The organism is Paraconexibacter sp., assembly GCF_059438195.1.
In genome coordinates this window covers 112,302-153,161 of sequence record NZ_JBLKKY010000002.1, presented here as the reverse complement: position 1 = coordinate 153,161, position 40,860 = coordinate 112,302, and the positions used below count along the sequence as shown (strand labels likewise).

Sequence of the window (40,860 nt, the reverse complement as noted above, 5' to 3'; positions counted from 1 at the left end):
GTCCTCCTCGCGCTCGCCGCGGCCGCATGGCTGCGGCCCCGTGCGCCGGAGAGCGCGCTCGAGGTCGCCGCGGAGGGCCCGGCGCTCGGGGCGGAGTCGGCGCTCGCCGACTGGCTGCCGGCGCCCGTCGGCGACGAGCTGCGGCTCGCGGTCTTCACGTCCGCGACCTGCCGCATCTGCCGTGAGCTCGCCCCGGCGCTCGGCGCCATCGTCGAGGAGGGCGACGTCGTCCTGCGCACCTACGAAGAGGAGCGCGACCGCGAGGTGTGGGCGGCCGCGGAGGTTCCCGGCGCGCCGTTCGCCGTCGTCGTCGACCCCGAGGGTCGCGTCGTCGCGAAGGGCACCGTGAACACCGCGCGCCAGCTCTCGTCGGTCGTCGAGGTCGCGCGGGAGCGGTACGCGACGCTCGGCGAGATGACCTCGCGCCGCACGGTCCTCGCACGGGCGGCGACCGTCGCCGGCTCGGCGGCCGTCGCCTCGTCGGTCGGCTCGCTCGTCGCACCCGGCGAGGCCGACGCCTACCACTTCTGCGGCCACATCTACACGACCGACGGCTGCCCGCACCCCACGGGGCTGCCGCGGATCGACGCGAAGGGCCGCCCGCTGCGCGCCGGCGACGGCGCGAAGGTCGACGATCTCGGGCGCCCGATCGACGACGACGGCTTCCCTCTCTCCGACGACGGCGAGCGCCTCACCGACACCGACGGGCGCCCGCTGCCGCCCGCCACCCGCAGCCGGGTCTGCGACGAGGTCGCCCGGCGCTTCCGCCTCAAGACGCGGATCGACGGCTCGTGGCACCGCTGCTGCGACGGCCGCGTCCGCAAGCTCGTCGACTGCTGCACGGCGACGGGGACCCGCCGCATCAACGGCGACCGGGCGCTCGAGGGCTACTGCTACGAGGGCCGCCGGGTCTTCTGCGTCCTGTACTACGACACGAAGGTGCCATGCTGACCGCGCTCGCCATCGCCGCGGCCGTCGCGGGAGCCGTCGGCTCCTGGTCGCCCTGCGGCCTCTCGATGATCGCGACCCTCGGCCCGTCCGGTCACGCGGGCGGCGTGCGGCGGACGGTCGGCGCCCTCGTCGCGTTCGTCCCCGGCGCGCTCGCCGGCGGAGTGCTCACGTTCGGCACCCTCGCGCTCGCCGGGTCGCTCCTCGGCGGCGAGGGCACCGCAGCGGCGGCGGTCGCCGCCGCCGTCACGCTCGCGGCGGCCGCGGTCCTCGAGGTGCGCGGGACGGCGATCGTCCCGCAGGTGCGCCGGCAGGTTCCCGAGCACTGGCGGCGGGCGCTGCCCCTGCCCGTCGCCGCCGGCGGCTACGGCGTGCTCCTCGGGCTCGGCTTCACGACCTACGTCCTGACCTTCGCCCTGCCCGCGCTCGCCGCGACGTGCGTCGCGCTCGGCGACCCCGTCGCCGGGCTCGTCGTCGGCCTGGCGTTCGGGCTCGGTCGGGCGCTGCCCGTGGTCGTCCTCGCGCCGCTCGCCCACCGCGACGTCGGCGAGTCCGCGCTCGTGCTCATGTCCGAGCGCCCCGCGGCGCTGCGGGCTCTGCGCACCGCCGCCGGCGTGACGCTCGCCGCCGGCGCCGTCGTCCTCGCCGCAGGGGCGGCCTGAGCCATGGCCGAGCTCGTCGCGAGGAGCGGGACCGACCCGAGCGCGTCCGCGTCGGACATCGCGTGGCAGACCCCCGACTCGACGGGCGTCTTCTCGCGCGACGGCGAGCTCACGCGGCTCACCGGGACGCACCCGGCGCTCGGCGGCGGGCTCGTCGCGGAGCGCCGCGACGGGGCGATCCACGTCACGAGCCTCGACACCGGCGTCGAGCTCAACGCGTTCCCCGAGGCGGGCGCCGGCCCGTTCGCGATCTCGTCGTCGTGGCTCGTCGTGCGCGTCGGTGACGACCGCGAGGACCGGCTCGTCGCGATCTCGCTCGCTGACGGCTCGCGACGGGACGTCGCGACGGTCCGCCTCCCCGGGCAGCTCGGCCGGCCCGCGCTCGACGGCGACACGCTCGTCTTCCACGAGGCGACGTCGAAGGGGACGGTCCTCCGCGAGGTCCACCTGCCCAGCGGCCGGGACCGCCTCCTGCGCCGGCGCCGGGGAGCCGTCCTCCTCAACCCCTCGATCCGCGACGGCCGGCTCGTCTACGTCCACGCGACGTTCGAGCGCCAGCGGCTCCGCCTCGGCGAGACGAGGGGCGATCGCGACGGTTCCGACGACCGGACGATCTACGACATCGCCCCGACCGTCCGCCGCGATGCCGGGCACGAGCCCGGCCGCCACCTCCACGGCGCCGGCTATCCCGGTGGCCGCGCGCCGCGCCGGCCGGCCCGGCCGCGAGGCGGCGTGACGCGCACGCTCTGGACGACGGCGCTCGAGGAGCGCGACGTGCTCGTCGCCCGGCTCCGTCACAAGGACGACGGGGTCACCGAATCGGTGCTCCTCCGCGTCGAGATCGACTGAGGCCGAGACCGGACCGGCCGCGGCGCCGACGCCGGCGTCGCGGGATGACCGCGGCGATCCGGGGGAAGCCCCGGATGGCGGCGCCGGCCACGACCGCGATCATCGCGGCATGCGTCCCCCTGGCCCATCGCTGCGGCCCCTCGTCGAGGCGGCCGTCCTCGCGCCGTCCTCCCACAACACGCAGCCGTGGCTCTTCCGCCTCGGCGACGACCGCGTCGAGCTGCACGCCGACCGCACGCGCGCGCTGCCCGTCAACGACCCGCACGACCGCGAGCTCACGGTGAGCTGCGGGGCGGCGTGGCTCAACGCGCGCGTCGCCGCCGCCCACGAGGGGCTCGGCCTCGTGACGACGCTGCTTCCCGACGGGCCGGACGGCGACCGCCTCGCCGTCGCGCGGCTCGGCGACGGGGAGCCGGAGCAGGGGCTCCCGGCGGCCGCGTCACTCGCCGGGCGGCGAACGGTGCGACGGCCGTTCCGGGACCGGCCGGTCGCTGCGGCGCTCGTCGAGATGCTCGCCGAGGCGGCGGCCGCCGAGGGCGCGCGCCTCGTCCCGCTCGACGACGATGCGCGACCGACCGTCACCGAGCTCGTCGAGGAGGGGGATCGCCGGCAGTTCGACGACCCCCGCTGGCGCCGCGAGCTCGCCGCGTGGATGCATCCGCGCCGCGTCGGCGACGGGCTCCCGGTGCCGGGCCTCGTCGCCCCCATCACGCGTCTCGTCGTCACGCACGTCGACGTCGGCCGGGGGACGGCCCACCGCGACGCCGAGCTCGTCGAGCACACGCCGCTCCTCGCGGTCGTCGCGACCGAGCGGGACGACCCCGCGGCGTGGATCACCGCGGGCCAGGCTCTGGAGCGCCTCCTCCTCGTCGCCTGCGCCCACGACGTCCAGGCGTCGTACCTCAACCAGCCGATCCAGCTGGAGGACCTCCGCCCGCGCCTCGCCGCGCTCCTCCCCGACGGGCTCGTCCCGCAGCTCCTCCTCCGCCTCGGTCATCCCGAGGGGACACCGGACCCCGCGCCGCGCCGGCCGGTGGACGACGTCGTCGAGGCGGCGTGATCTCAGGGCCAGGTGCCGGTGAAGAAGAGCACGAGCCGGATCACGAAGATCGAGGTGCCGAGCCCGATGAGCGCGAGATGTCCCCCGCCGTCCTCGGTGCGGAGACGCAGGCCGATCGCCGCGCCCCACGCGGCGAGGAACGGGACGAGGAGCCCGATCGCGATGAGAAGCCACGCGTTGCGGAGGTCGCGCCTGCGCACGAGCTCGACGCGGGGTCGCAGGGCGGCGGTGGAGTCGTTCGTCTCGAGTCTCAAGGGAGGTCCTCTCTCAGGTGGCGGGGGTGTCGGGGGTCACCGAGGTCGTCGTCCGGGCGAGAGCCTCCGCGAGACGCACGGCGTCGTCCTGGCGTCCCAGACGGGTGAGGCCCCACGGCGAGAAGGCGGCGCGGGCGGCGTCGGCGTCCTCGACGGCGAAGGCGAGCCCGGCGAGCGCCTCCCCGCGCAGCGGTCCGGACGACGTCCTGCGGCGGACGCGCGGCTCGAGCGTGGGGTCGTCGAGGAGCAGCGCGACGTTCGGCGTCTCGGTGCCGTCTCCGAGGAGCGGGAGGGCGCAGCCCTCGCCCGCCGTCCACAGCCAGCTGATCTCCGGCGAGCGCTCGAAGCCGACGGCGACGGCGTTCTCGACGTCGCCGAACGGGAAGCGGCACCAGCTCGACCAGTCGCCGTCGTCGACGTGCACGCTGCGCACCGACGCCCGCGGGACGACGAGCGGAGCCTTGAGGACCGCCGGATGGTCGACGCGGACCGCGTCGGCGCTCACGGTGAGCGTGCCTCGCTGCAGGAGGACGCGCAGCCGGGCCTGGCCGACGACGACGAGGGCGCCGAGCATGAAGAGGCCGAAGGCGACCATGAAGACGCGGCCGCCCGCGGTGAGCCCGTCCGGCGGGGACATGAGCCCACCCGCGAGCGCGAGCGCTCCGACCGGCGCGGCGAGGGCAGCGAGCAGCGCGAGCGCCGCGAAGGAGACGGCCCGGCGGGGTGGCAGCGTGAGGCGGAGGACGAAGGACGGGCCTGGCGGCACGGCGACGGGCACCTCGTCCATCGTCTCCGCGGACGCCGCCGCGGGCGGAGCGACGAGGACGTCGCCGATCCCCGCGTCGTCGACGAAGCGGCGCCAATCCTCGGCGTCGAGCCGGCCCTCGGCGAGCGCGTCGATGAGCGCGAACGGCGCGAGACCCTCGTCGTCGTGATGGAGGAGGAGCGAGCCGTCGGGGGCGGCCTCGGCGTCCCAGCCCTCCGTGTCGACGAGCGCGAGGGTCGCCGCGGCGACGAGCATGTCGGCCCACTGCTCGGCGACCGCGCGGTCGGGAGGTGCGGCGGCGACCTCGGGGAGCTCGGCGAGCCGGAGGTCGGGGAGCGGCATCTCGGTCGCTGCGCGGGCGAGCGCAGCCCGGGCCCGCGGGAGGATGACCGCGCGGGCGATCTCCTCGCTCGGCAGCTCGACGAGGTCGGCGGCATCGTCGGGGAGCACCGCGGCGAGCACCGCGCGCTCGAGGCCGTCCGCGATCACGATCGCGTCGCCCGGATCGGCGTCGGTCGTGATGTCGTCGGCCGAGAAGCTCCGCCAGCGCGCGACGATGGGCGGGGCGAAGCCGTCGGCGAGACAGGGAGCGACGGCGCGGGTCCACCACTGAGGGAACAGGTCGGCGCGCGCTGCGGCCTGACGGCAGGCGGCGAGCGCGTCGGCTCCGAGCGCGCGGGACGTCGCGCGGTCGGCGAGCATCGCCTGGCGTCGAGTGATCATGTCGTGCAAGCGGACCGCGCCGCGCGCATGGGGCCGCCACGGGACTCCGAAGACGCCGAGCGCGTCGACCTGCGCGGTCGCGAGCACGAGCCGGTCGGCGATGCGGCGCCAGGCCGGGGACGTCGCGCCGGCGTGGTCCTCGGCGAGCACGCGGGCGACGGCGGCCGACACCGCCTGCTCGCTCTCGGCGAGCCACGGGAGTCCGATCGTCACGGTGAGCGCCCGGTGTCGGCGATCGGCCGCGACCTGGGGGCCCGCGGTGATCCGGAGCGTGTCGCAGGGTGCGGCGCCCACGGCCGTCGCCGCGCGATCGACTAGGGCCCAGAGCGCGGGCTGCTCGGCCGGGGAGACGTCGTGCCCGGGTTCGACCGCCGGGGAGGGCCGGCGTCCGAGGAGGACGACCGGACCCGCCCCGACCGTGGCGAAGAGGACGAGCGCGACTGCGGGCTCGCCGAGGGCGACGGCGACCGCGGCGAGACCGGCGAGCGCGAGGAGCGGCACGCCCCAGACGTAGAGCGCGGCACCCCATCGCATGGGCCTGGCGACGCGCTGCGCAACTGCGACACGGTGCGGAGACGAGTGCACTCCGCCCGTGATCGGCAGCTCGGCGCTCGTCCTGAGTGTGGCCCGCCCGCCTCGACGCGGAGACGAGCCGGCTTTCGCGTCGCGGGTGATGCGCGTGTCACCCGCCCAGGATCTCCCCTCGACGGCGAGTCGCTTGCGCAGGCGCGGCGTGGAGGAAGAAGATCACGCGGATGAGCCGCGTGTATCCGGGTAGACCACGCGCGCCGGCCTCGCGGAGGCACCGCGGCCGCGCGCCACGGAACACGATGTCGACGGACCCGACAGAGCACCCGACAGTCCGCCCGGACGGGAGCGGCTGAGGGTCGCCATGCCGCCCGCCTCCCGCATCCTCGACCGCTTTCGGCGGCTCCTCGCGCCACCGGGGCGGCCGGCCGAAGGACTCGGGGTCCCCGCCGAGGGCGAGGATCTCGAGGCCGAGCTGCGTCCGCTGCTCGAGCAGCTCGACGCGATCGGGGCGGAGGCCGCGCGCATCGAGGCGGAGGCCGAGACGGAGGCGGCGCGCCGGCGCGAGCGTGCCGTGCACGAGGCGGCCGCGGTCCTCGAGGAGGCACGTGGCCGGGCCGACGCCGCACGCGCCGAGGCCGCCGCGGCGCGCCGCGACGCGGTCCGCGGAGAGCTCGACGACGCGCGCGCGGAGGCGGCCGCGGAGGTCGCGCGGATCCGCGGAGGCCTCGAGTCGCGCATCGCCCCGCTCCTCGAGGAGGTGGTGGCGTGCGTGCGGTCGGCCGGCCGCTGACGCCCGGATGGGTGGCGGGGAGCGTCCGCGCCCGTCAGCTCCTGCAGCGCCGCGTCGGCTCGGCCGGCGCGCGCCGGCTCGCGGGCGCCCCGACGCTCGCCGCGGCGCTCGAGGAGCTGTCCGGCACCGCCTACGGCCGTCGGACGCGCCCCGGGCTCGACCTCGCCGGTGCGCAGCGCGCGATCGCCGAGACGCTCCTGTGGCACCTCAGGGTCCTCGCCGGGTGGGTCCCGCCGCAGGGCCTCGAGCCGCTGCGCGCCCTCGCCGGGTGGTTCGAGGTCGCGAACGTCGACGACCGTCTCGAGAGTCTGGCCACAGGGGCTGTGCCCCCGCCGCCGTTCGCCCTCGGCGGCCTGTCGACGGCGTGGTCGCGCTGCGAGGCCGCGCAGAGCGCGGCGGAGATCCGCGCGGGCCTCACCGGGAGCGCGTGGGGGGACCCGGGCACGTCGTCGCCCGAGGAGATCGGCATCGCCCTGCGGCTCGCATGGGCCCGGCGCCTGCTCGGGGCCGTCGAGGAGGCCGACGCGTGGGTGACCGGGGCCGTCGCGCTCGTCCTCGCGCGCGAGAGGTTCCTCGCGGGTCGGCCCGCCGACGTGCTCGTCGCGCACCGGCCGCCGGGCGTCGGCGTCGCGTGGGCGCCGGCCGAGAGCCTCGACGCGTTCCGCGACGCTCTCCCTGCCGCCGCCGCGTGGGCCCTCGACGAGGTCGGAGAGCCCGCCGACCTCTGGCGCGGCGAGGCCGCGTGGTGGCGTCGCGTCGAGGACGACGCCACGCGCCTCGCACACGACGTCCACATGGGACGGCGCACGGTGATCGGCTGCGTCGCGCTCGTCGCGCGCGACGCGGCGCGGGTGGCCGGCGCCCTCGAGGTGGCGGCCCGCGGAGGCGGACGCGACGCGATGGAGGCCTACGATGCCGCGCTCTGAGGGCGGGGCACCCGCGCCGATGACGCGGGTCGCGCTCGTCGCCCCGGAGTCGCGGGTGCGCGCGATGCTCGTCGAGCTCGCCGATCTCGGCGTCGTCCAGCTCGTCGGGCCGCTCCCGGGGCCGCAGGGCGATGCGGTCGAGGCGCTGCGGCGGCTCGAGCGCCGCGCCGGAGACCTCGGCCCCGCGACCGACGGCGCCGCGATCACCGCGCGTCCACGTCCCGTCGACGAGCTCGAGGCGCAGGGCCGGGTGGATCTCCTCGCCGGGGAGGTCGAGCTCGCGCGCCGGGCCGCGGCCACGGTCCGGCGGTCGGGTTTCGCCGCGTTCGTCGGCTGGGTGCCGACCGAGGAGCTGCCACGGCTCTCCGAGCGACTCGCCGCGGAGGGCGCTGCCGCGGTCGCGCTGCCACGGCCGCGGTTCGTCGAGCCGCCGACGCTCCTGCGCACGCGGAGGGCGGCCGCGCCGTTCAGCCCGCTCGTCGCGACCTACGGAGCGACGCGGTACGGCGACATCGACCCGACGCCGTTCGCCGCCGCCTCGTTCGTCGTGATGTTCGGGATGATGTTCGGCGACGTCGGCCACGGCCTCCTCCTCGCCGGTCTCGGTCTCCTCCTGCGTCGCACGCGGCGACCGCGCCTCGCGCCGCTGCGGCCCCTCGCGCCCTTCGCGATCGCCGGCGGCCTCGCCGCGGCCGTCTTCGGGGCTCTCTACGGCGAGGTCTTCGGCCCGACCGGCATCATCGACGCGCTCTGGATCGAGCCGCTCGAGGAGCCCATCGAGCTTCTCGCCGGGGGCGTCGCGGCCGGCGCGATCCTCCTCGCGGCCAGCTACGGCATCGGCGTCGCGAACCGGCTGCGAGAGGCCGGGTGGCGAGGAGCGCTGCTCGCCCCGTCGGGCGTCGCCGGCCTCGCCGTCTTCCTCGGCCTGTCGCTCGCCGGACTCGGCGTCCTCGCCGACGCGGGTGGGCTCGTCGCCGCCGGTGCCGCGACGGCGGTCGCGGGAGCTCTCCTCCTCCTCGTCGGCTTCCTCGCCGAGGCCGGGTTCTCCGGTGCCGCTGTCGCCGAGTCCGTCGTCGAGGTGCTCGACGCCGTCCTCCGCGTCGGGTCGAACCTCATCTCGTTCATCCGTCTCGCCGCGTTCGGCCTCATGCACGCGGCGCTCTCCGCCGTCGTCCTCGACGGCGCGACCTCGCTGTGGGAGGGCGGCGTCGTCGCCGTGCTCGCCGGGGTCGCCCTCTTCGCGGTCGGCAACGCCGCCGCGTTCGCGCTCGAGGCCCTCGTCGCCGGGGTCCAGGCGATGCGCCTCGAGTACTACGAGCTCTTCAGCCGGGTCTACGCGGGGCAGGGCGAGGCCTTCGCCCCGTGGAAGATCGACGTCGTCGACCGTCAGGAGACCGCATGACCCCCGTCCTGCTCGCCGCACCCCTCTCGCTCGCCGTGGGGCTCGCCGTCGCGGCCTGGGCCCGCCGCGCCCCACGGCGCGCGCTGCGCCGCGTCGTCATCGCGAATCTCCTCGCGGCCGGCGCCGGTCTCCTCGTCGTCGTCGCTGTCGCGCTCGGGCTCGCCGGACCGGCGGAGGCGGCCGACGCGGCCGAGGCCGCCAACCCCGACGCGGGCTCGGCGTACATCGGCGCCGGGGTGGCGATCGCCGGCTCGGCGATCGGCTCGGCGATCGCCGTCGCCTACACCGGGGCCGCCGCCCTCGCGACGATCAGCGAGAAGCCCGAGCTCTTCGGGCGCGCGATGGTCGTCGTCGGGCTCGCGGAGGGGATCGCGATCTACGGCCTCGTCATCGCGGTCGTCCTCATCGGCGAGGCATGAGCCGCGTCGCGGCGATCGGCGAGGAGACGCGCGTCGTCGGCTACGCGGCGGCCGGCGTGCTCACGTTCGCGGCGGCGGCGCCGGACGAGCTGCACCGCGCCTGGCACGACCTGCCCGGCGACGTCGCCTGCGTCCTTCTCACCCCCGCCGCGCACGCTGCGCTCGAGCAGCGCCTCGGCGAGCGTCCCGACCTTCTCTGGACGGTTCTGCCCGCATGACCGTCGACCCCGCCCGCGACGCGCTTCTCGCCGAGGCCCATGAGCGAGCCGCGGCCCTCGTCGCCGATGCCGAGCGGGAGGCCGCCGGCCGGCTCGCCGAGGCGCGGCGCGAGGCGGACGAGGTCGTCGCCGCCGCCCGCGCCCGCGGACAGGCCGAGGGCCGCACCCAGGCCGCGCGCGAGGCGGCGGTGGAGCACGCGCAGATCCGCGCCGAGGTGCTCGCGGCGCGGCGCGAGGCCTACGACGCGCTGCGGGCCCGCGCGCGGGAGGCGGTGATGTCGCTCCGCGAGGACCCCGACTACCCGGCCCTCCTCGACCGCCTCTCGGCGGCCGCGCACCGCGACCTCGGCGAGGACGCCGCGGTCGAGCTCGATCCCCCGGACGTCGGCGGCGTCCGCGCACATCGCGGCACGTGCTCGGTCGACAGCACGCTCCCCGTGCTCGCCGATCGCTGCGTGGACGCCCTCGGCGAGCGGTTGCGGAGCCTGTGGACGTGAGCGGGCCCGTCGTCACCAAGGTGAGCGGGCCGCTCCTCGAGATCCGCGGGATGGGCGACGCGCGCCTCCTCGACCTCGTCGAGGTCGGTCCGCGCCGGCTCACGGGCGAGGTCATCTCGCTCGAGGGAGACGTCGCCGTCGTCCAGGCGCACGAGGACACCAGCGGGCTCGCGACCGGCGCGCCCGCCTCGCTGGGCGACGGGCCGCTCACCGCCGATCTCGGTCCCGGGCTCCTCGGCGGCGTGTTCGACGGGATGCTCCGCCGGCTCGGCGATCTCGACGCGCGGCTCGTCCCGGGCGCCCGCGCGCCGACGCTGCCGCCCGACCGCCGGTGGGCGTTCACCCCGTCGGTGCGAGCGGGCGCGACGGCGGGGCGGGGAAGCGTCCTCGGGACCGTTCCCGAGTCGCCCGCGGTGACGGCCCGGGTGCTCGTGCCGCCGGGAGCCGAGGGCGTCGTCGAGTGGATCGCCGACGAGGGCGAGTACACCGTCACCGAGCCCGTCGCGCTCGTCGGCGGCCAGGAGGTGCGGCTCGCCCAGCGCTGGCCCCTGCGGCGGCCGCGACCGAGCCGCTGGAGGCTCCCCGGGTCGGTGCCGGTCTCCACCGGCCAGCGCGTCCTCGACCTCATGTTCCCCGTCGCTCGGGGGTCGACCGCGGCGGTCCCCGGTGGATTCGGCACCGGGAAGACGCTGCTCCTCCAGCAGGTCGCGAAGTGGTCGGACGCCGACGTCGTCGTCTACGTGAGCTGCGGCGAGCGCGGCAACGAGCTCGCCGACGTCCTCGAGGAGATGTCGACGCTCGAGGATCCCCGGACCGGCCGGTCGCTCCTCGACCGCACCGTGCTCGTCGCGAACACGTCGAACATGCCGCTCATGGCGCGTGAGGCGAGCGTCTACGCCGGGGTGACGGTCGCCGAGCTCTACCGCGACATGGGTCTCGACGCGCTCGTCATCGCCGACTCGACGTCGCGCTGGGCCGAGGCCCTGCGCGAGATCGCCTCCCGCGCCGGCGACCTCCCCGCCGAGGAGGGCTATCCGGCGTCGCTGGCTCCGACGCTCGCCTCGTTCTACGAGCGCGCGGCGCGCGTGCAGACCCTCGGCGGGGACGTCGGGTCGGTGACGATCCTCGGCGCGGTCTCGCCGCCCGGCGGCGACATGGCCGAGCCCGTCACCTCGCACACGGGGCGCTTCGTCCGCGCGGTGTGGTCGCTCGACCGCGACCTCGCCTACGCGCGCCACTATCCGGCGGTCGGCTGGACGGCGTCCTCCTCGCGCGACGCTCCGCTCGTCGCTCGCTGGCACGGAGAAGAGGGCGATCCCGACTGGGGTCGGCGTCGCGCCCGCGCGGTGCGCCTCCTCGCCGAGGCGGACCGCGTGCAGGGCGTCGCCGACCTCGTCGGGGTCGCCTCCCTGCCCGATCCGGAGCGCGTCATCCTCCTCACCGGTCGTCTGCTGCGCGAGGCGGTGCTGCAGCAGAGCGCCCTCAGCCCGAACGACGCGTGGAGCTCGCGGGAGAAGCAGGCGGCGCTCCTCGAGATGGTGCTCGCGCTGCACGACCGGGCGGTCGACCTCGTCCGCCGCGGCGTCGCCGGGGCCGAGATCGAGGCGCTCGACCTCGCGGCCGCCGTGCGCGCGCGTGATCGCGTGGGGCCGTCGGACGCCGACGGCGTGCGCGCGGTCCGCGACGAGCTCCTCGCTCGCATGGAGGAGCTCGCATGAGGGTCCCGGTCGAGCACTCGCGGATCGACTCCGTGCGAGGTCCGCTCATCGTCGTGGGCGACGTCGCCGGCGTCGGCTGGAACGAGACGGCGGAGATCCGGCTCGCCTCCGGCGAGCGCCGTCACGGCGTCGTCCTCGAGGTCGCCGACGACCTCGCCGTCGTCGAGGTGCTCGAGGGCACCGAGGGCATCGGGACCGCGGGGGCCCGCGTCGCGTTCTCGGGCGCGCCGCTGAGGATCCCGGTCGGGGAGGGGTGGCTCGGTCGCGTCTGCAACGGCCGGGGCGAGCCGATGGACGGAGGACCGCCGATCCTCGGGTCCGAGGAGCGCGAGGTCGCCGGCGCGCCGATCAACCCGGCACGCCGCGCGACGCCGCGCGACCCGGTGCTCACGGGTGTCTCGGCGATCGACGGCCTCGCGACGCTCGTCCGCGGCCAGAAGCTCCCGATCTTCTCGGTCGGCGGCCTCCCGCACCTCGAGCTCGCCGCCCAAGTGGCCGCGCAGGCGCAGGCCGGCGGCGAGCCCTTCGCCGTCGTCTTCGCCGCGATCGGCATGACGCACGCCGACGCGGCGGACGTCGGCGCGACGCTCGCGAGCCGCTCGGCGGAAGGCGACCTCGCCGTCCTCCTCAACACCGCCGACGACCCGCTCGTCGAGCGCATCATCGTGCCGCAGGTCGCGCTCACGATCGCCGAGCACCTCGCGTTCGAGGGGGACAGGCACGTCCTCGTCGTCATGGCCGACCTCACGAGCTACTGCGAGGCGCTGCGCGAGGTCTCCTCGGCCCGCGGCGAGGTCCCGTCGCGCCGCGGCTACCCCGGCCACCTCTACAGCGACCTCGCGGGGCTCCTCGAGCGGGCCGGACGCATCGAGGGCAGGCGCGGCTCCGTCACGCAGCTCCCCGTCCTCACGATGCCCGCCGGCGACATGAGCCATCCCGTCCCCGACACGGTCGGCTACATCACCGAGGGGCAGCTCGTCCTCTCGCCCGAGCGCCACGCGGAGGGGCTCTACCCGCCGTTCGACGCGCTCTCGTCGCTCTCGCGCCTCATGCGGCGAGGCGCGGGCCCCGGCCGGACGCGCGAGGACCACCTCGAGCTCTCCGCGCAGCTCTACGCGCTCGCGGCCGAGGCGCGGCGCGCCCGCGAGCTCGCAGAGGTGCTCGGCGCCGACGCCCTCTCACCCTCCGAGCGGCGCCGGCTCGACTTCGCCGCAGCGATGCAGTCCGAGCTCATCGCGCAGGACACCGACGAGGCGCGGTCCCTCGACGAGACGCTCGACCGGGGCTGGCGCGTCGTCTCGCGGCTCCCGCGCGCGGAGCTCACGATGCTCTCCGAGGAGGCGCTCGACGCCCGCTACGTGGAGGCCGGCGGATGAACGTCCGGCATCCACCCGGCCGTGCGGGCCGGCCGTGGCTCGCCCACCGCCTCGCCGTCGCGCGGCGCGGCGCCGAGCTCCTGGACTCCAAGCAGCGCGCGCTCGAGGACGAGCGGCGCCGGCTCGCGCCGCTCGTCGCCGCCGCCCGCGAGGAGTGGGAGCGGGCGGCGCGCGACGCGGAAGGCGCCCTGACACGGGCCGCGGTCATGGGCGGCGAGAGGCAGGTCGACATCGCGCGCGCCACGGGCGGGCGCGAGGCCGAGGTCGACGTGCGGTGGCAGACGGTGCTCGGCGTCACCTGCCCGGCCGACGCGGACGTGCATCCGTCCGACGCGCCGCTGCCCGTCGGCGCGAGCGCCGCCCTGCACGTCGCCGCCGACGCCCATCGGCACGCGCTGGCGGCCGGCGTGCGCCACGCCGTGCTCGCCGGGGCCCTCGCGCGCGTCGAGAGCGACCTGCGCGCGACGGCGCTCCGCCGCAACGCGATCGAGCGGCGGTGGATCCCCGCCCACGAGGACGCGCTCACCGCGCTCGAGATCGCGCTCGAGGAGCTCGAGCGCGAGGACGGCGTGCGCGTGCGATGGGTGGCGGGGCGATGAGCGGCGCGGGAGCCGCGGCATCGGCGGCCGTCGTCGTCGGCGACCTGGTCGTGCGCCGGGGTGGTCGCGACGTCCTCCCCGGCGTCTCGGTGCGCGTCCCCGCCGGCCGCGTGACGGGGCTCGTCGGCCCCAGCGGATCGGGCAAGACGACGCTCCTGCGCGCGATCGTCGGCGTCCAGGTCGTCGCCGGCGGCGAGGTGACGGTCCTCGGCGAGCCGGCCGGCACGCCGGGCCTGCGCCGCCGCGTCGGCTACGTCACGCAGGCGCCGTCGGTCTACGCCGATCTCACCGTGCGCGAGAACCTCGCGTACTTCGCGCGGGTGCTCGGCGCGCCGCGGAGCCGGATCGACGAGGTCGTCGAGACGACGGGCCTCGGCCCCCGATCGGAGCAGGTCGTCGGCACGCTCTCCGGCGGCGAGCGGTCGCGCTGCTCGCTCGCCGTCGCGCTCCTCGGCGAGCCGGAGCTCCTCGTGCTCGACGAGCCGACCGTCGGCCTCGACCCCGTCCTCCGCGCGCAGCTGTGGGACGCCTTCCACGCCGAGGCGCACCGCGGCCGGACGCTGCTCGTCTCGACGCACGTCATGGACGAAGCCGACCGCTGCGACCACCTCCTCCTCATGCGCGAGGGGCGCATCGTCGCCGACGAGCCGCCGCGCGACCTCCTCGAGCGCACGGGCGCCCGCACGCTCGAGGACGCGTTCCTGCGGATCGCGAGGGCGGAGGGGTGAGCCTCGCCGTCACGCTCGCGACGGCCCGCCGCGTCGCCGCCCAGCTGCGCCGCGACCGCCGGACGGTCGCGATGGTCTTCGTCATCCCGCCCGCGCTCCTCGCGCTCCTCAGCTGGGCCTTCGACGAGCGACCCGGCGCCTTCGAGCGGGTCGGCGCGCCGCTCGTCGGCCTCTTCCCGCTCATCATGATGTTCCTCATCACGTCGATCGCGATGCTCCGCGAGCGCACGAGCGGCACGCTCGAGCGCCTCATGTCGATGCCGCTCGCGAAGCTCGACCTGCTCGTCGGCTACGGGCTCGCGTTCGCCGCGCTCGCCGCCGCCCAGGCGACCGTCACGGCCGTCGTCGCGTTCGGCCTCCTCGGCGTCGACACGGCGGGACCGGTGTGGGCGGTCGTCCTCCTCGCCGTCGGGAACGCGGTCCTCGGCATGGCGCTCGGGCTCCTCCTCAGCGCCTTCGCCCGCACGGAGTTCCAGGCCGTGCAGTTCATGCCCGCGTTCATCATGCCCCAGCTGCTCGTCGCCGGGCTCTTCGTCCCGCGCGAGCAGATGCCGCAGACCCTCGAGACGATCGCCTCCGCACTGCCGTTCACCTACGCCTACGACGCGCTCGCGAAGGCGGCGGCCGACGACTTCGACGGCCGGCTGTGGCTCGACGTCGGCGTCGTGACGGGATGCATCGTCCTCGCGCTCGTCCTCGGCGCGGCGACGCTCCGGCGCCGGACGCCGTGAGGTCTCAGCCCTTCACGACGCCGAGCGGCACGAGACGGGCGACGCGCGCGGCGAGTCCCGCGCGCTCGACGACGCCGACGACCCGGTCGACGTCCTTGTAGGCGAACGGCGCCTCCTCCGCGAGCCCGCGCTGCGACGCGCCGCGCACGACGATGCCGCGCGCCTCGAGCTCCCGCTTCACCTCGGCGCCGGACACCTGACGCCGGGCGCCCGTGCGGCTCATGCGACGCCCGGCGCCGTGGCAGGTCGTCCCGAACGAGCGCTCCATCGCGCCCGGCCGGCCGGCGAGCACGGCGCTGCTCGTCCCCATGCTCCCCGGGATGAAGACGGGCTGGCCGGCCTCGCGGAAGACCTCGGGGATCTCGTCGGAGCCGGGCGGGAACGCACGGGTCGCGCCCTTGCGGTGCACGCAGAGCGTGCGGCCGCCGTGCCGCTCGAGCTTCGCGACGTTGTGCGCGACGTCGTAGACCTGGTGTGTCGCATCGGCGGCCGCCGGGCCGAGCGTGACGGCGACCGCCTCGCGCACGCGGTGGGCGAGCGCCGCGCGGTTGGCGAAGGCGAAGTTCGCGGCCGCGGCCATGGCCGCGAGGTACTCGCAGCCCTCGGGCGAGGAGATCGGCGCGCAGGCGAGCTGGCGGTCGGGGAGCGTGATGCCGAACCGCTTCTGCGCGGCGTCCATGCGGCGGACGTGGTCGGTGCACACCTGGTGACCGAGGCCGCGGGAGCCCGAGTGGATGAGGACGGTCACCTGGTCGCGCCGCAGCCCGTAGGCCGCGGCGGCGTCCGTCTCGAAGATCTCGGAGACCCGCTGCACCTCGAGGAAGTGGTTGCCGGAGCCGAGCGTCCCGAGCTGGTCGGCGCCGCGCAGCCGCGCCCGCTCGGAGACCGCGCGCGGATCGGCGCCGTCGAGCCGGCCCTCCGACTCGGTGTGGACGATGTCCTCGGCGGTCCCGATGCCGTGCCCGTGGAGGAGGGCCCGCGGGCCCTCGCGCAGCACCTGGTCGAGCTGCGCGTCGTCGAGCGCGAGCGACCCCTCGCGGCCCGCCCCTGCGGGGACCCGGCGTGAGAGCTCGTGGACGAGCTTCTCCGTGCGCGCGCCGAGCTCGCTCGCGGTGATCGGCAGGGCGAGGAGGCGGACGCCGCAGTTGATGTCGTAGCCGACGCCGCCGGGCGAGACGACCCCGTCGGGCGGCTCGGTCGCGGCGACCCCGCCGACCGGGAACCCGTAGCCCTGGTGGACGTCCGGCATCGCGAGCGCGGCGTCGCGGATGCCGGGGAGCGTCGCGACGTTCGCGATCTGCTCGAGCGAGCGGTCCTCGGCGATCTCGTCGAGGATCGTGGCGTCGGCGAAGACGCGGGCGGGGACGCGCATGTCGGCGCGCGCGTCGGCGGGGATCTCCCACGTGACGTCGTCGACGCGGCGCGGTCGCAGCGGGGGCCGGTCAGACATCGAGGACCACCGTCGCCCGGTACCCGTCATCGGTGCGCGCGAAGCCGAGCCGGTGATACGTGACGGCCTTCACGAGGTGGCGCGGGCGCGCCGGTCGCATCCGGACCCGCGCGCGCACCGCGTCGGGCCCGACGTCGAGCTCCTCCACGGTCTCGGGGACGACGCGCTCGGTCTCCGCGCGGAACACGAGCTCCTCGAGCCACGCCGCGAGCAGCGCTCCGCGGTCCGGGCCGGTCACCTCGATCGCGACGACCTCGCCCGCGCCGTCGCCGTCGGGATCGCCGAGCAGCTCCGTGAGCGCGCACATCGCCTCGACGAAGACGTCGCCCTCCGTCGGGGCCTCGACCTGCATCTCGAGCTCGGCGGTGTGGTCGATCCAGCGGGTGGTCACGAGCCCGGACCGCCGCCGAGGCCGAGGAGCGCCGGCACGTCGGCCATCGAGTCGACGACGGCGGTCGGCGTGATGCCCGAGGCCGCGACGACCTCCGGGCGGTACTTGCCGGTCCGCACGAGCACGGCGCGCACGTCCGCCGCGAGCGCCCCGCCGATGTCGCTCTCGACGTCGTCCCCGATCATCACCGCCTCGGCGGGTTCGACGCCCATCTCCTCGAGCGGGATCCGGAAGAACGCGGGGGACGGCTTGCCGACGACCGTCGCTTCGATGCCGCTCGCGTACTCGAGGGCCGCGACGAACGCGCCGACGTCGAGCGCGAGGCCGTCGGCGGTCTGCCAGAAGCGGTTCTTCTGGAGGGCGAGGAGCTCGGCGCCGGCCATGAGGCGGCGGAACGCGGCGTTGAGGACGTCGTAGGTGAAGCCCTCGCCGAGATCGCCGAGGACGACGACGTCGGCTTCCCCCGCCCCGTCGGCCGGGACCGCCTCGAGGCCGCCCTCGAGGTCGGGGCGCAGGTCGTCGCTCACGAGGAGCGCGGCGCGGCGATGCCCGCGCTCCCGGCAGTGCGCGAGCGCGAGCGACGCGGGGGTGAGGAGCTCCTCTTCGCCGGCGTCGACGCCGGCGCGCCGCAGGCCGTCGAGCACGCCCGCCCGTGACCGCGACGTCGTGTTCGTGAGGAAGCGGAGCGCGATCCCCGCGGAGCGCAGCCGGTCGACCGCGTCCGCGGCCCCCGGGACCGGCGTCCCCGCGACGTGGACGACGCCGTCGATGTCGACGAGCGCCGCGCGGGCGCATGCGAGGGCCGCCTCGACGTCGTGCCCGACGGTCGAGACGGGGTCCTCGCCCATGACGGCGTGGTCAGCCCGCGGCGGACTCGTGCTCGATGAGCCCGTAGTGGCCGTCGTAGCGTCGGTAGAGGACGCTGCCGCGCCCCGAGTCGGCGTCGACGAAGAAGAGGAAGCGGTGCTCGACGGCGTCCATCTCGTCGAGCGCCGTCCGCAGCGGCACGGGCTCGGAGAAGCGGTTCGCCTCGATCACGAGCCAGCGGTCGTCGACGTCCGGGCTCGCGCCCGACGGCTCGATGAGCCCGATCTTCTCGTCGTCGCGCAGGCGGTGCACGACCGCGTCGGCGCCCGTGTCCGCATCGCGGAAGAGGAAGAAGTCGTGGTCGAGGTCGAGCATGTCGGCCGTCGCCTCGAGCGGCCTCATCGGCTCGGCCGCGAACGTCTTGCGCCGGATGACCTCCCGTTCGCCGGCGGCGCGTGGGAAGTACGGCAGGCGCTTCGTCGGCAGCTGGCCGTGGCGCCACGCGCCGTCCTCGGCCTCGCCGTCGCGACGGCGCCGCGTGAGGCGCTCCTCGGCGATCCGCCGGAGCTGGCGCTCGAGGCGGTCGGCGAGGTCGTCGATCGCCAGCTCGGGCGTCGCGCTGGAGACGTGCGCGCGCACGACCCGTCCGTTGAGATCGATCTCGGCCTCGGCGCGTACGGGGTTCTCGACGCTCGGGTTCTCCGTGTGCGACACGCGCATCCGCGCGTCGATGACGGGTCCCTGGGCGATCTCCTCGAGCTTCGCGAGGCGCTGCTCGGCACGGGTGCGCTGCTCGTCGGAGAGCGTCCCCGGCCCGGTGATGGTCGTCTGCATCGTCGCTCCTTCGCGCGGTCGCGGTCAGCCCTCGAAGAGGGGCCGGAGGTCGGACGGCAGGACGGCGAGGACGTCGCGCATCTCGCCCTCGGAGACGTGGCGGCGCAGGACGCGGGCGACGGAGGCGACGGCGTGCGAGGCCTCGGTCTCTCCGGCCATCCCGCCGATGTCGCGCACGTGCCTGAGGAAGCTGTCGACGTCGTGCTCCAGCTTGCGCGGCGCGCCGGGCCGCCACTCCTCGAAGTAGATGCCGCGGATGAGGGTCGGCAGCTGCGAGGAGAGCTGGGCGGCCTCCTCGACGGTGAGCCGGTCGCGAAGGCAGTGGAGGACGGCGCGCAGAGCGCGGATCGCGGCCCGCTCGTCCTCGGTGCCGAGCTCCGCGCCGACCTCGCGGAACCAGCGGTGCGCGGTCTCCGCGCTGCGCTCGACCATGGTGGAAAGGCCTGTGCTCGTCATGCCTGCCACGTTCCCGTGGACGCGGTGCCGCTCACATCCGTGCGTGGACGCAGGGGCGCTGCGGCCTATTGCGGATCAGCCAGGCGCAGCGGCGCCGGCGTCGCGGGCGGCGAGCTGCTCGAGCTCGGCGACGGCGCGGCGGAGATCCTCGACGAGCGGACCGGGGCGGCGGTCGGCGAAGGCGTCGAGGAGCGCGTGGTAGTACCAGAGCTGGTCGTCGAGGGTGCGGCTCGGGAAGCGCTCCCAGAAGGCGGGGCCTTCGTGGCGATGGCCGCGGACGATCGAGCGGGCGTTGTGGACCTTGTCGGCGAGGATGACGCGGAGGGCCGCGTCGTCGCTCACGGCGGGGAGGTGGTCGAGGTAGGCGGCCTTGCGCTCGCGCCAGGAGCGGGTGTCATCGGGGTCGAGCGAGTCCGAGCACGCCTCGACGATGGCGGCGACGTCCTCGCCGATCTCGGTGCGGATCCGCTCGAGCACCGGCCGGCCGCCGCCGTCCTCCACCGCGTCGTGCAGGAGGGCGGCGATCGCCTGGGTCTCGTCCCCGCCATCCTCGAGGACGAGGCCCGCGACGACGAGGAGGTGCGCGGCGTACGGGACGCCCGTGCCGAGGCGGCGCTGGCCGCCGTGCACCTCGTTGGCGAGCGCCCCCGCCGCGAAGAAGCGGTCGGTCAGCGCCGGAGACGGAGGGGGACTCGCCGGATCCGTGGCCGCGTCGCTCATGCGGAGGCGGATGGTAGGGCAGGCCTGGCTTGCGTCCGGCGGCGCCGTCCCGCAAAGTGGGCGTCATGTCGCCCCGACACGACGAGGTCCCGGGGCCGCCGGCCCCCGATCCCGCGCCGCCGATGCCCGACCCGGAGGGTCCTCCGGGCCCCGACCCGGCGCCGCTCCCCGAGCCCGGCGCGGGCTGACGGCCGGCGCTCAGGCCCGACCGTTCCGCCGCCGGATCCGCTTCTCGGTCTCGATCACCGCCCACGCGACGAGCGCGAACGCCCACACCCGCGCCCACGTCGCGAGGTCGAGCGGGGCGCTGCCGAAGAGGTCGTTCATCGGGGCGGCATAGGTGAACGCGAGCTGGAGGACGACCATCGTCGCGACCCCGCCGAGCAGCCACCGGTTCGAGAGCAGCCCGAGGTCGCGTGCGCGGCCGGTGAGGGAGCGGCAGCTGAAGAGGTAGAGGATCTCGACGGCGACGAAGAGGCTCACCGCGACGGTCCTGGCCTCGTCGATCGGCGCTCCGTCGTTCCGCTCGAGCTCGAAGAGGCCGAAGGACCCGACGAGGAGGAGGACGGCGACGAGGACCGTCCGCTGGATGACGTCGGCGGTGAGGAGCGGCTCGGAGGGCAGCCGCGGCGGGCGTCGCATGAGGCCCGGCTCCGGCCGCTCGAACGCGAGGGTGAGCCCGAGGAGCACCGCGGTCGTCATGTTGATCCAGAGGATCTGCACCGGCAGGATCGGCAGCGTGGCCCCGGCGAGCACCGCGGTGAGGATGAGCAGGCCCTCCCCGCCGTTCGTCGGCAGCGTCCAGACGATGAACTTCTTGAGGTTGTCGAAGGTGTGACGGCCCTCCTCGACGGCGGCCTCGATCGAGGCGAAGTCGTCGTCGGCGAGGACGATGTCCGCCGACTCGCGGGCGACCTCCGTGCCGCTGCGGCCCATCGCGACGCCGATGTTCGCCTGGCTGAGGGCGGGCGCGTCGTTGACGCCGTCGCCGGTCATCGCGACGACCTCGCCCTCCGCCTGCAGCGCCTCCACGAGCCGCAGCTTCTGCTCCGCCGAGACGCGGGCGAACACGTGCGTCGAGGCGGCGAGCTGCCCGAGGTCTCGCGCGTCGCACGCCGCGAGCTCGCTCCCGCTCACGACGCGAGGGACGGCGTCGCCGGCGAGCCCGACGCGGCGGGCGATCGCACCCGCCGTCGCCGCGTGGTCACCGGTGATCATCTTCACCGCGACGCCCGCCTCGAGGCAGGCCGCGACGGCGGCGATCGCCTCGGGCCGCGGGGGGTCGGCGATCGCCTGCAGGCCGGCGAAGCGCAGGCCGTCGAGGTGCTCGAGGTCGCGATCGCCGCCGACGGCGCTCGTGTCGCCGACGGCGAAGGCGAGGACGCGTCGGCCTTCGTCCGCGAGCACGGCGGCGGCGTCGAGGATCGCGGCGCTCGGGAGCGCGCTCGCCGTGCCGTCGTCGCCGATCGCCTCGGCGCACATCGCGAGGACGCTCTCGACGGCGCCCTTCACGAAGACCTCCTCGCCGCCGTCCGGGCGGCGGTGGACGGTCGCCATGAACCGGCGCTCCGAGTCGAACGGCAGCTCCGCGAGGCGCGGGCGATCCGCGAGCTCGCCGGCGCGATGCAGCCCCGCCTTCGCCCCGGCGACGACGAGGCACGCCTCGGTGGGGTCCCCGACCGCCGTCCAGCGGCCGCCCCGCTCGACGACGTCGGCGTCTCCGCAGAGGACGCCGGCCCGCAGGCACGCCTCGAGCGCCGGATGGTCGCCGGGCGCGATGGGACGCCCGTCGAGCGTGATCGCCCCCTCCGGCGCGTAGCCGGTGCCCTCGACCTCGAACGCGACGCCGCCGGCGAGGATCGCCTGCACGGTCATCTCGTTGCGCGTGAGCGTCCCGGTCTTGTCGGTGCAGATGACCGTCGTCGACCCGAGCGTCTCGACCGCCGGCAGCCGGCGCACGATCGCGTGGCGGTGCGCCATCCGGCCGACGCCGAGCGCGAGGGCGATCGTCACCGCGGCAGGGAGGCCTTCCGGGATCGCGCCGACGGCGAGGGCGACCGCCGCGAGCAGCATGTCCGAGGCCGACTCGCCGCGGGCGAGGCCGACGCCGAACGTCGCGGCGGCGAGGGCGAGGATGACGACGGTGAGGGTCTTGCTGAAGGCCGCGAGTCGCCGGGTGAGGGGCGTCTCGAGCTCGGCGGTCTCGCCGAGGAGCCGGTGGATGCGTCCGAGCTCCGTGTCGCCGGCCGTCTCGACGACGACCGCTCGGCCGCGTCCCGAGGTGACGAGCGTGCCGGAGAACGTCATGTTCGCCCGGTCGGCGAGGACCGTCTCCGGCGGGAGGACGTCCTCGTCCTTGCGCACCGGCACCGACTCGCCGGTGAGCGCCGACTCGTCGATCTGCAGGCCGTCCACGGCGACGAGCCGCATGTCGGCCCCGACCTTGTCGCCCGCGGAGAGCAGCACGATGTCCCCCGGCACGAGCTCCCGAGCGGGGATCCGGCGGGTCTCGCCGTCGCGCACGACGCTCGTCTCGACCGTGACGAGCGCGGTGAGGGCGTCGAGGGCCCGCTCCGCCCGCGCCTCCTGGAGGAACCCGATCGCCGCGTTCGCGAGCACGACGCCGAGGACCACCGAGCCGTCGACCGGCTCGCCGATCGCGAACGTCGCCGCGGCCGCCGCGAGGAGGACGTAGATGAGCGGATGGTGGAACTGCAGCGCGAGGCGCCGCAGCGCGCCACGTCGCTCGACGCGGGGAAGGACGTTCGGGCCGTGCCGCTCGAGCCGGACGGCCGCCTCCTTCCGGGTGAGGCCCCGGTCGGGGTGCGCCTCGAGCACGAGCAGGGCCTCGTGGGCGGGGAGGTGGTGCATCGCGTCGGGTGTCCCCGCAGCTTCCGTCCTCCACGTCCGTGCGACATCCGGGACAGCCCGCAGGCTCCTGCGGCGAGGCGTAGTCGTCACTGAGCCGGGGGCGGTAGTCGCAGCGGATGGCGGACCCGTGGCCGGTCCCCGAGCATCGCGTGCACGAATCCGAACGGGAGAGGCAGAGAGACGATGAGCCGAGATCCACGCCCCGAACCGGTCGACGAGTCGACGTGGGATGCCGAGTGGGCGCTGCGGGTCACCGGTGCCGGACCGGCCTCGACGGCCCGCTGGGACGGCGACGCCGGCAGCGGACAGCGGCCCCGGCGCCCCCAGCGCCGCGGGCGCCTACGCGACGTCCTCGCGGCCGCCGCGTTGCTCGGCGCCCTCGTGACCGGCGTGTCGTTCGCCGACCGCGGCGATCCGCTGCGCGAGGCGGTCCGCAACGGCACGACGCAGGGCGAGACGGAGATCATCGGCGACATCGACCGCAGCACGGGCAGCAAGGGCGGATACGTGACGCGCCAGTCGAACGTCGCCGAGGGGGCCGATGCAGGAGGCGCGGCGATCTACGGGTGCCGCTCGCCGAAGGGCGGACGTTCGACCTGCCTCCGGGGCTCGAACCTCGCCGACGGCCACGCCTTCCAGTTCGCGACCGACGGAGCAGAGGTCGGGCGGATCACGGTCGGCGACCCGGACGTGGTGAACCCCTCGGCGCGACCTTTCTCGACAAACGCCACGGGCATCGCGACGGGCCTCAACGCCGATCGTCTCGACGGGCTCGACGCCGCCCAGATCCTCGCCGCGGTGACCGCCGGCCCCGCCGGCCCCGCCGGTCCACCCGGTGCGAAGGGCGACACCGGCGCCTCAGCGTGGTCCGCCGACTGCAACGAGGGGCTCGCGACCGGCGACGTCATGGTCCGCGTCGGCGCTGTCTGCATCGACCGCTACGAGGCCTCGATCTGGGACGCGCCGGTCGGCGGCAGCCAGATCACCGGGACGCTCCCGTGCGCCGCCGACGGTCAGGACTGCAAGGGCAAGATCTTCGCGCGGTCCGTCGCCGGCGTCGCGCCGGCCCGCAACGTCACCTGGTTCCAGGCCCAGCAGGCGCTGGCCAACTCCGGCAAGCGCCTGCCCTCGAACGCCGAGTGGCAGATGGCGGCGGCGGGCACTCCCGACACGGGGACGTGCAACACGGCGAGCATGAGCGGACCGGGAGCGACCGGCGCGATCGCCGCCTGCGCCTCGGCGTGGGACACCTACGACATGGTCGGGAACGTCTGGGAGTGGACGGGCGACTGGAACGACCACGCCGACGGCTGCGGAACGTGGGGCGGCGGCGGCACCGGCGTCACCGACGACCAGACGTGCTTCAGCTTCGCCACCCCGTTCCGCTATCCCGCGGCGCTCATCCGCGGCGGCGGCTACAACAGCGGCCCGTCGGCGGGGCCGTTCGCGGTGCAGTCGAGCCTCGACCCGTTCTTCACGACGCCGGGTCTCGGCTTCCGCGGGGCCCGGTAGCGTCGACGCCCGGAGGCGCGAGGTGCCGCGTGAACCAGTCGATGGCGAGCTTCTGGGCGGCCTCGAGCGTGCCGGGCTCCTCGAAGAGGTGGGTCGCCCCCGGCACGATCTGCAGCTCGGCCTCGCAGCGCAGAAGGGCGAGCGCGCGGCGGTTGAGCTCGATGACGATGTCGTCGTACCCGCCGACGATGAGGAGCGTCGGCGCGCGCACCTCGGCGAGGCGCGGCCCGGCGAGGTCGGGACGACCGCCGCGCGAGACGACCGCCTGCACCTCGTCGCCCTGGCCGGCGGCGGCCCACAGCGCGGCCCCGGCGCCGGTGCTCGCGCCGAAGTAGCCGACGCCCAGGTCTCGGAGGTCGGGCTGCCCGCGCACCCACCGGGTCGCGGAGGCGAGTCGTCCGGCGAGGAGCTCGATGTCGAAGACGTTCGCCCGGTGACGCTCCTCCGCGACCGTGAGGAGGTCCATGAGCAGCGTCGCGTGGCCGGCCTCGTTCAGCGCGGCCGCGACCTGGCGGTTGCGGGGGCTGTGCCGACTCGAGCCGCTGCCGTGCGCGAACACCACGACGCCGAGGGGGTCCGCGGGGACGTTGAGGTCGCCGACGACGTGGTCGCCGCCCGCGACGGGGATCCGCGCCTCCTCGTGGCGCGGCGGGTCGCCGCCGGCGGTGGCCGGGTCGCCTCCGGCGGCCTCCGGCGCGGCGCGTGTGGCGCCGGCGCGGGCGAGGAGGGCGACGACCTCCTCGTCCGGAGTCTGGCCGAACTCGTCGTACCAGTACCCGATCGCCCACATCCGCTCCGGCCGCAGCGGGCACACGATCCCGTCGAACTCCGGCTCGAGCTCGGCGATCGACTCGGGCGCGCCGACCGGGACGGCGAGGATGATCCGCTTCGGGTCGCGCTCGCGCAGGCAGCGGGCCGCCGCGTGGGCGGTCCCGCCGGTCGCGAGGCCGTCGTCGACGAGGAGCACCGTGCGGCCGGCGACGTCCACCGGCGGCCGGTCCGCGCGGTAGCGGCGCACGCGCTCCCGCAGCTCGTGCTCGGCGCGGGCGACGGAGTGCCCGAGCTCCTCCGGGCTCACCTGGAGGAGCCGCAGGGACTCCTCGTTGAGGAAGCGCACCCCGCCCTCGGCGACCGCGCCGATCCCGAGCTCCGGGTTGCCGGGAGCCCCGATCTTGCGGACGACGAGGACGTCGAGCGGCGCGTCGAGGGCTCGGGCGACCTCGTAGGCGACGGGCACCCCGCCGCGTGGGAGCCCGATGACGACGGGATGCTCGTCGGCCAGCGACCCGAGCCTCTCGGCGAGCCGGCGGCCTGCGTCGCGGCGGTCCTCGAACGTCCGGCGCACGCGTCCGATGCTAGGTCCGCTCCGCGGCGCGGTCATGAGTAGGAAACCCCGATTCCGTGGCGGGCCGGCGGTGCGCGTACTTGTCCTCACCACGACATCCGTGGAAGCCGCCGATGTCAGGGCCCACCAGCGGTGCGAGCCTCGAGGCGTGACCCTCGCGCTCGCGGTGATGGCCGCATGACGCAGCACCCCGAGCAGCCGCTGCTGGTCCTGACCCTGTTCGTCGCGGACTCGACGCCTGCCTCTGTCCGCGCGCGCCGGCAGCTCGACGTCTGGCTGGCCGGCCTCGGTGGGTCCCGCGTGCGGCTCGAGGTCGTCGACGTCCTCGACCGTCCCGAGGCGGCGGAGGAGGAGCGCATCATCGCGACGCCGACGCTCGTGCGTCATCACCCGCCCCCGCGGCGCAAGATCGTCGGCGACCTCAGCGACTGGGACCGGGTCGCGTCGCAACTCGACATGGAGGACGGTGCCCCATGAGCACGTGGCACGGCGGTCGAGCGGCGCCGGGACGGGCGGCCTGCGGCATCCGAGGCTTCGACGTCGTCTCCGGAGGTGGCCTGCCGGCCGGGCGCGCGACCCTGCTGACCGGGACCGCCGGCAGCGGCAAGACGGTGTTCGCGATGCACTTCCTCGCCGCGGGCGCCGCCGCGGAAGAGCCGGGCGTGCTCGTCACGTTCGAGGAGCGGCCCGAGGACATGCTCGCCAACGTCCGGTCGTTCGGCTGGGGATTCGACGAGCTCGTCGAGCGCGGGCGCATCGCGGTGCTCGACGCGTCGCCGGAGGACGACGTGGTCGAAGCGGGGAGCTTCGATCTCGCCGCCCTGCTCGCGCGCATCGAGCACGCGGTGGAGCGCATCGGCGCGCGGCGCGTCGTCATCGACGCGATCGACTCGGTGTTCGGCCGGTTCGCCGATCCCGACATCGTCCGCCGCGAGCTCGGGCGCATCGTCCGCCGGATGCGCGACCTGGAGGTCACCACGCTCGTCACCGCCGAGCGCCCCTCCGAGGACGACGACGTCATCGCGCGCCACGGCGTCGAGGAGTTCGTCCTCGACGCCGTGGTGCTCCTCCGCAACGCCGCCGTGGGCGCGCAGCGGCGACGGTCGATCGAGGTGCTGAAGCTGCGTGGCCACGCCCACAACAAGGGCGCCTATCCGTTCGTCATCGACCCCGACCACGGCATGGAGGTCGTGCCCGTGTCCGAGGTCGAGGCCGTCCGGCCGGTCACCTCCGAGCGGCTCTCCCTCGGCGACGCCGACCTCGATGCGATGTGCGAGGGCGGGCTGTACCGGGACTCGCTCATCCTCGTGGCCGGCGCGACGGGCACCGGCAAGTCGCTCATGGGCATCCAGTTCCTCGTCGCGGGCCTCGCCGCAGGCGAGACGGTCATCCTCTTCTCCTTCGAGGAGCGCCCGGACCAGGTGGTGCGCAACGCAGCGTCGTGGGGCTTCGATCTCGAGACGCCGTTGCGGGATGGCCGCCTGCGCCTCAGCTCGAGGTTCGCAGGGCGCACCGGGTTCGAGGACCTGCTCGTCGAGCTCAAGGGCGAGATCACCGAGCACGGCGCCCAGCGGGTCGTGCTCGACAGCGTGACGGCGCTCGAACGCGCAGGGGACCCCCAGGCGCTGCGCGACCTGCTCATCGGCCTCTCCGCGTTCACCAAGGCGCAAGCCGTGTCGCTGATGATGCTCACCGCGCCGCGTGAGCTGATGGGAGGCCTCGCCGCCTCCGGGGCGGAGCTGTCGACGTTCACCGACGCGATCATCCTCCTGCGCTACGTCGAGCTCGGCGGCGACCTGCGCCGCGCCGTGATGATCCTGAAGGCTCGCGGAACGGCGCACGATCGGGCGCTGCACGAGTTCACGATGGACTCCGAGGGCATGCACCTCCTCGGTCCCCTCCGGGGCGTGTCCTCCATCCTGGGCGGCGCAGCGCGCCTCGCGCCGAGCGAAGACCGCGACGCAGGGTCATGACCGCGCCGGACTCGCCGCCCTTCGGCACGTGGCCCGTCGGCGAGGAGGGGCTCGCACGGCTCGTCGCGGACATCGCCGACGGGATCGTCGTCGTCGATGACGACGGGCGCGTCCTCTTCGCCAATCGGTCGGCCGAGCGCATGCTCGACCCGCACGGGGCGCCGCTCGTCGGTCGCGAGCTCGGCATCCCGTCCCCTGCCGACGCGACGGCGGAGATCGACGTCCCCTCGACGGGCCGCGTCGTCGAGCTGCGGGCCTCCGCGATCGACTGGGCCGGGAGGTCCGCTTGGCTCGCCTCGCTGCGCGACATCACCGAGCGGCGTCGCGACGAGCGTGCCCGCGCCCGGCTGGCGGCGCTCGTCGAGGCGACCGACGACGCGGTGGTCGGCCTCGACGTCGAGGGCCGGGTCGAGACGTGGAACGCCGGTGCGACTGCGCTCTACGGGCACGGCGCGGGCGACGTGGTCGGTCGCCGGTTCGACGAGCTGGTGCCTCCGGACGACCCGCGCGGGCGCGCGGACGAGCTCGCCGCGGTGCTGCAGGGCGAGACCCGGCGGTTCGAGACGGTCGAGCGCCGCCGCGACGGCACGACCGTGGACGTGGCGATCACCGACTCGCCGATCCGCGGTCCCGGCGGTGAGGTCGTCGGGGTCGCCCGCATCGCCCGCGACATCGGCGACCAGCGGCGCCTGGAGCGCGAGCTGCGGTTCTTCGCCGACCACGACGTCCTCACCGGGTTGTTCAACCGGCGGCGGCTCGCCGACGAGCTCGTCCGCGCGGGCGCGGAGGCGGGGCGCCACGACGAGCCCGCCGCGCTGCTCGTCGCCGACATCGACAACTTCAAGCTCGTCAACGACGCGCTCGGCCACCGCGGCGGCGACGAGCTCATCGCGCGGGTCGCCCACGCGCTCCGTCATCGCCTGCGCGAGACGGACGTCATCGCGAGGCTCGGCGGCGACGAGTTCGCGATCATCCTGCCCCGTACGACGCTGGAGGGGGCGCGCCTCGTCGCCGACGCGTTGCGGGCGGCGGTGCACGCCCTCGAGGTCGTCGTGGACGCCCGTCCGATCCGCGTCACCCTCAGCGTCGGCATCGCGGTCATCGAGGGCCGTGAGCTGTCCCCCGACGACGCGCTCGCGATGGCCGATCTCGCGATGTACGAGGCGAAGCACCGCGGGCGCGACGTCATCGTCGTCGCGCGGCCCGGTGACGAGGGTCGACACGCCAGGCAGATGCTCACCTGGTCCGCGCGGCTGCGAGCAGCGCTCGACGAGCACCGGTTCGAGCTCTTCGCGCAGCCGATCGTCGACGTCGCCACCCGCAGATCCGATCACGCCGAGCTGCTGCTGCGCATGCGCGACGTCGACGGGGAGATCGTCTCCCCCGGGGCGTTCATCAACACGGCCGAGCGCTACGGCCTCATCGGCGAGATCGACCGCTGGGTCATCGCTCGCGCCCTCGAGCTGCTCGCCGGCGACCCCCGCGGCTCCATGACGTATGCGGTCAACGTGTCGGGCGCCACGATCGGGGACCCCTCGCTGCTCGCGTTCGTCGAGCAGGCCATCGCGAGGACGGGCGCCGACCCGTCGCGGCTCATCTTCGAGCTCACCGAGACCGCCGCCGTCGGCGACCTCGACGCGGCCCGGCGCTTCGCCGAGGGCGTCCGCGGGGTCGGCTGCGCGTCCGCGCTCGACGACTTCGGCTCGGGCTTCGGGTCGTTCTCGTATCTGCGCTACCTGCCGATCGACTTCGTGAAGATCGACGGGGAGTTCGTGCGCGGCCTCCCCGGGAGCCGCAGCGACCGGCTGCTCGTCAAGGCGATCGCCGACGTCGCACGAGGCCTCGGGAAGCGGACGGTCGCCGAGCAGGTCCAGTCCGACGCGGCGCTCGAGATGCTGCGCGAGTGCGGCGTCGACCTCGCCCAGGGCTTCCACCTCGGCGTGCCCGGCCCGATCGATGACGCGGGCTGAGCTCACGCTCGCGCTCGCCGGGGACACGATGCTCGGCCGCGGCGTGGCGCGACGTCTGGACGACGACCCGCGCACGCCGCTCCTGCACCCCGCGCTCGTCGAGATGGCGGGGGCGGCCGACGCCTTCGTGCTCAACCTCGAGTGCTGCATCTCTGCACGCGGGGAGCGGATCGGGGCGCGTGGCAAGCCGTTCTTCTTCCGCGCCCCGCCGCTCGCCGCGCAGCGTCTCGCCGACATGGGCGTCACGGCCGTCACCCTCGCGAACAACCACGTCCTCGACTACGGGCCCGACGCGCTCGCCGACACGCTGGAGCATCTCGACGCCGCGGCGATCCCGCACGCGGGCGCCGGTCTCGATGATCGCTCCGCGCGTGCGGCCGCCGAGCTCGTGGTGAAGGGGCGTCGTCTGCGCGTCGTCGCTGCCTCCGACCACCCCCGCTCCTACGCGGCCGGGCCGACGTCGTCCGGAATCGCCTTCACGGACCTCCAGGGAGAGGGCGTGCCCGCGTGGCTGCGCGATGCCGTCCGCCCGCACGACGACGAGCTCGTGATCATGAGCATCCACTGGGGTCCGAACATGGCGCCGTCGCCCGTGCCGCACGTGCGGCGCGCGGCCGGGCTCCTGGAGGAGGCGGGCGCGACCCTCGTCGCCGGCCACTCCGCTCACGTCCCACAGGGGGTGCGCGGCCGGGTCCTCTTCGACCTCGGGGACTTCATCGACGACTACGCCGTCGATCCGTACCTGCGCAACGACCTCTCGATGCTCTGGCTCGTCACCCTCGACGACGACGGCCCACGCCGCGTCGAGGGAGTCCCCGTCCGGCTCGAGTACGCCTTCACGCGGCCCGCCGACGCCGACGAGGCGCAGCCCCTGCTCCAGATCATGCGCGATCGCTGCGAGGCCCTGGACACGCGCGTCGCGCTCGTCGACGGACGGCTCGTGTTCGTGACGTGAGCCGCGGGCGACGCCGGGACGAGGAGATGGCGCTCCTCCCGCCGAGCGGCGGGTCCTCCGACGACCCGCGACACGAAGAAGCCCCGCCGGTCGACGGGGCTCTCGGGCCGATGGCGAGACCCGGACTCGAACCGGGGACACCACGATTTTCAGTCGTGTGCTCTACCAACTGAGCTATCTCGCCGCGGCTCGAGAGGGTACCGCGTCGAGGCGGACGTGCGTCGAGCCGACGCGCAGCGGGACGGTGCCAGGGTAGGCTCGTCTCGTCGTGACCCCGCGCCAGGTCGTCCCCGCGCTGCTCGTCGCCTTCGCGACGGCCTTCCTCGTCATCCTGCTCGGGAGCGGCGGCGAGAGCGAGGAGCCCGTGCGCGACGTCGCCGAGGAGGTCCGCGTCGGGGACCCGCTCGCCGAGGCGCTCCTCTACCTGCCGGCCGACCCGGAGGGCGTCATGACGGTCCAGACGGACCCGGGCTCGGGGCCCCTCGCGGCCGGCGCGGAGCTCGTCGACGAGCTCCCGATCGGCGACGAGCTCGACGGTCTCCTGCGCGACGTCCTCGGGCTCGCGAGCACGACGCCCGCGGCGCTCGCCCCGCTGCTCGGCAACCCCGTCGTCGGCGCGATCCCGGCGACGGTCGACCTGCCGGCCATCGTCGACGAGAGCGAGGAGGAGGCGGGCGCGACCGACGAAGCCGCCCGCCGCGACGACGGGGCCGTGCGGACCGTGTTCGCCTCGCACGAGGGGAGCGGCGGCATCGAGAGCGACCCGGGGCTCGCCCCGCTGCCCGAGCCGGAGCCGCCCCCGCTCGACGACCCCGACGACCTCGAGCCGCTCCCGCCTCTCGACCCGCCGGAGGACCTGCCGCCGCTCGACTCCGACGAGCTCGACGACCTCGAGGGGCTCGACGAGGACCGCGACGCCGACGACCTCGACCCGCTCGACGACCTCGACCGCCGAGAGAGCGACAGCGACGACTTCGACGACCTCGAGCCGTCCATCGGCCTCGACGCTCTCGGCCTCCCCGAGATCGAGGGCGACGTCGACCCCGCCGCGCTCCTGCGCCCGCTCGCTCGCCGCGTGCGGCTCGCGTGGGTGACCGAGGACGCCGCCGCCCTCGCGCAGCTCGTCGAGCAGCAGGTGGGCGCCGGCGGCCTCCGGCGCGACGACGACGTCGCCGGCCACGAGGTCTACGTCCGCGACGGCGGCACGAGCGTCGCCGTCCGCGGCCCCGTCCTCGTCGTCGCCCCGACGCCGGAGGACCTGCGGTCCGCCCTCGCGCTGCGCGGGGAGACGGGGGGCGGCGGCGGCTCCTCGTCGCTGAGCGCCGCCGAGCTGCGCGACCGCGTCGACGGCCTCCCCGGCCCGAGCGACTCGCTCGTGCGCCTCTCGGTGGACCGCGAGGCCCTCCTCGACGCCTACCCCGACCTCGAGGGCCTCTCCCGCGCGACGTCGTGGACCGAGGCCGTCGGCCGCGTCGCCGTGGCGATCGTCCCCGACGAGGACGGCCTGCGCGTGCCGTACCGCGTGACGACGGACGAGGAGGGCCTCTCGCTCGCCGACGTCCCGATCGCCTCGGGCATCAGCGGCCCGAACCCCGTCGGCGAGGGGCGGGTGCTCGTCTCGGTGCGCAACTTCGGCCACACGCTGCGCGCCTTCCGCCGGGCGCTCGAGGCGGGCGACCAGAAGGTCGCCGGGCAGATCGACGCGGTGGAGGGCGCCCTGCGCCGCTTCGCGCGCATCGACCTCAAGGAGGACATCCTCGACCGCCTCTCCGGCTCGGCGACGCTCACGACCGACGGCGAGGCGCTGACGTTGCGCTCGGACCTGTCGGACCCGAAGAGCGTCGGCGCGGCGCTCGCGAAGATCGCCGGGCTCCTCGACGCCGGCGACGTCATCGGCGGGTTCGGCATCGACATCGACACCGGCGGCTTCGGCCTCGAGCGCGACGGCGACCGCTACCGGCTCACGAAGGACGGGGGCGACCTCTTCACGCTCGGCGTCTCCGGCGGCGCGCTCGTGATGACCACCGACCCGACCGTCGACCTGCGCTCCGTCGCCGACGCTCCGCCGGCGCCCGCCGACGGCACGCGCGGCGCGCTCTTCGCGCGGATCGCCGCCGCCGGGCTCGCGGACCTCGCCGCCGCGACCGCCGAGGACGCCGAGGAGCTCGCGGACGACCTCGCCGACGTCGGTGAGCTCACCGTCACCGCCGCGGGGAGCGCGGAGCACGTCGAGGGCGAGCTGCGGCTCGCGGGCCGCGACTAGCGCCCGCGTCAGGCGTCGGGGCCGCGCGACGGCCGGTCGCCGACGGCGAGCCGGTGGACGACGATCGGCTCTCCGTCACGCCCGGTCGCGCGGAAGGCGAACGTGAGCCCGATCGCCTCGGCGACCGCGATCGAGCGCGTGTTCGCGGGCTGGATCCGCGCGATGACGTGGCCGGCGCCGAGACGGTCGAAGGCCTCGTCGCGCACCGCGGCGGCGCCCTCGCGGGCGAGGCCTCGTCCCCATGCGGGCGGATCGAGCCACCAGCCGATCTCGTGCTGCCCCGGGTCGAGGCCGGCGTTCCCGGCGCCGACGAGGGTGACCGCCATGAAGCCGACGGCCTCGCCGGTCGTCCGCTCGACCGCGGCGCGCCACCCGAACCCGCGCTCCTGCCAGTGGCGACGCTGCAGCACCGACACGCTCCGCGCATCGACGCCCCGCCACGGGCCACCGGCGGCGACGTGCTGCATCACCTCGCGCTTCGCGGCGAGGCGGGCGAGCAGCGGGGCGTGGTCGTCGCACCACGGCTCGAGCCGCAGCCGCGGCGTCTCGAGGACGGCGGACGTCACCCGTCGAGGGTAGGGCGCGGGAGGCCCGGGCGCGGACCGGCGCTCAGCTCTCCGAGCGCGGGCGGACGCTCGCCCGCACCCCGCCGCGGCCACGCGGCGCCTTCACCTTCACGCTGAACGTGCCGTCGCTGCGCACGCGCCGCACGAGGACCTTCCTCGGACCCTTCTTGCGTCGCAGCGAGATGCGCACGCGCTCCGCCGCTCCGGACGGCGTCACGCGCCCGCTCACCTTCAAGCGACCGCTGCGGACCTTGCGCAGCTTGTAGCGCACGCGGACCTCGCGCTTCGCCGTGCGCTCCTCGTCCGAGGCGCGCGGCGGCGCGGCGGGGGCGACGCCGTCGGCGAGGCCCTGCACCGGGCATGCGGATGTCGCGTCCGAGGACTCGGGCGGCTGCTGGCCCTGCGGGAGGCCGAAGTTCTGCACCCAGTGCACGCGATCCGCGAGGGGCGCGTAGACGCCGACGCCGAGCTCGGTGAAGTCCGACTCGAGGACGTTGCGGCAGTGTCCCTCGCTCGCCATCCAGCCCTCCATCACGCGGCGCGGCGTCGGGTGCCCGGCGGCGATGTTCTCGCCCCATGCCCACCAGTCGTAGCCGGCGCGCGAGATGCGGTCGTGGGGACGGCTGCCGTTCGGCGCGGGCGACGGCGCGTCGTGGGCGAAGAAGCGGCGGGCCGCCATGTCGAGCGCGTGCCCGAGCGCGGAGAGCCGGAGGTGCGGCTCCGGGGCGACGCCCGCCAGGTCGCGGGCCGCCCGCTCGACGTTGACGAGGCAGTGGATCGCCGCGGCGGCGCGCTCGGTCGTCGCGGCGCTCACCCGCAGCTCGGCGTCGGGACACGCCGACTGGGCGCGGGCGGGGGCGGCGGGGAGGAGTGCGAGCGCGAGGCCGGCGCCGGCCGTGGCGAGGAGGGAACGGGGAGAGGCCACGTCGTGCGCATCGGCGCAGTTCGTCGCACCTGGCAACCCCCAGGGGAAGTCGCTCGACGGATGTCCGAGAAGCCTGTCGCCCTGCCGCTCGCGGCGGCGGGCCCGGTCTCAGCGGTCCCAGGCGCGCAGCTGGGGGAGCGGATCGACGGGGCGCGACTCCTTCGAGACGCGCCACCCTCCGACCCAGATCTCGAAGTGGAGGTGCGGGCCGCTCGATCGCCCGGTCGAGCCGACGCCGCAGAGGCGGCTGCCGGCGACGACCCGGGCGCCCTCGACGGCGACGACGCTGCCGGCCTGGCAGTGCGCGAAGAAGAACGAGCGGCCGTCGTCGGCGTCCATGACGACGTAGTGGCCGGCGCCGTCCTTCTGGAAGTCGACGTGGCGCACGATGCCAGGGAGCGGGGCGACGACGGGCGTGCCCTCGGCGGCGGTGACGTCCTGGCCCTCGTGGCGGTGCGTGCCGCGCTCCGACCCGAACGTCGACCCGTCCCCGCCGTAGCTGTGGAGACCCTGGACGGGGAAGACGCCGCCGTCGGTCGTCGCGGGGGCGGGCGCGGGCCTCGGCCTCGGGGCGCGCCGCACGACGAGCGTCGTGCGGCCGCCGCGGCGGCGGGTCCGGCGGAGGTGCGCGCCGTCGGGATCCTTCGCGTGGACGCGCACCGTGTATCGCCCGGGGGTGAGACGCGCGTCCTTCGGCCACTTCACCGTGAACGTGCGGTTCGTGCGCACCCGGCCGAGGTCGACGCGGAGCACCTGCCCGCCCTTCTCGCGCGGCCAGACGACGATGCGCGCGGACACCTTCTTCACGCCGCGCTGATCGATGCGCAGGCGCAGCCGCGGGAGCCTGCGGTCCTCGCGCACCTTCCTCGGGGACAGCGAGAAGCGCGACGCGACCGGTCGCTTGTCCCGCGGGGGCGAGACGGGCTGGCCGTACTCGGCCCCGCCGGCGCCGCCACGCGGACCGGGGGCCTTCGCCCCGCCCGCGGTCGCGGCGGCCGCCGTCGCCGGCCCGGCGGCCGCGAGCGCGCCGAGGACCGCGAGGAGGGCCCCGAGCCTCGTGCTCATGCGTCGACCGCCGTCCATGTGCGGGGATTTCGAACCGGCCGGGGCGGGTTCCCACCGGCACTGGACGCATGCACGGGTTCCGGGCGCCCCCGTGGAGCTTCCGGGGCGGAAACCTCCATCCCGCACGGGTTCGTGCAGCGTCCCTACCGCTCGAGCATCCGCGCGAGGACCTCGGCCGCCCCGTCCTTGTGGAGCGGCTCGTTGAGGTTGCCGCACTTCGGCGACTGCACGCAGGAGGGGCAGCCCGCGTCGCAGGGGCACTCGGTGATGAGGCGGTACGCGTCGGCGCACAGGGCCTCGAAGACGTGGAAGCCGCGGCGGGTGATGCCGACGCCGCCGGGATGGCCGTCGTGGATGAAGATCGTCGGGCCGCCGGTCTGCGGGTGCGCGTTCGTCGAGAGGCCGCCGATGTCCCAGCGGTCGCACATCGCGAGGAGCGGCAGGACCGCGATCTGGGCGTGCTCCATCGCGTGCAGCGACCCGAGGAGGACCTCGAGCGGGATCTGCTCGCCGGGTCCGCCGCCGCCGAGGACGTCCGCGCCGAGCTCGTACCAGAGCGCCTGCGTCGTCATGCTCGTCGGCGCCATGTCGAGCGCCTGGAGGTCGATGACCTCGTGCGACGGCAGCCGCGTGCGCTGGTAGGCGAGGACCTCGCTCGTCACCGTGACGATGCCGAAGCTCAGGGTGACGCCGTGGACGTCGCGGCGGTCGAGGAGCTTCTCGATGTGCGTCTCGGTCTCGGTCTTCGGCTGCGTGTACCAGTCGCCGCCGAACGGCTCGACGAGCGCGGTGCCCGCCTCCGGGTCGAACGCGGCGACCTCGTAGGAGCGCCCGAGGTGGAGGTAGACGGCGCCCTCGTGGACGGTCGTCGCGGCGCGGCCCGCCTCGACGGTGCCGAGCATCTCGCCCGTCGAGGTGTCGACGACACGCACCTGGTGGGGCGAGGCGGAGCGCAGCGAGACCCGCGCGGCGGGGAAGTCCTCAGGGTGGCGCAGGAGGAACGCCCCGCGGCGCTCGACGAGCTCGCCGAGGCCGGCGAGGTGCTCGCAGTGCGCGCGGACGCGCGGGCCGAGGAACTGCGCGTCGATCCGCGGGTCGATCGGGCCCTCGTGCGCGGCGCAGAGGAGGTGCTGGAGGTGGATCTCCTCGCTCTCGTGCTCGAGGATCGCCGACTCGACGGGACGCTCGAGGAACTCCTCGGGGTGGCGGCAGAAGTACTGGTCGAGGGCGTCCTCGCCGGCCACGTAGACCGCGAGGCCGCGGCCGCGGCGCCCGGCGCGGCCCCACATCTGCCGCAGCGAGGCGACCGTCCCGGGGAACGTGACGCAGACGGCGGCGTCGAGGGCGCCGATGTCGATGCCGAGCTCGAGCGCGTCGGTCGTGACGACCGCGCGCAGGTCGCCGGACTGCAGGCGCGCCTCGAGCTCGCGGCGCTGCGCCGGGGTGTAGCCGGCGCGGTAGGGGGCGACGAGGTCGGCGAGCTCGGGGTCGCTGTCGCGGAGCTGGTCGGCGACGAGCTTCGCGACGACCTCGACGCCGCGGCGGCTCTTCACGAAGCAGATCGTCCGCGACCCGCGACGCATGAGCCCGGCGACGAGGTCGGCCGCCTCGCCGAGCGCGCTGCGCCGCAGCTGGAGCGCCTCGTCGAGGACGGGCGGGTTCCACATCGCGATCCGGCGCGCGGCGCCGGGCGAGCCGTCCTCGTCGACGAGCGCGACCTCGTCGAGTCCCGTGAGCCGCTCGGCGAGCTCGACGGGGTTCGCGATCGTCGCGCTCGCGAGGAAGAACCGCGGCTCGGTCCCGTAGGCGTGGGCGATCCGCCGCAGCCGGCGCAGGACGTTCGCGACGTGCGAGCCGAAGACCCCGCGGTAGACGTGCGCCTCGTCGACGACGACCGCCGCGAGGTTCGCGAACACGTCCCCCCACTTGCGATGGTGGGGAAGGATCCCCATGTGGAGCATGTCGGGGTTCGTGAGGAAGAGGTTCGCGCTGCGGCGGATCTGCACGCGGTCCTCACGACGGGTGTCGCCGTCGTAGATCGCCGGCCGGACGCGCCCCTTGCGCCCGCCGCTCAGCCCGAAGGCGTGGAGCGCGCGCGCCTGGTCCTGCGCCAGGGCCTTCGTCGGCGAGAGGTAGATCGCCCGGGCGGCGGGGTCCGCGCAGAGGACGTCGAGGACCGGGAGCTGGAAGCACAGCGACTTCCCCGACGCCGTCCCCGTCGTCACGACGAACGGCCCCTCCTCCGCGGCGGCGAGCGCGGCGGTCTGGTGGCGGTAGAGGCGCTCGATGCCGACGCGCGCGAGCCCGTCGAGCAGCGCCGGGTGGAGGTCGTCGGGGATCTCGTCGAGAACCGGCCGGCGCGCGCCCTCGTAGGACTCCGCGACGACGCGGCCGTCCGCGGTCGCCTCCTCGAGGAGGGGCGCCCACGGGTCCGGGCCGGCGTCCGGCCGGGACGCGTGGGATGCGGCGGGGGTGCTCGCCATCTACCCCCGACGGTAGCGCGCGGCCAGCAGGAGCTCGGCGACGCGGTCCGAGGCCTCCCGCAGCTTGCGGAAGTACGTCGCCCGGGAGACGTTGAGCTCGAGCGCCGCCCGGTCGTGGCCGCCCGTCGGGTCGAGATAGCCGTGGCGGAGGGTCGCGGCGAGGAGCTGCTCGTCGGCGCTCTCCCCGAAGCCCTCGGCGACCGTCCGCTCGATCTCCGCGCGGACGGCGGCGGCGCGCTCCGCGACGGTGCCGGTACGCGGTGCGAGCGGGCTGTCGGCGAGGTCCGGGGGGCGATGGAAGCGCCGCAGGACGGCGCGCACGTCGTCGGCGGTGACGTGACCGGGCGCCGCCGGGGCCGGCGGTGCCCCGTCGCCGTGCGCGGCGGCGGCGACCTCCGCCCGCACGACGTCGCGGAGCTGCCCGAGGACGCCCCCGGCGCCGTGGTCGAGGACGTGGCACTCGATGTTCTGGCCGTCGCCGCGGTCGACGTCGAGCGACGGGACGTGGACGGCGCCGACGCCCTCGGCGAACGCGCGCGCGACCGGGTTCTCCGGGTCGATCGGCAGGTAGCTGCGGCGGATGTTCGTCAGGCCCGACCGCATCATCGCGGCCGTGTTCATCATCGCGATGATCGGCGAGTGGACGTCGCCCCGGCGGCCGGAGCTGAGGTCCGTCGAGTCCCGCCAGACGAGGACCTCCTCGCCGGGGAACGCGGCCTCGGCGTGGCGCAGCCAGGGGCCGAGGATCCGGTCGCTGCGCACCGCCGGGGAGCGCGTCGCGGGCGTCGCGCTGATGCAGAAGCCCTGCAGCCGCTCGGCGGCGTCGCGGGCGATGACGACGTGCTCCGGGGCGTCGCGGAGGAACGGCCGCACGTAGGCGCCCCATCCCGCGTCGCCGAGGCGGGCGGTGAGCGCGGCGGCGAGGGCGGCCTCGTCCCCGTCGCGGGGGTGGTCGACGCGGTAGGCGACGCTGCCCTCGGCACCGAAGCCCCAGCGCAGGGCCTCGGCGTCCATGAGCTCGGCGAGGTCGGTGACGAGGCGCGGCTCGCCGCGCACCGCGCGGCCGTGGAGGTGGTCGGCGATGCGCACCCGCAGCTCGCGCTCGCGCTCCGGCCGCGTCGCGCGCTCGCGCGCGCGGACGGCCCGGCGCAGCAGCTCGTGGAGGGCGACGCCGTCGCCGACGGGCTCGGCGAACGTCCGTGCGCGCAGCCAGCCCTCGGCCGTGGCCGCGTCGCTCCCCGGGAGGACGTCGGCGAGCAGCGCCCGCGTCGTCACCCGCGCGATCGCCGCGACGGCGAGGACGTCGCGGTCGGCGCTGCCGAGATCCTCGCCGGCGATCCGCCGGACGAGCATCCCGGCGAGGTCGGGGCGGTCGGCGAGGGTCGGGACCGGTGTGTCGCGCCCGGCGATCGCGTCGACGGCGACGGCGAGCGCGAGCGGGGAGCCGCCGGCCCAGCGGACGACCGCCTCCGCGTCGGCCGGGTCGTCGAGGCCGTGGCGGGCGAGGAGCGCGTGCGCGTCGTCCGCGTGGAGCGGGCCGAGCGCGAGCGACGTCGTGATCTGCTCCCAGCCGTCCTGGAACCACTCGGGGTCGGGCGTCCCGCGGCCGGCGATGACGACGAGCGCGCCCTCGGGGAGGGCGGGGAGGACGCGGCGGCGCAGGTGCGTCCCGGCGGCGGCGATGCGCTCGTAGGTGTCGAGCAGGACCACAGGCCGGTCGGCGCCCGCGGCGCCCTCGAGGGCCGCGTCGAGCTCCCCGGGGAGCGGCGCGATCTCGCGGCCCTCGATGCGGAGCACGGGTCGCCCCTGCGCCTCGGCACGGCGGCCGAGCTCGCGCAGGAGCGTGCTCTTCCCGATTCCCCCGGGTCCGTGGACGAGGACGATCGAGGCGTCCTCGTCGATGTCGGTGAGGAGCGCGCAGAGGCGCGCGAGCTCGGCGTCCCGCCCGACGAAGCGGGCCGCGTCGCGACGATCCAGTCGGTCCCTGATGGTGGTGGTCATCGCAGGGACAACTCTAGGCCGCGACGAGACTTACGGCGAGGTCTTCGACATTCGGGGGGGACGGGCGTCGTAGGGTGGCGGGATGCTCCAGGCCGCCTACGTCGACCTCGACGGCACCCTGCTCGGTCCCGGCGGCGCGCTCTTCGCGGACGCCGACGGCGGCTTCACGCCGGTCGCCGGTCGCATCGTCGAGATCTGCGCGCGCGCGGAGGTCGAGCTCGTCCTCATGACCGGCCGGCGCAAGGCCCAGGCCTACGAGGACGCGCGTCTCCTCGGCCAGAGCTCCTACATCTTCGAGGCGGGAGCCTGCGTCGTCTTCGACGGCGAGGAGCACTGGCTCACCGCGCCGATCGTCCCCGACCCGGGACCGCCGCCGCGGACGATCCATCGGATCATCGAGGAGACCGGTGCTCCGGCGCTGCTCCTCGAGCGCTACGCGGGGCGGCTCGAGTACCACGACCCCTGGCACCACGGGCGCGAGGTCTCCCACCTCATGCGAGGCCTCGTCGACACCGACGAGGCGGACGCGCTGCTCGCCGAGCACGGGCACGACGAGCTGCGACTCCTCGACAACGGCGTCGTGCACCGCCGGTCGCCCGCGCTCGACGGGCTCCCGCAGGTGCGCTCGTACCACCTCGTCCCGCGGGGGGCGTCGAAGGCGCGCGGCGTCGCGTTCCACCAGCAGGCCCGCGGCTACGACCCGGCGCGGTGCATCGCGATCGGCGACTCGCGCGAGGACCTCCAGACGGCGGCGCACGTCAGCGCGTTCTGGCTCGTCGCCAACGCGGTGACGAAGGACCCGTCGATCCGCGAGGCGCTCGCCGCGCACCCGAACGCGCGGGTCGCGGAGGGAGCACACGGCGAGGGCGTCTACGGGGCGCTCGTCGAGACGCTCGCGACGCGGCGCTGACGCGCTCAGCCGCCCACGTCGCCGCGGGCTCGACGCGCCTCCCAGCGCGCGCGCAGTCGCTCGCGCCAGCGCTCGCGGTCGCTGCGCGCGCGCCCGGGACGCCAGCGGGCGGGGGGCGGGACGGTCGTGCGCACGAGCGCGATCCAGTCGTCGAGCGGGATCTCCC

The 40,860-nt window shown here is 75.6% G+C and carries 39 protein-coding genes and 1 tRNA gene (1 of these 40 cut by a window edge); 23 read left to right on the top strand and 17 right to left on the bottom strand.

From position 1 onward, the window contains the following. The 4 genes from ACME2J_RS01465 to ACME2J_RS01450 form a co-directional block, all read left to right on the top strand. On the top strand, positions 1 to 951 hold a 951-nt coding region (locus ACME2J_RS01465), incomplete at its 5' end, for a TlpA family protein disulfide reductase (RefSeq protein ID WP_495543082.1). Next, the gene (locus ACME2J_RS01460; protein WP_495543081.1) at positions 945 to 1,610 is read left to right on the top strand and encodes a hypothetical protein; all 666 of its coding nucleotides are present in this window, start codon (positions 945 to 947) and stop codon (positions 1,608 to 1,610) included. The genes ACME2J_RS01465 and ACME2J_RS01460, both read left to right, overlap by 7 nt. 3 nt (positions 1,611 to 1,613) lie before the next feature. After that, positions 1,614 to 2,459: a hypothetical protein gene (locus ACME2J_RS01455; protein WP_495543080.1), complete on the top strand. Its 846-nt coding sequence runs from the start codon at positions 1,614 to 1,616 to the stop codon at positions 2,457 to 2,459. Positions 2,460 to 2,568: 109 nt separating this feature from the next. After that, on the top strand, positions 2,569 to 3,519 hold the full coding sequence (locus ACME2J_RS01450; RefSeq protein ID WP_495543079.1) for an Acg family FMN-binding oxidoreductase: 951 nt from the start codon (positions 2,569 to 2,571) through the stop codon (positions 3,517 to 3,519). A gap of 2 nt (positions 3,520 to 3,521) precedes the next feature. On the opposite strand, the gene ACME2J_RS01445 is transcribed toward ACME2J_RS01450, so the two are convergent. After that, the gene (locus tag ACME2J_RS01445; RefSeq protein WP_495543078.1) at positions 3,522 to 3,773 is read right to left on the bottom strand and encodes a hypothetical protein; all 252 of its coding nucleotides are present in this window, start codon (positions 3,771 to 3,773) and stop codon (positions 3,522 to 3,524) included. 13 nt (positions 3,774 to 3,786) lie between these two features. Then, positions 3,787 to 5,796: a M48 family metalloprotease gene (locus ACME2J_RS01440; RefSeq protein ID WP_495543077.1), complete on the bottom strand. Its 2,010-nt coding sequence runs from the start codon at positions 5,794 to 5,796 to the stop codon at positions 3,787 to 3,789. A gap of 358 nt (positions 5,797 to 6,154) precedes the next feature. Between ACME2J_RS01440 and ACME2J_RS01435 the strand changes: the two genes are divergently transcribed. From ACME2J_RS01435 to ACME2J_RS01385, 11 genes are read left to right on the top strand one after another with little or no spacing between them, the layout of a single operon-like run. Beyond that, a complete protein-coding gene (locus ACME2J_RS01435) occupies positions 6,155 to 6,583 on the top strand; it encodes a hypothetical protein (RefSeq protein WP_495543076.1) in 429 nt (142 codons plus the stop codon). Then, the gene (locus ACME2J_RS01430; protein WP_495543075.1) at positions 6,559 to 7,509 is read left to right on the top strand and encodes a hypothetical protein; all 951 of its coding nucleotides are present in this window, start codon (positions 6,559 to 6,561) and stop codon (positions 7,507 to 7,509) included. Before ACME2J_RS01435 ends, ACME2J_RS01430 begins: the two co-directional genes overlap by 25 nt. Beyond that, the gene (locus ACME2J_RS01425) at positions 7,496 to 8,911 is read left to right on the top strand and encodes a V-type ATPase 116kDa subunit family protein (RefSeq protein ID WP_495543074.1); all 1,416 of its coding nucleotides are present in this window, start codon (positions 7,496 to 7,498) and stop codon (positions 8,909 to 8,911) included. The genes ACME2J_RS01430 and ACME2J_RS01425 overlap by 14 nt, the downstream gene beginning before the upstream one ends. Further along, positions 8,908 to 9,330, top strand: coding sequence for an ATP synthase subunit C (locus ACME2J_RS01420; RefSeq protein ID WP_495543073.1), 423 nt, complete (start codon positions 8,908 to 8,910; stop codon positions 9,328 to 9,330). The genes ACME2J_RS01425 and ACME2J_RS01420 overlap by 4 nt, the downstream gene beginning before the upstream one ends. Continuing rightward, a complete protein-coding gene (locus ACME2J_RS01415) occupies positions 9,327 to 9,548 on the top strand; it encodes a hypothetical protein (RefSeq protein WP_495543072.1) in 222 nt (73 codons plus the stop codon). Before ACME2J_RS01420 ends, ACME2J_RS01415 begins: the two co-directional genes overlap by 4 nt. Next, entirely contained in the window at positions 9,545 to 10,045 is a 501-nt protein-coding gene (locus ACME2J_RS01410; protein ID WP_495543071.1) for a V-type ATP synthase subunit E, read from the top strand. The genes ACME2J_RS01415 and ACME2J_RS01410 overlap by 4 nt, the downstream gene beginning before the upstream one ends. Then, on the top strand, positions 10,042 to 11,763 hold the full coding sequence (locus ACME2J_RS01405; RefSeq protein ID WP_495543070.1) for a V-type ATP synthase subunit A: 1,722 nt from the start codon (positions 10,042 to 10,044) through the stop codon (positions 11,761 to 11,763). The genes ACME2J_RS01410 and ACME2J_RS01405 overlap by 4 nt, the downstream gene beginning before the upstream one ends. Further along, on the top strand, positions 11,760 to 13,139 hold the full coding sequence (locus ACME2J_RS01400) for a V-type ATP synthase subunit B (protein ID WP_495543069.1): 1,380 nt from the start codon (positions 11,760 to 11,762) through the stop codon (positions 13,137 to 13,139). Before ACME2J_RS01405 ends, ACME2J_RS01400 begins: the two co-directional genes overlap by 4 nt. Next, on the top strand, positions 13,136 to 13,738 hold the full coding sequence (locus ACME2J_RS01395; RefSeq protein ID WP_495543068.1) for a V-type ATP synthase subunit D: 603 nt from the start codon (positions 13,136 to 13,138) through the stop codon (positions 13,736 to 13,738). Before ACME2J_RS01400 ends, ACME2J_RS01395 begins: the two co-directional genes overlap by 4 nt. After that, complete coding sequence (locus tag ACME2J_RS01390; protein ID WP_495543067.1) at positions 13,735 to 14,466, top strand: ABC transporter ATP-binding protein; 732 nt, start codon at positions 13,735 to 13,737, stop codon at positions 14,464 to 14,466. The genes ACME2J_RS01395 and ACME2J_RS01390 overlap by 4 nt, the downstream gene beginning before the upstream one ends. Continuing rightward, positions 14,463 to 15,197, top strand: coding sequence for an ABC transporter permease (locus ACME2J_RS01385; protein ID WP_495543066.1), 735 nt, complete (start codon positions 14,463 to 14,465; stop codon positions 15,195 to 15,197). Before ACME2J_RS01390 ends, ACME2J_RS01385 begins: the two co-directional genes overlap by 4 nt. A gap of 4 nt (positions 15,198 to 15,201) precedes the next feature. Here the strand turns inward: ACME2J_RS01385 and ACME2J_RS01380 are convergent, their stop codons facing one another. The 6 genes from ACME2J_RS01380 to ACME2J_RS01355 all read right to left on the bottom strand — a co-directional run bounded on the left by ACME2J_RS01380 (position 15,202) and on the right by ACME2J_RS01355 (position 19,855). After that, positions 15,202 to 16,647: an RtcB family protein gene (locus ACME2J_RS01380; protein ID WP_495543065.1), complete on the bottom strand. Its 1,446-nt coding sequence runs from the start codon at positions 16,645 to 16,647 to the stop codon at positions 15,202 to 15,204. Then, positions 16,640 to 17,038 carry an archease gene (locus ACME2J_RS01375; protein WP_495543064.1) on the bottom strand — a complete coding sequence of 133 codons (399 nt, stop codon included), beginning with the start codon at positions 17,036 to 17,038 and terminating at the stop codon, positions 16,640 to 16,642. Before ACME2J_RS01375 ends, ACME2J_RS01380 begins: the two co-directional genes overlap by 8 nt. Further along, positions 17,035 to 17,886 (bottom strand): TIGR01458 family HAD-type hydrolase, encoded by an 852-nt coding sequence (locus ACME2J_RS01370; protein ID WP_495543063.1) that lies wholly within the window; start codon positions 17,884 to 17,886, stop codon positions 17,035 to 17,037. The genes ACME2J_RS01375 and ACME2J_RS01370 overlap by 4 nt, the downstream gene beginning before the upstream one ends. A gap of 10 nt (positions 17,887 to 17,896) precedes the next feature. After that, complete coding sequence (locus ACME2J_RS01365; RefSeq protein ID WP_495543062.1) at positions 17,897 to 18,679, bottom strand: ribosome hibernation promotion factor; 783 nt, start codon at positions 18,677 to 18,679, stop codon at positions 17,897 to 17,899. Between the two features lie 24 nt (positions 18,680 to 18,703). Then, complete coding sequence (locus tag ACME2J_RS01360) at positions 18,704 to 19,135, bottom strand: DUF2267 domain-containing protein (RefSeq protein ID WP_495543061.1); 432 nt, start codon at positions 19,133 to 19,135, stop codon at positions 18,704 to 18,706. A gap of 75 nt (positions 19,136 to 19,210) precedes the next feature. Next, positions 19,211 to 19,855: an HD domain-containing protein gene (locus ACME2J_RS01355; RefSeq protein ID WP_495543060.1), complete on the bottom strand. Its 645-nt coding sequence runs from the start codon at positions 19,853 to 19,855 to the stop codon at positions 19,211 to 19,213. 65 nt (positions 19,856 to 19,920) lie between these two features. On the opposite strand from ACME2J_RS01355, the gene ACME2J_RS01350 reads away from it, so the two are divergent. After that, entirely contained in the window at positions 19,921 to 20,043 is a 123-nt protein-coding gene (locus tag ACME2J_RS01350) for a hypothetical protein (RefSeq protein WP_495543059.1), read from the top strand. Positions 20,044 to 20,053: 10 nt separating this feature from the next. Here the strand turns inward: ACME2J_RS01350 and ACME2J_RS01345 are convergent, their stop codons facing one another. Beyond that, complete coding sequence (locus ACME2J_RS01345; RefSeq protein ID WP_495543058.1) at positions 20,054 to 22,726, bottom strand: cation-translocating P-type ATPase; 2,673 nt, start codon at positions 22,724 to 22,726, stop codon at positions 20,054 to 20,056. Positions 22,727 to 22,909: 183 nt separating this feature from the next. Between ACME2J_RS01345 and ACME2J_RS01340 the strand changes: the two genes are divergently transcribed. Next, positions 22,910 to 24,238: a formylglycine-generating enzyme family protein gene (locus ACME2J_RS01340; protein WP_495543057.1), complete on the top strand. Its 1,329-nt coding sequence runs from the start codon at positions 22,910 to 22,912 to the stop codon at positions 24,236 to 24,238. On the opposite strand, the gene ACME2J_RS01335 is transcribed toward ACME2J_RS01340, so the two are convergent. Further along, on the bottom strand, positions 24,201 to 25,583 hold the full coding sequence (locus ACME2J_RS01335; protein ID WP_495543056.1) for a phosphoribosyltransferase family protein: 1,383 nt from the start codon (positions 25,581 to 25,583) through the stop codon (positions 24,201 to 24,203). The genes ACME2J_RS01340 and ACME2J_RS01335 overlap by 38 nt on opposite strands. A 177-nt stretch (positions 25,584 to 25,760) precedes the next feature. Between ACME2J_RS01335 and ACME2J_RS01330 the strand changes: the two genes are divergently transcribed. From ACME2J_RS01330 to ACME2J_RS01315, 4 genes are read left to right on the top strand one after another with little or no spacing between them, the layout of a single operon-like run. Further along, positions 25,761 to 26,060 (top strand): circadian clock KaiB family protein, encoded by a 300-nt coding sequence (locus ACME2J_RS01330; protein ID WP_495543055.1) that lies wholly within the window; start codon positions 25,761 to 25,763, stop codon positions 26,058 to 26,060. Further along, on the top strand, positions 26,057 to 27,556 hold the full coding sequence (gene kaiC, locus ACME2J_RS01325) for a circadian clock protein KaiC (protein ID WP_495543054.1): 1,500 nt from the start codon (positions 26,057 to 26,059) through the stop codon (positions 27,554 to 27,556). The genes ACME2J_RS01330 and kaiC overlap by 4 nt, the downstream gene beginning before the upstream one ends. Continuing rightward, positions 27,553 to 29,526 (top strand): putative bifunctional diguanylate cyclase/phosphodiesterase, encoded by a 1,974-nt coding sequence (locus ACME2J_RS01320; protein WP_495543053.1) that lies wholly within the window; start codon positions 27,553 to 27,555, stop codon positions 29,524 to 29,526. Before kaiC ends, ACME2J_RS01320 begins: the two co-directional genes overlap by 4 nt. Continuing rightward, positions 29,513 to 30,481, top strand: a complete 969-nt coding sequence (locus ACME2J_RS01315; protein WP_495543052.1) for a CapA family protein — start codon at positions 29,513 to 29,515, stop codon at positions 30,479 to 30,481. Before ACME2J_RS01320 ends, ACME2J_RS01315 begins: the two co-directional genes overlap by 14 nt. A gap of 111 nt (positions 30,482 to 30,592) precedes the next feature. On the opposite strand, the gene ACME2J_RS01310 is transcribed toward ACME2J_RS01315, so the two are convergent. Beyond that, positions 30,593 to 30,665 (bottom strand) — tRNA-Phe (locus tag ACME2J_RS01310). A gap of 84 nt (positions 30,666 to 30,749) precedes the next feature. Here ACME2J_RS01310 and ACME2J_RS01305 point away from each other — a divergent pair. After that, on the top strand, positions 30,750 to 32,744 hold the full coding sequence (locus ACME2J_RS01305; RefSeq protein WP_495543051.1) for a hypothetical protein: 1,995 nt from the start codon (positions 30,750 to 30,752) through the stop codon (positions 32,742 to 32,744). Between the two features lie 8 nt (positions 32,745 to 32,752). Here the strand turns inward: ACME2J_RS01305 and ACME2J_RS01300 are convergent, their stop codons facing one another. The 5 genes from ACME2J_RS01300 to ACME2J_RS01280 all read right to left on the bottom strand — a co-directional run bounded on the left by ACME2J_RS01300 (position 32,753) and on the right by ACME2J_RS01280 (position 39,784). Then, positions 32,753 to 33,310 (bottom strand): GNAT family N-acetyltransferase, encoded by a 558-nt coding sequence (locus tag ACME2J_RS01300; protein WP_495543050.1) that lies wholly within the window; start codon positions 33,308 to 33,310, stop codon positions 32,753 to 32,755. A 43-nt stretch (positions 33,311 to 33,353) separates the two neighbouring features. Further along, positions 33,354 to 34,235: a CAP domain-containing protein gene (locus tag ACME2J_RS01295; RefSeq protein ID WP_495543049.1), complete on the bottom strand. Its 882-nt coding sequence runs from the start codon at positions 34,233 to 34,235 to the stop codon at positions 33,354 to 33,356. A 108-nt stretch (positions 34,236 to 34,343) separates the two neighbouring features. Continuing rightward, entirely contained in the window at positions 34,344 to 35,300 is a 957-nt protein-coding gene (locus ACME2J_RS01290; protein WP_495543048.1) for a M23 family metallopeptidase, read from the bottom strand. A 143-nt stretch (positions 35,301 to 35,443) separates the two neighbouring features. Further along, positions 35,444 to 37,783: a DEAD/DEAH box helicase gene (locus tag ACME2J_RS01285; protein WP_495543047.1), complete on the bottom strand. Its 2,340-nt coding sequence runs from the start codon at positions 37,781 to 37,783 to the stop codon at positions 35,444 to 35,446. Further along, positions 37,784 to 39,784, bottom strand: a complete 2,001-nt coding sequence (locus tag ACME2J_RS01280; RefSeq protein ID WP_495543046.1) for an ATP-binding protein — start codon at positions 39,782 to 39,784, stop codon at positions 37,784 to 37,786. Positions 39,785 to 39,866: 82 nt separating this feature from the next. Here ACME2J_RS01280 and ACME2J_RS01275 point away from each other — a divergent pair, with 82 nt between their 5' ends. Next, the gene (locus ACME2J_RS01275; RefSeq protein ID WP_495543045.1) at positions 39,867 to 40,694 is read left to right on the top strand and encodes an HAD family hydrolase; all 828 of its coding nucleotides are present in this window, start codon (positions 39,867 to 39,869) and stop codon (positions 40,692 to 40,694) included. A 5-nt stretch (positions 40,695 to 40,699) separates the two neighbouring features. On the opposite strand, the gene ACME2J_RS01270 is transcribed toward ACME2J_RS01275, so the two are convergent. Beyond that, positions 40,700 to 40,860 carry the 3' portion of an NAD(P)H-dependent glycerol-3-phosphate dehydrogenase gene (locus tag ACME2J_RS01270; protein WP_495543044.1) on the bottom strand. Its footprint extends 970 nt past the window's final position, so the window shows 161 of its 1,131 coding nt (coding positions 971-1,131); its start codon lies off the right edge, out of view — the gene reads right to left on this strand; it ends in the stop codon at positions 40,700 to 40,702.

Excerpts from the sequence above, each read along its gene's own strand:
- ACME2J_RS01330 (WP_495543055.1), top strand. The coding sequence starts at position 25,761 with ATGACGCAGCACCCCGAGCAGCCGCTGCTGGTCCTGACCCTGTTCGTC.
- ACME2J_RS01455 (WP_495543080.1), top strand. The coding sequence starts at position 1,614 with ATGGCCGAGCTCGTCGCGAGGAGCGGGACCGACCCGAGCGCGTCCGCG.
- ACME2J_RS01360 (WP_495543061.1), bottom strand. The coding sequence starts at position 19,135 with ATGACGAGCACAGGCCTTTCCACCATGGTCGAGCGCAGCGCGGAGACC.
- ACME2J_RS01315 (WP_495543052.1), top strand. The coding sequence starts at position 29,513 with ATGACGCGGGCTGAGCTCACGCTCGCGCTCGCCGGGGACACGATGCTC.
- ACME2J_RS01345 (WP_495543058.1), bottom strand. The coding sequence starts at position 22,726 with ATGCACCACCTCCCCGCCCACGAGGCCCTGCTCGTGCTCGAGGCGCAC.
- ACME2J_RS01425 (WP_495543074.1), top strand. The coding sequence starts at position 7,496 with ATGCCGCGCTCTGAGGGCGGGGCACCCGCGCCGATGACGCGGGTCGCG.
- ACME2J_RS01350 (WP_495543059.1), top strand. The coding sequence starts at position 19,921 with ATGTCGCCCCGACACGACGAGGTCCCGGGGCCGCCGGCCCCCGATCCC.
- ACME2J_RS01290 (WP_495543048.1), bottom strand. The coding sequence starts at position 35,300 with ATGAGCACGAGGCTCGGGGCCCTCCTCGCGGTCCTCGGCGCGCTCGCG.
- ACME2J_RS01370 (WP_495543063.1), bottom strand. The coding sequence starts at position 17,886 with ATGGGCGAGGACCCCGTCTCGACCGTCGGGCACGACGTCGAGGCGGCC.
- ACME2J_RS01435 (WP_495543076.1), top strand. The coding sequence starts at position 6,155 with ATGCCGCCCGCCTCCCGCATCCTCGACCGCTTTCGGCGGCTCCTCGCG.
- ACME2J_RS01355 (WP_495543060.1), bottom strand. The coding sequence starts at position 19,855 with ATGAGCGACGCGGCCACGGATCCGGCGAGTCCCCCTCCGTCTCCGGCG.
- ACME2J_RS01285 (WP_495543047.1), bottom strand. The coding sequence starts at position 37,783 with ATGGCGAGCACCCCCGCCGCATCCCACGCGTCCCGGCCGGACGCCGGC.
- ACME2J_RS01450 (WP_495543079.1), top strand. The coding sequence starts at position 2,569 with ATGCGTCCCCCTGGCCCATCGCTGCGGCCCCTCGTCGAGGCGGCCGTC.
- ACME2J_RS01280 (WP_495543046.1), bottom strand. The coding sequence starts at position 39,784 with ATGACCACCACCATCAGGGACCGACTGGATCGTCGCGACGCGGCCCGC.
- ACME2J_RS01410 (WP_495543071.1), top strand. The coding sequence starts at position 9,545 with ATGACCGTCGACCCCGCCCGCGACGCGCTTCTCGCCGAGGCCCATGAG.
- ACME2J_RS01440 (WP_495543077.1), bottom strand. The coding sequence starts at position 5,796 with ATGCGATGGGGTGCCGCGCTCTACGTCTGGGGCGTGCCGCTCCTCGCG.
- ACME2J_RS01320 (WP_495543053.1), top strand. The coding sequence starts at position 27,553 with ATGACCGCGCCGGACTCGCCGCCCTTCGGCACGTGGCCCGTCGGCGAG.
- ACME2J_RS01395 (WP_495543068.1), top strand. The coding sequence starts at position 13,136 with ATGAACGTCCGGCATCCACCCGGCCGTGCGGGCCGGCCGTGGCTCGCC.
- ACME2J_RS01365 (WP_495543062.1), bottom strand. The coding sequence starts at position 18,679 with ATGCAGACGACCATCACCGGGCCGGGGACGCTCTCCGACGAGCAGCGC.
- kaiC (WP_495543054.1), top strand. The coding sequence starts at position 26,057 with ATGAGCACGTGGCACGGCGGTCGAGCGGCGCCGGGACGGGCGGCCTGC.
- ACME2J_RS01275 (WP_495543045.1), top strand. The coding sequence starts at position 39,867 with ATGCTCCAGGCCGCCTACGTCGACCTCGACGGCACCCTGCTCGGTCCC.
- ACME2J_RS01415 (WP_495543072.1), top strand. The coding sequence starts at position 9,327 with ATGAGCCGCGTCGCGGCGATCGGCGAGGAGACGCGCGTCGTCGGCTAC.
- ACME2J_RS01380 (WP_495543065.1), bottom strand. The coding sequence starts at position 16,647 with ATGTCTGACCGGCCCCCGCTGCGACCGCGCCGCGTCGACGACGTCACG.
- ACME2J_RS01420 (WP_495543073.1), top strand. The coding sequence starts at position 8,908 with ATGACCCCCGTCCTGCTCGCCGCACCCCTCTCGCTCGCCGTGGGGCTC.
- ACME2J_RS01340 (WP_495543057.1), top strand. The coding sequence starts at position 22,910 with ATGAGCCGAGATCCACGCCCCGAACCGGTCGACGAGTCGACGTGGGAT.
- ACME2J_RS01390 (WP_495543067.1), top strand. The coding sequence starts at position 13,735 with ATGAGCGGCGCGGGAGCCGCGGCATCGGCGGCCGTCGTCGTCGGCGAC.
- ACME2J_RS01400 (WP_495543069.1), top strand. The coding sequence starts at position 11,760 with ATGAGGGTCCCGGTCGAGCACTCGCGGATCGACTCCGTGCGAGGTCCG.
- ACME2J_RS01460 (WP_495543081.1), top strand. The coding sequence starts at position 945 with ATGCTGACCGCGCTCGCCATCGCCGCGGCCGTCGCGGGAGCCGTCGGC.